General features: G+C 62.0%; 53 protein-coding genes, 1 tRNA gene and 2 pseudogenes (1 of these 56 cut by a window edge). 27 read left to right on the forward strand and 29 right to left on the reverse strand.

What is annotated here, in order from left to right; genetic code table 11:
- Positions 1–219: 219 nt before the first annotated feature.
- Both AWB74_RS15955 and bluB read right to left on the reverse strand, forming a co-directional pair.
- Positions 220–729 carry a PAS domain-containing protein gene (locus tag AWB74_RS15955; RefSeq protein WP_061147729.1) on the reverse strand — a complete coding sequence of 170 codons (510 nt, stop codon included), beginning with the start codon at positions 727–729 and terminating at the stop codon, positions 220–222.
- Between the two features lie 402 nt (positions 730–1,131).
- On the reverse strand, positions 1,132–1,812 hold the full coding sequence (gene bluB / locus AWB74_RS15960; protein ID WP_061147730.1) for a 5,6-dimethylbenzimidazole synthase: 681 nt from the start codon (positions 1,810–1,812) through the stop codon (positions 1,132–1,134).
- 675 nt (positions 1,813–2,487) lie between these two features.
- Between bluB and AWB74_RS15965 the strand changes: the two genes are divergently transcribed.
- Genes AWB74_RS15965 through arsB form a run of 4 tightly spaced genes read left to right on the forward strand, consistent with a single transcriptional unit; the run spans position 2,488 to position 4,928 of the window.
- On the forward strand, positions 2,488–2,811 hold the full coding sequence (locus AWB74_RS15965; protein ID WP_061147873.1) for an ArsR/SmtB family transcription factor: 324 nt from the start codon (positions 2,488–2,490) through the stop codon (positions 2,809–2,811).
- Between the two features lie 12 nt (positions 2,812–2,823).
- Positions 2,824–3,300, forward strand: a complete 477-nt coding sequence (locus AWB74_RS15970) for an ArsI/CadI family heavy metal resistance metalloenzyme (RefSeq protein WP_061147731.1) — start codon at positions 2,824–2,826, stop codon at positions 3,298–3,300.
- 39 nt (positions 3,301–3,339) lie between these two features.
- Positions 3,340–3,834, forward strand: a complete 495-nt coding sequence (locus tag AWB74_RS15975; RefSeq protein ID WP_061147732.1) for an arsenate reductase ArsC — start codon at positions 3,340–3,342, stop codon at positions 3,832–3,834.
- 23 nt (positions 3,835–3,857) lie between these two features.
- Positions 3,858–4,928, forward strand: coding sequence for an ACR3 family arsenite efflux transporter (gene arsB, locus AWB74_RS15980; RefSeq protein WP_061147733.1), 1,071 nt, complete (start codon positions 3,858–3,860; stop codon positions 4,926–4,928).
- Positions 4,929–5,202: 274 nt separating this feature from the next.
- Here arsB and AWB74_RS15985 read toward each other — a convergent pair whose 3' ends face one another.
- The gene (locus tag AWB74_RS15985; RefSeq protein ID WP_061147734.1) at positions 5,203–6,111 is read right to left on the reverse strand and encodes a LysR family transcriptional regulator; all 909 of its coding nucleotides are present in this window, start codon (positions 6,109–6,111) and stop codon (positions 5,203–5,205) included.
- 103 nt (positions 6,112–6,214) lie between these two features.
- Between AWB74_RS15985 and AWB74_RS15990 the strand changes: the two genes are divergently transcribed.
- From AWB74_RS15990 to AWB74_RS16005, 4 genes are all read left to right on the forward strand, one after another.
- Positions 6,215–7,021, forward strand: coding sequence for a phytanoyl-CoA dioxygenase family protein (locus tag AWB74_RS15990; RefSeq protein WP_061147735.1), 807 nt, complete (start codon positions 6,215–6,217; stop codon positions 7,019–7,021).
- Between the two features lie 889 nt (positions 7,022–7,910).
- Complete coding sequence (locus AWB74_RS15995) at positions 7,911–9,095, forward strand: RNA polymerase subunit sigma-28 (protein ID WP_061147736.1); 1,185 nt, start codon at positions 7,911–7,913, stop codon at positions 9,093–9,095.
- A 49-nt stretch (positions 9,096–9,144) separates the two neighbouring features.
- Positions 9,145–11,079 (forward strand): molecular chaperone DnaK, encoded by a 1,935-nt coding sequence (dnaK, locus tag AWB74_RS16000; protein WP_061147737.1) that lies wholly within the window; start codon positions 9,145–9,147, stop codon positions 11,077–11,079.
- A gap of 152 nt (positions 11,080–11,231) precedes the next feature.
- Entirely contained in the window at positions 11,232–11,606 is a 375-nt protein-coding gene (locus AWB74_RS16005; protein ID WP_061147738.1) for a hypothetical protein, read from the forward strand.
- A gap of 184 nt (positions 11,607–11,790) precedes the next feature.
- Here the strand turns inward: AWB74_RS16005 and AWB74_RS16010 are convergent, their stop codons facing one another.
- Positions 11,791–12,174: a hypothetical protein gene (locus tag AWB74_RS16010; RefSeq protein ID WP_061147739.1), complete on the reverse strand. Its 384-nt coding sequence runs from the start codon at positions 12,172–12,174 to the stop codon at positions 11,791–11,793.
- Positions 12,175–12,421: 247 nt separating this feature from the next.
- On the opposite strand from AWB74_RS16010, the pseudogene AWB74_RS16015 reads away from it, so the two are divergent.
- The 4 genes and pseudogenes from AWB74_RS16015 to AWB74_RS16030 all read left to right on the forward strand — a co-directional run bounded on the left by AWB74_RS16015 (position 12,422) and on the right by AWB74_RS16030 (position 14,076).
- Positions 12,422–12,865 (forward strand): annotated as a pseudogene (locus AWB74_RS16015) (Hsp20/alpha crystallin family protein).
- A gap of 25 nt (positions 12,866–12,890) precedes the next feature.
- The gene (locus tag AWB74_RS16020) at positions 12,891–13,298 is read left to right on the forward strand and encodes an Hsp20/alpha crystallin family protein (protein WP_061147740.1); all 408 of its coding nucleotides are present in this window, start codon (positions 12,891–12,893) and stop codon (positions 13,296–13,298) included.
- A 99-nt stretch (positions 13,299–13,397) separates the two neighbouring features.
- Positions 13,398–13,958: an Hsp20/alpha crystallin family protein gene (locus AWB74_RS16025; RefSeq protein ID WP_061147741.1), complete on the forward strand. Its 561-nt coding sequence runs from the start codon at positions 13,398–13,400 to the stop codon at positions 13,956–13,958.
- Positions 13,959–14,003: 45 nt separating this feature from the next.
- A tRNA-Lys gene (locus AWB74_RS16030) sits at positions 14,004–14,076 on the forward strand.
- A 99-nt stretch (positions 14,077–14,175) separates the two neighbouring features.
- Here the strand turns inward: AWB74_RS16030 and AWB74_RS16035 are convergent.
- From AWB74_RS16035 to AWB74_RS16085, 12 genes and pseudogenes are all read right to left on the reverse strand, one after another.
- Complete coding sequence (locus tag AWB74_RS16035; protein WP_061147742.1) at positions 14,176–14,517, reverse strand: hypothetical protein; 342 nt, start codon at positions 14,515–14,517, stop codon at positions 14,176–14,178.
- A 93-nt stretch (positions 14,518–14,610) separates the two neighbouring features.
- Positions 14,611–15,174, reverse strand: coding sequence for a hypothetical protein (locus tag AWB74_RS16040; RefSeq protein WP_235024593.1), 564 nt, complete (start codon positions 15,172–15,174; stop codon positions 14,611–14,613).
- Positions 15,175–15,195: 21 nt separating this feature from the next.
- Positions 15,196–15,450: a hypothetical protein gene (locus AWB74_RS16045; RefSeq protein WP_061147744.1), complete on the reverse strand. Its 255-nt coding sequence runs from the start codon at positions 15,448–15,450 to the stop codon at positions 15,196–15,198.
- A gap of 110 nt (positions 15,451–15,560) precedes the next feature.
- Entirely contained in the window at positions 15,561–17,183 is a 1,623-nt protein-coding gene (gene groL / locus AWB74_RS16050; protein ID WP_061147745.1) for a chaperonin GroEL, read from the reverse strand.
- A 106-nt stretch (positions 17,184–17,289) separates the two neighbouring features.
- Positions 17,290–17,607, reverse strand: coding sequence for a co-chaperone GroES (locus AWB74_RS16055; RefSeq protein ID WP_061147874.1), 318 nt, complete (start codon positions 17,605–17,607; stop codon positions 17,290–17,292).
- Positions 17,608–18,166: 559 nt separating this feature from the next.
- Entirely contained in the window at positions 18,167–18,472 is a 306-nt protein-coding gene (locus AWB74_RS46400; RefSeq protein WP_061147746.1) for a hypothetical protein, read from the reverse strand.
- A gap of 92 nt (positions 18,473–18,564) precedes the next feature.
- The gene (locus tag AWB74_RS48595; RefSeq protein WP_143749243.1) at positions 18,565–18,804 is read right to left on the reverse strand and encodes a DUF3331 domain-containing protein; all 240 of its coding nucleotides are present in this window, start codon (positions 18,802–18,804) and stop codon (positions 18,565–18,567) included.
- 387 nt (positions 18,805–19,191) lie between these two features.
- A pseudogene (locus tag AWB74_RS16070) lies at positions 19,192–19,874 on the reverse strand (type 1 glutamine amidotransferase domain-containing protein).
- Between the two features lie 54 nt (positions 19,875–19,928).
- A complete protein-coding gene (locus AWB74_RS46405; protein ID WP_160110262.1) occupies positions 19,929–20,084 on the reverse strand; it encodes a hypothetical protein in 156 nt (51 codons plus the stop codon).
- Positions 20,085–20,754: 670 nt separating this feature from the next.
- A complete protein-coding gene (locus AWB74_RS16075; protein WP_061127738.1) occupies positions 20,755–21,057 on the reverse strand; it encodes a putative quinol monooxygenase in 303 nt (100 codons plus the stop codon).
- Between the two features lie 278 nt (positions 21,058–21,335).
- On the reverse strand, positions 21,336–21,692 hold the full coding sequence (locus AWB74_RS16080) for a host attachment protein (RefSeq protein ID WP_061147875.1): 357 nt from the start codon (positions 21,690–21,692) through the stop codon (positions 21,336–21,338).
- 88 nt (positions 21,693–21,780) lie between these two features.
- A complete protein-coding gene (locus AWB74_RS16085) occupies positions 21,781–22,995 on the reverse strand; it encodes an alkene reductase (RefSeq protein WP_061147747.1) in 1,215 nt (404 codons plus the stop codon).
- A 343-nt stretch (positions 22,996–23,338) separates the two neighbouring features.
- Between AWB74_RS16085 and AWB74_RS16090 the strand changes: the two genes are divergently transcribed.
- Positions 23,339–24,574 (forward strand): NAD(P)/FAD-dependent oxidoreductase, encoded by a 1,236-nt coding sequence (locus tag AWB74_RS16090; RefSeq protein WP_087039053.1) that lies wholly within the window; start codon positions 23,339–23,341, stop codon positions 24,572–24,574.
- Between the two features lie 53 nt (positions 24,575–24,627).
- Positions 24,628–24,900, forward strand: a complete 273-nt coding sequence (locus AWB74_RS16095) for a UBP-type zinc finger domain-containing protein (RefSeq protein ID WP_087039039.1) — start codon at positions 24,628–24,630, stop codon at positions 24,898–24,900.
- Between the two features lie 48 nt (positions 24,901–24,948).
- Here AWB74_RS16095 and AWB74_RS16100 read toward each other — a convergent pair whose 3' ends face one another.
- From AWB74_RS16100 to AWB74_RS16135, 8 genes are all read right to left on the reverse strand, one after another.
- Positions 24,949–27,786 (reverse strand): ATP-dependent Clp protease ATP-binding subunit, encoded by a 2,838-nt coding sequence (locus AWB74_RS16100; protein ID WP_061147749.1) that lies wholly within the window; start codon positions 27,784–27,786, stop codon positions 24,949–24,951.
- 140 nt (positions 27,787–27,926) lie between these two features.
- The gene (locus tag AWB74_RS16105) at positions 27,927–28,526 is read right to left on the reverse strand and encodes an Hsp20/alpha crystallin family protein (RefSeq protein WP_061147750.1); all 600 of its coding nucleotides are present in this window, start codon (positions 28,524–28,526) and stop codon (positions 27,927–27,929) included.
- An 81-nt stretch (positions 28,527–28,607) separates the two neighbouring features.
- Positions 28,608–29,030 carry a PRC-barrel domain-containing protein gene (locus AWB74_RS16110; RefSeq protein ID WP_087039040.1) on the reverse strand — a complete coding sequence of 141 codons (423 nt, stop codon included), beginning with the start codon at positions 29,028–29,030 and terminating at the stop codon, positions 28,608–28,610.
- A gap of 52 nt (positions 29,031–29,082) precedes the next feature.
- A complete protein-coding gene (locus tag AWB74_RS16115) occupies positions 29,083–29,658 on the reverse strand; it encodes an HdeD family acid-resistance protein (protein WP_061147751.1) in 576 nt (191 codons plus the stop codon).
- Between the two features lie 181 nt (positions 29,659–29,839).
- A complete protein-coding gene (locus AWB74_RS16120) occupies positions 29,840–30,676 on the reverse strand; it encodes a helix-turn-helix transcriptional regulator (RefSeq protein WP_061147752.1) in 837 nt (278 codons plus the stop codon).
- Between the two features lie 157 nt (positions 30,677–30,833).
- A complete protein-coding gene (locus AWB74_RS16125) occupies positions 30,834–31,349 on the reverse strand; it encodes a phosphate-starvation-inducible PsiE family protein (protein WP_061147753.1) in 516 nt (171 codons plus the stop codon).
- Positions 31,350–31,692: 343 nt separating this feature from the next.
- The gene (locus tag AWB74_RS16130) at positions 31,693–33,132 is read right to left on the reverse strand and encodes an aldehyde dehydrogenase family protein (RefSeq protein ID WP_061147754.1); all 1,440 of its coding nucleotides are present in this window, start codon (positions 33,130–33,132) and stop codon (positions 31,693–31,695) included.
- Positions 33,129–34,067 carry a LysR family transcriptional regulator gene (locus AWB74_RS16135; RefSeq protein ID WP_061147755.1) on the reverse strand — a complete coding sequence of 313 codons (939 nt, stop codon included), beginning with the start codon at positions 34,065–34,067 and terminating at the stop codon, positions 33,129–33,131. The genes AWB74_RS16130 and AWB74_RS16135 overlap by 4 nt, the downstream gene beginning before the upstream one ends.
- A gap of 295 nt (positions 34,068–34,362) precedes the next feature.
- Here AWB74_RS16135 and AWB74_RS16140 point away from each other — a divergent pair, with 295 nt between their 5' ends.
- The 10 genes from AWB74_RS16140 to AWB74_RS16185 all read left to right on the forward strand — a co-directional run bounded on the left by AWB74_RS16140 (position 34,363) and on the right by AWB74_RS16185 (position 47,242).
- Positions 34,363–35,865 carry a UbiD family decarboxylase gene (locus AWB74_RS16140; protein WP_061147876.1) on the forward strand — a complete coding sequence of 501 codons (1,503 nt, stop codon included), beginning with the start codon at positions 34,363–34,365 and terminating at the stop codon, positions 35,863–35,865.
- Complete coding sequence (locus AWB74_RS16145) at positions 35,858–36,475, forward strand: UbiX family flavin prenyltransferase (protein WP_061147756.1); 618 nt, start codon at positions 35,858–35,860, stop codon at positions 36,473–36,475. The genes AWB74_RS16140 and AWB74_RS16145 overlap by 8 nt, the downstream gene beginning before the upstream one ends.
- 4 nt (positions 36,476–36,479) lie before the next feature.
- Positions 36,480–39,521, forward strand: coding sequence for a xanthine dehydrogenase family protein molybdopterin-binding subunit (locus AWB74_RS16150; RefSeq protein ID WP_061147757.1), 3,042 nt, complete (start codon positions 36,480–36,482; stop codon positions 39,519–39,521).
- Entirely contained in the window at positions 39,518–40,339 is an 822-nt protein-coding gene (locus tag AWB74_RS16155; protein WP_061147758.1) for an FAD binding domain-containing protein, read from the forward strand. Before AWB74_RS16150 ends, AWB74_RS16155 begins: the two co-directional genes overlap by 4 nt.
- The gene (locus AWB74_RS16160) at positions 40,312–40,872 is read left to right on the forward strand and encodes a (2Fe-2S)-binding protein (RefSeq protein WP_407642447.1); all 561 of its coding nucleotides are present in this window, start codon (positions 40,312–40,314) and stop codon (positions 40,870–40,872) included. The genes AWB74_RS16155 and AWB74_RS16160 overlap by 28 nt, the downstream gene beginning before the upstream one ends.
- Positions 40,865–42,436, forward strand: a complete 1,572-nt coding sequence (locus tag AWB74_RS16165; protein ID WP_061147759.1) for an AMP-binding protein — start codon at positions 40,865–40,867, stop codon at positions 42,434–42,436. The genes AWB74_RS16160 and AWB74_RS16165 overlap by 8 nt, the downstream gene beginning before the upstream one ends.
- Before the next feature lie 6 nt (positions 42,437–42,442).
- On the forward strand, positions 42,443–43,249 hold the full coding sequence (locus AWB74_RS16170) for an enoyl-CoA hydratase/isomerase family protein (protein WP_061147760.1): 807 nt from the start codon (positions 42,443–42,445) through the stop codon (positions 43,247–43,249).
- 29 nt (positions 43,250–43,278) lie between these two features.
- Complete coding sequence (locus AWB74_RS16175; protein ID WP_061147761.1) at positions 43,279–45,006, forward strand: GMC family oxidoreductase; 1,728 nt, start codon at positions 43,279–43,281, stop codon at positions 45,004–45,006.
- Between the two features lie 95 nt (positions 45,007–45,101).
- Entirely contained in the window at positions 45,102–46,478 is a 1,377-nt protein-coding gene (locus AWB74_RS16180) for an MFS transporter (protein WP_061147878.1), read from the forward strand.
- Positions 46,479–46,540: 62 nt separating this feature from the next.
- Complete coding sequence (locus AWB74_RS16185; protein ID WP_061147762.1) at positions 46,541–47,242, forward strand: sterol desaturase family protein; 702 nt, start codon at positions 46,541–46,543, stop codon at positions 47,240–47,242.
- Here the strand turns inward: AWB74_RS16185 and AWB74_RS16190 are convergent.
- The 5 genes from AWB74_RS16190 to AWB74_RS16210 form a co-directional block, all read right to left on the reverse strand.
- Complete coding sequence (locus tag AWB74_RS16190) at positions 47,239–48,159, reverse strand: LysR family transcriptional regulator (RefSeq protein WP_061147763.1); 921 nt, start codon at positions 48,157–48,159, stop codon at positions 47,239–47,241. The genes AWB74_RS16185 and AWB74_RS16190 overlap by 4 nt on opposite strands.
- A gap of 392 nt (positions 48,160–48,551) precedes the next feature.
- Positions 48,552–49,544, reverse strand: coding sequence for a D-2-hydroxyacid dehydrogenase (locus AWB74_RS16195; protein WP_061147764.1), 993 nt, complete (start codon positions 49,542–49,544; stop codon positions 48,552–48,554).
- A gap of 18 nt (positions 49,545–49,562) precedes the next feature.
- Positions 49,563–50,273 (reverse strand): GntR family transcriptional regulator, encoded by a 711-nt coding sequence (locus tag AWB74_RS16200; RefSeq protein ID WP_061147765.1) that lies wholly within the window; start codon positions 50,271–50,273, stop codon positions 49,563–49,565.
- Positions 50,274–50,306: 33 nt separating this feature from the next.
- The gene (locus AWB74_RS16205; RefSeq protein ID WP_061147766.1) at positions 50,307–52,220 is read right to left on the reverse strand and encodes a TRAP transporter large permease; all 1,914 of its coding nucleotides are present in this window, start codon (positions 52,218–52,220) and stop codon (positions 50,307–50,309) included.
- 35 nt (positions 52,221–52,255) lie between these two features.
- The gene (locus AWB74_RS16210) at positions 52,256–53,284 is read right to left on the reverse strand and encodes a TRAP transporter substrate-binding protein (RefSeq protein ID WP_061147767.1); all 1,029 of its coding nucleotides are present in this window, start codon (positions 53,282–53,284) and stop codon (positions 52,256–52,258) included.
- 244 nt (positions 53,285–53,528) lie between these two features.
- Here AWB74_RS16210 and AWB74_RS16215 point away from each other — a divergent pair, with 244 nt between their 5' ends.
- From AWB74_RS16215 to AWB74_RS16225, 3 genes are all read left to right on the forward strand, one after another.
- Positions 53,529–55,010, forward strand: coding sequence for an NAD-dependent succinate-semialdehyde dehydrogenase (locus AWB74_RS16215; RefSeq protein WP_061147768.1), 1,482 nt, complete (start codon positions 53,529–53,531; stop codon positions 55,008–55,010).
- A gap of 12 nt (positions 55,011–55,022) precedes the next feature.
- Entirely contained in the window at positions 55,023–55,847 is an 825-nt protein-coding gene (locus AWB74_RS16220; protein WP_061147879.1) for an HpcH/HpaI aldolase family protein, read from the forward strand.
- A gap of 107 nt (positions 55,848–55,954) precedes the next feature.
- Positions 55,955–56,122: the start of an acyl-CoA dehydrogenase family protein gene (locus tag AWB74_RS16225; protein ID WP_235024603.1), read on the forward strand. It continues 927 nt past the right edge of the window; only the first 168 of its 1,095 coding nucleotides appear in the window; the start codon lies at positions 55,955–55,957; the stop codon falls past the right edge of the window.

Consider the following 56,122-nt stretch of genomic DNA (forward strand, 5'->3'; position numbering starts at 1 on the left):
AGAAACTGATCCCTCATTAAACCGCTTTCTTCCTTTGCTTCTCCGACTACCTGTCAGATGCGGTCTAGGCTAATACACCTGAATCCTGTCTCGTCCTTCGAGGACTCGCCGGAGCTGAGGCCTTCCCCGGCAAATTCCATCAGGGCCAGCGGACCACAAACCGTTCAACAGGCCGGATATAAGTCTGCAGCCCGATCAGCCACGCTAAACACGCAAATATCACCTGGCAAACCGGGAGGCGTCCATATAAGACAGCATGTAAATCGCATAGTCCGAAACGCCATCAACGAGCAGCCGGAATCGTCGCTCGCTCTCGATTACCGCTTCGTGAGCTTTTCGCTTCTCGCTCTCGTCGCGTACCAGCTTTAGGTAGCCAATTGGGGCTCCGTTTGGATCTTCCAGCGCAATTGTCACCACGCTCGCCCACAGCACCGATCCGTCCTTTCGTTTGCGCCAGGCTTCTATCACGGAGCTGCCGTTTTCACGCGCGTGACGCAGTTCCACTTCGAACGCCTCGCGCTCGTGCGAATCATCCGGAAGCAAGATTGAAGCGTGCCGCCCGATGATTTCCTCAGCGGTGTAACCGTAGATGGCCGCTGCACCGCGATTCCAGGTCGAGATGAAACTATCGGGGGTCGTAGCGAATACTGCTAGTTCGGTGACAGGCGCCGCCCACTGCGTGGCCGAATGTTCAGCGGCTCGACTATCGGCGTTCTGGTTGCGCGTCATGGCCGTTCAATTTTTGTATAAGGGACGACAGGTATTCTACGGTTTGCAGGCCGCGTAAGCACAGCGGTCGATGAAGCGGGCACGGTGGCGCGGCTCACCTCAACGAGTCGTACCTGAGCTGTTCGCGTGCGCTGCCGAATAGCAGCCACGCATGAGTCGCGGGACCACCTGACGGTGAAGCGAATGGACTAGGCGCGGGGCCAACGGGACGATTTCTCGGAAAAACGTGCGCCATTGGCGGCTAGCGCCGGCAGCCAGAGGCTGAAGCACGTCGGGACTTCTCGCTGATTCGGCGCTCGAGAACCCTCTCAGTTCGCAGTGAGCGTCGCCACCGGCTGACGAGCACGACGGATACGCCGACAGCTACGGAGCTTTAGGCCTCCGCCCTGAGCCGCTCAGCCGCTATCGGGAATTCGACCCGGCCTCTTCGGCTTGATGATCTGCAGTTGGCCACCTGTTTTCGAAGACGCACTCATCGACGGATCGGCGTTTAGCCCAGCGCTCTTTTTCGAGCATCGGTGCATCGTAGAAGCCTTCGACATGCCCGAAACAAAGGATTGCAACGGGCGTCGCGCCAGTGGGCATTCCCAGCAGCGCCGCGACCTCATGCGGATCGAACAGCGAAACCCACCCCATTCCGATACCTTCAGCCCGTGCGGCCAGCCACATGTTCTGGATCGCGCATGCCACCGACGCAAGGTCCATTTCGGGAAGCGTGCGTCGCCCGAACACGTATTGTTCACGCCCCTCCATTAGCGCCATGACGAGCACTTCTGCGCACTCGCGTAGGCCCTCGACCTTGAGCTTCATGAATGACTCGCGGCGCTCGCCGAGAGCGTCCGCGGTGAGTAAGCGTTCGCGCTCGACCGAGTCGTGCAATCTGCCACGAATCCGCGGACAGGTGATACGCACGATCCTCCATGGCTGCATGAATCCGACGCTCGGCGCATGCAAGGCGGCATCGATGAGCCGGCGCATGACCTCAGGCGCTATCGCCACCCCGAGGAAATGACGCATGTCTCGGCGCTCATGGATGGCGCGGTATATCGCTTCGCGATCGGCTGGGCTGAATGCATTTTCCATTGGTATCGAGCAGTTGTGAGGGTCGACTGCCGGCGATGATACTGCGGCGGCCGCGTACGAGTCTCGGCGCGACCAGTCAAAAGCCAAAGTAGCGATACCGCAAGCCGCGCGGAGTTCGCGGTGAGGCGCGGTCCTGCTGCGATTCCCGCTACAGCTTCTGCTGCGCAGACTGCCTCCGTCGCGCCGCCGAGGCTATCGAGAAGCGTAGCAGGCGCTAATCGCTGGCCGGTTCGGTAGGGCCCCCGCCTCCATCGGACTTTCGGGCCCGGGCATGATCACCATGTCGCGCGACATGCGCCGGCGTTCAGGCTGGTTAAGCTAATAGGTCGCTTTTCTTGTTTCCACGCCTGCGATCCGGCTCGACCGTTGCGCCCCTCCCGAAGAACCCACCGCGCGCGACTGTGAAAATGGGCGTCCGTCGGATGCGCATCATCCTGGCTGCCAGTCCACTTGTCGGATAGCCCAGCCGGCACTAGATGCAACAGCGATCCGTTCAGCAGCAAACACGGGTCCGACGCATTCCAATCGAAGCGACAGCGCCGGCTCAACCTCCTACGACGGGGGCATCGCGCCCATACGGCTGCTCGGCCAGAAAGCGCCGCTTAACCGGCCTGCCACGCCTCGCCGAATCCGCTTTGCCTTGTTATGACTCTACGTTTCGACTACATTGGAAATATGGAAGAAAAAGACATTGTTCACGCCCTGGCGGCGCTTGCCCACGAACTGCGGTTGCGCGTGTTCCGTATGCTGGTTGTCGCCGGTCCGGATGGGCTGACGCCCGGCACCATCGCCACGCAGCTCGATGTGCCCAATGCGACGCTTTCCTTTCACCTGAAGGAGTTGATGCACGCAGGGCTGGTCACACAGGAGCGTGACGGGCGCAGCTTGATCTATCGGGCTGCCTACGGACAGATGAACGCGGTACTCGGCTTCCTGACCGAGAACTGCTGCCAAGGCCAGGCCTGCCTGACGCCCGGAACAGACTCATGCAAATGCTGACGGAGAACCTCCATGAAGCGGTTTCATAACCACGTCCACGTTGAAGATATCGCGACCAGTGTCGCGTTCTATACGAACCTTTTCGCCGCGGAGCCGGCGCGCGTTGAGGTTGATTACGCGAAGTGGATGCTGGACGATCCTCGCGTGAACTTCGCGATTTCGACACGTGGCACGAAGGCAGGTGTAGACCACCTGGGTTTTCAGGTGGACGATGTGGCCGAGCTGGCCGAACTCGCGCAACGCGCACACGCCGCTGACATGGCGCTGCTCGACAAGGGCGAAACGACGTGCTGCTACGCGCGCAGCGATAAGCACTGGGTCGTCGACCCGCAGGGACTCGCTTGGGAGCACTTCCATACCCTCGATCGCGCTCCTGTCTACGGCGAAAGCCGCCAGACCGTATCGTCGACCGACGCGACGGCCTGCTGCGCGCCGCGTGGCAAATCCGTGAGCATCCCGGTGAAACCGGCCGGTTCGGCCTGCTGCTGAAGACCCACGACATCGGCAAGCAATAAGGCTATCGCCTCCATGACCACAAACGTACTCATTCTCTGCACACACAATTCCGCGCGCAGCATGCTCTCTGAGGGGATGCTCAATCATTGGGCGAAGAAGCTCGGCAAGGACGTGCGCGCGTTTAGCGCCGGCAGCGCCCCGAGTGGCCGCGTCAATCCGTTTGCGCTCGAAGCGCTGACGAACGCGGGCGTCGATACTGAAGGCTATCGCAGCAAGAGCTGGGACGAATTTGCACAGGACGGCGCACCGCAGATGCGTATCGTCATCACTGTGTGCGACAGCGCGGCGGCAGAACAGTGCCCGTTCTGGCCGGGTAACCCCGTCAAGGTCCACTGGGGCTACGCCGATCCGTCGAACGCACTTGGCGGTGATGAAGGCAAGCGCCAGGCGTTCGAGCTCACGCGGCAGGCCATCGGCTATCGCATGCTGCAACTGCTGGAACTGCCCCTGGACCGTCTGAGCAATGCCGAGCTCCAGCAGGCGCTCAACAAAATTCTCGAAAGTTAAACCCTTCTCCGCCGAGCTGTCTCATGAACACCCCCAACGTCGCCGCGGCGCGCAAGAGCGCTTCGAAACCGGGCATCAGTTTCTTCGAGCGATACCTGACCGTCTGGGTCGGGTTGTGCATTGTCGCGGGCATTCTGCTCGGCCAGATGCTACCCAGCGTTTTTCAAGCGATCGGCCGCATGGAGTACGCCCAGGTCAACTTGCCGGTCGGGTTGCTGATTTGGGTGATGATCATCCCGATGCTGGTCAAGGTCGATTTCGGCTCGCTACATGAAGTGCGTCAGCACATCAAAGGCATTGGCGTCACCCTCATAGTGAACTGGCTGGTCAAGCCTTTTACGATGGCGTTTCTCGCGTGGCTCTTCATCAAGCATTTGTTCGCGCCGATCCTGCCAGCGGCACAGCTCGACAGCTATGTGGCAGGGCTGATCCTGCTTGCCGCCGCGCCCTGCACGGCAATGGTTTTCGTCTGGAGCCGCCTGACCGGCGGTGACCCGCTGTTCACGCTCTCGCAGGTCGCGCTCAACGACAGCATCATGGTGTTCGCGTTCGCGCCGCTCGTTGGCCTGCTGCTCGGCATTTCCGCCATCACGGTGCCGTGGGCGACGCTTCTGACTTCGGTCGTGCTTTACATCCTCATTCCGGTCACTCTCGCGCAGATCCTGCGCAAGATGCTTCTCGCCAGGGGCAAGGCCGCATTTGAGTCAGCATTGGCGAAGATCGGTCCCTGGTCGATCACGGCGCTGCTCGCGACGTTGGTGCTGCTGTTCGCCTTCCAGGGCGAAGCGATCCTCAAGCAACCGCTCGTCATCGTGCTGCTCGCCGTGCCGATCCTGATCCAGGTGTTCTTCAATTCGGCGCTGGCGTACTGGCTCAATCGCGCGGTCGGCGAAAAGCACAACATCGCCTGTCCGTCTGCCTTGATTGGCGCGTCGAATTTTTTTGAGCTGGCCGTCGCCACGGCAATCGGCCTTTTCGGTTTCAACTCCGGCGCGGCGCTCGCGACCGTCGTGGGCGTGCTCATCGAGGTACCGGTCATGCTGCTCGTTGTACGCATCGTGAACCGCTCGAAAAACTGGTACGAGTACGCCTGAATGTGCGCCGCGGGGTGATTCCTTCGCGGCGTTTCTAACTCGAGAAAGCGCCTAGCTATTAGCCTGGTTGCGAGTCATGTGGTCGAAAGCGGCGTCCGTCTTGCCCTAGCCTGAAGAGTTTTGAGTCGGGCATCCAGGATGCCGCGCCGATTTAGCATTTGCCAGTGTTCGCGACCATGCAGGCCGCGACACGACACCACGTCTGCGTTTCCCCGGTTTGCCGAAGGGCACTGGACCAAGCCCCCATCCTCATTGAAGCCGTACCGCATCGCGCTTACTCGTTCTTCGCTTTTCGCGGTGCGTGCGCAGCTATCTCGCGCGCTAGTTGAACAAAGGAGCCTAGCGCAGCGGGCGGGTTGGGTTCCTTCCACGCGAGGTAGAGCTCGCTCTTCGCGTGCTGTTCGCGCAGAGGACGATAGACGACGTTGTCCATGTGCGTTCGTTGAACTGACGCCGGTACGAGCGTCACACCAAACCCGGCGCTTACGAGGCCAAGGGAAGCGTAGATCTGCCCCATTTCGAAGCTCGTGGACGGAGAAAATCCGGCAAGTGCGCACAACTGGTTGATGGTGGCGTGATAGTCCGGCGCGACATCTTTCCGGTAATTGATGACGCGCAACTGCATACAGTCCTTGATGGATATCTGCCGTTTGGCTGCGAGAGGGTTGTCCTTAGCGATGGCAACGTAAAACGGCTCCTGAAGCAACAAGACGCTGTTCAGTTGGGTATCCAGCGGCAAAGACCGGACGAATGCCAGATCGACGTCCCCTCGGTTCAGGGCACTGATCTGTTCAGCAGACGAGAACCAGCGAAGTTCGACCGTCACCTCGGGGTAACGCTGCTGGAATTCGCGCAAGAGCGGTGGCAGCAGTGTGTACGCGATGTGCTCGAAGAACCCGACCGCCACCCGGCCGATTTCCCCTCTTGCTGCGCGTTGTGAATCCACGATCGCGGCGTTTGTTTCGGCCAGAATCCGTTTGGCCCGTTCTTCGAAAATCTGGCCCGCCGATGAAAGAGACACTCGCTTGCCCCGGCGCTCAAGAAGCGCGACGCCGAGTTCGTCTTCCAGTTCCCGTATCTGCCGGCTCAACGGCGGCTGCGCCATGTGCAGTTCACCCGCTGCCTTCGTGAAGTTGAGTGTGCGTGCCACCGTCAGAAAGTAGCGAAGATGACGCAGCTCCATTTGGAACCTTTTTGGTATCGATACGCAACTAATTATATCTTTTACATTGGACGAGACGGGTCTTAGGATCATGACATCTGGCCAACAAGTCAGGAGACCCCTCATGAAACTTACCGCGGCGCAGTTGGAAGCCTACGAGCGCGATGGGTTCGTTGTTCTGCCGGAGCTTTTCACGGAAGAAGAAGTCGAGCATATGAAGCGCGAGTTGCGCCGGATCCAGAAGATCGACACCGACCATCTCGTCCGTGAAAAAACGGGCGGCATCGCAAAGACGATCTACAAAGTTCACGAAAAAGAAAGTCCGACGGCATCGGCGGTCTTTCACTCCGCAGTGCGCTCCCCCAGATTGCTCGAGCCGGCACAACAACTGATCGACGATCCCGAACTCTACGTCTATCACACGAAGTGCAATCTGAAGACGGCTATCGACGGCTCCGTCTGGCAATGGCATCAGGACTTCGGCACCTGGCATATCGACGGCGTGAAAGAGCCGCAGATGACAACCGCGTTGGTCATGCTCGACGAGCCGACCGAAATGGGCGGATGTCTCTACTTCATCCCGGGAAGCCACAAGCTCGGTTCACTCGATCCGGTGTTCGATGAGGCAACCGGTTACCGCTTCTACGTTGTACCCAAGCCGACGATGCTCGATATTCTGTCCAGTCATCCCAGGGCCGTGGCTATCGTCGGCCGCCCGGGAACAGTCGTGTTTTTCGACGCCAACATCGTACATTCCTCGGGTCACAACCTGTCCGGTGACGATCGATGGCAGGCCTATGTCGTCTACAACCAGGTGAAGAACAAGCCTGAACAGGTCGAGCAGCCGCGACCGGATTATGTGCGTTCGACCAATTTTGCTCCTCTTGAGGTGGGTTCAGACGAGATTCTCGACAGAGTTCAGATCGGCTGAACTTCGGCAATGAACGCTGCTGCTTTCGATGTCTTGCTCACCGACCTGCGCCTCCCCGATATGGCGGCGTTGATTTGGCGCGGATGGTCATCGCCCGCCATCCAGCTATTCGCGTGCTCTTCGCCTCGGGCGAGATCGCTTTTGCGGACGATGCCACAGACTTCCCGTGGAAGGCTCTATGCAAACGCTACTTAGTGTTGGAACTCGAGGAAGCACTACGAGACGCCGGCCGCCCGCAATAGCGTTGGCGTCATCCAGATAACTTTCGCGAGTCGGTTTTTGGGCCGTCCGATCGCGCCAGCGCGGCATTCTGCGCCCCCGGTCCCTATCGTCGGCTCTTGAATTTTTGCAGAAGTTTTACCACGTTATTTCTAGCTCAGGCAGTGTGTCCTCCGCCCGATCGGTCGCGCGCTGCGTGTTTCGATTTGTTTGCTGGCAGCACGGCAGGCGAACTGGAGCGCGCAAGCCCGTTCTCTTCCTTGCTGCGTCGAAGGAGAAGACGATGAGCCACGTCTATCTGCGCTCGAACCGCATCGATGGCACCGAGCGTCGCTATCAAACTCCAGCGCCTTTCTCTGCATGTCGCTGCTCGCGCAGCACGGCTGGCGCTCGTCTCGGGCCTTCCCTCGCGCCGAGGATTCGCCAGCCTCCGTCTCACATCCGCCGACGATAGCGCAACGGCGATCGTCGGCGACGGAGCGAATGCCTCGTGTCCGACGCCGCAGCGCCTGGATCGGCGCGGCAGGACGACGCGGAGCAGTCGGGACGTCGCGTCTTCGCGCCGGGGGGCGGGCGACTTCGCATCGCGGTGGCGGATGAGGGAACTACTGCGGGGTACGCGTCGGGGATTTTCAATGAGCGGCGCTGCTGAACTGTAGACAGGCTTGAGATGAAAACGGTGATTCGTTACCGGAACGTTGCGAAGCTTTCACGTCCCGATCTTCATCAGATGATCGAGCGGCTCGCTGACCGGGTGCTCGGTCCGCATTTGTCTCACTTCCCGGCCGAGCGGCTCCGTTTGCACGCGACCCTGGACAGGAGCCGCCACCATGGTCTCTATCGCGTCCGTTTGCAGATGACGCTGTCGGGGGCGACGCTGGCGTGCGCAGAGGAGTCGTCGCGATTGGAAAAGGCAATCGAACACGCTCTCACGGAGCTGGATCGGCAGGTCGAACGCCACGTTGCACATCTGCGTCACGAGGACGCATGGCGTCGCAAGGAGCGGCGCCTCGGCTTGCGGCAACTCAAGTCCGCACTGACTGAAGAAAGCGACGCAGAAGCGTCGTCCTTCAGCAGCCTCGTTCGCCTGCTGCTCGCATCGCTGCAGCGCTTTGTGCAACGGGAGCTTTCGGACCTGCAGGCGCGAGGCGAACTCGACCCGGGTGAGCCGTCCGTCGACGAGATCGTCGAGGAGGCGTTGGCCCGTGCGTGTGAGCAGTCGGCAACCCGCCCACGTAAGCTCAACCCGCTGCAGTGGTTGTACCAAATAACGCTGAGCGTTCTCGCCGACGAAGTGACCCGCCGCCAGGACGAGGCAGGTCGCTGCATCTCGCTCGAGGGCAGACTGCCGATCGCGCTACGTGAGCCGCGAGAAGACGAGGACATTCTGTTTGCCTACTGGCAGCCCGACGAGGTCCTGCGTCTCGAGGACGTAGTACCAGCGGCGGACGTGACGCCCGAGGAGGCCGTGAGCGAGCGAGAGCTCCGCGCGCTGCTCGCGACGCTCCTTTCGGAACTGCCGGCGCCCTGGCGCCGCGCAGTTGTACTTTGCCGGCTCGAGGGGCTTGCAGTAGGCGATGCCGCCCAGGTAGCCGGTGTGACGGCGCAGGAACTTGAGCAGGGGCTGGCGCATGCCGACGCGTTCCTTCGGGCGAGACTTGGAGCGCTACGGCTGATCCCGCAGGCGTCGGACGAGCCCGCTGGCTACGTGATGCCAGGTGTGCTGCCGCCAGCGTCGGGCCTTTCTCAAAATTCGAGCAGGCAACGCGGCGCGACATTCGAGAGCCAGAGAAGCAACGACGATGAAAGTTCGCGCGATTGCGAGGGCGTAAGAAGTGCCGTAGAGACCGGCTGACCTGCGGCGACAAGCGACCAGCAATTGAAGTGATACCGGTGAAGACATCATGAGCAAGATCATTGGCATCGATCTCGGCACGACGAACTCCTGTGTGGCGTTAATGGAAGGCAAGCGGGTTAAGGTAATTGAGAACGCAGAAGGCGCCCGCACGACGCCATCAGTTGTCGCGTATCTCGACGGTAATGAGCTGCTGGTGGGCGCGTCTGCGAAGCGGCAGTCGGTCGCCAACCCGAAAAACACGTTGTTTGCGGTCAAGCGCCTCATCGGCCGCCGGTTCGAGGAAAAGGAGGTGCAGAAGGATATCGGGCTCATGCCCTACAAAATTGTCAAGGCGGAGAACGGCGACGCGTGGGTCGAAGCACGCGACAGCAAGCTCGCGCCGTCACAGGTCTCGGCCGAAGTCCTGCGCAAGATGAAGCAGACCGCTGAAGACTACCTCGGCGAGTCGGTCACGGAAGCTGTCATCACGGTGCCCGCCTACTTCAACGATAGCCAGCGCCAGGCGACAAAGGACGCCGGGCGCATTGCTGGTCTCGAGGTCAAGCGGATCATCAACGAGCCCACAGCCGCTGCGCTCGCCTTCGGGCTCGACAAACGCGAAAGCCGTGACCGCAAAATCGCTGTCTTCGATCTTGGCGGGGGGACCTTTGACATTTCGCTGATTGAGATCGCCGATGTTCACGGAGAAAAGCAGTTCGAAGTGCTATCGACCAACGGCGATACCTTTCTGGGTGGCGAAGACTTTGACCAACGCATCATCGACTATCTCGTTGGCGAGTTCAAAAAGGAGCAGGGCGTTGACCTCTCGAAGGACGTGCTCGCATTGCAGCGCCTGAAGGAAGCCGCCGAGAAGGCCAAGATCGAACTGTCGTCGAGCCAGCAGACTGAGATCAACCTGCCGTACATCACGGCGAACGCATCGGGTCCCAAACATCTGAGCGTGAAACTCACGCGCGCGACACTCGAATCGCTGGTGGAGGACCTGATTGAGCGGACGATGGAGCCTTGCCGCGTTGCGCTCAAAGATGCGCGTCTGACGGCAGAACAGGTCGATGACGTCATTCTTGTCGGGGGCATGACGCGTATGCCCAAGGTGCAGGAGACGGTCAGAGCGCTTTTTGGGCGCGAACCGCGAAAGGACGTCAACCCCGATGAGGCGGTGGCCGTCGGGGCGGCGATTCAGGCGGCGGTGCTGTCCGGGGAGCGCAAGGACGTCTTGCTGCTCGACGTGACGCCGCTCTCGCTTGGCATCGAAACGCTCGGTGGCGTCATGACAAAGATGATCGAAAAAAACACCACCATTCCGACTAGGTTCTCGGAAGTCTTCTCGACCGCCGACGACAATCAGGCGGCGGTCACCATCAAGGTGTATCAGGGCGAACGCGAGATGGCGAGCGGCAACAAGCTGCTGGGCGACTTCACGTTGGAGGGTATCCCGCCAGCCCCCCGTGGCGTGCCGCAGATCGAAGTGACTTTTGATATCGACGCGAACGGCATCCTGCACGTTTCGGCCAAAGACAAGGCGAGCGGCAAGGAAAACCGGATCACCATCAAGGCCAATTCAGGGTTGTCCGAAGCTGAAATTGAAAAGATGGTCCGGGAGGCGCAGGCGCACGCCGCAGAGGATCACCGGCTGCGCGAGCTGGTCGATGCGCGTAATCAAGGCGATGCGTTGGTCCACACTACGCGCAAGGCATTGACTGAATATGGTGAGAAGCTTGACGCCACTGAGAAGCGCGAGATTGAGGCTGCGACCAGGGAACTTGAAGATGCATTGAAACGGTCCGACAGGGAAGAAATACAAGCCCGGATCGGCGCGCTGGCGACGGCGTCGCAAAAGCTCGGGGAGCGGATATATGCGGGCAATCCATCGCAACGAGACGGTCCGAACGAAACCGCCGGGCAACACGAATCCCAGCGAGCGAGCCGGGATGACGATGTGATTGACGCAGACTTCGAGGAGGTGAATCGGAAGCGGTGACGGAAGTGGTGACGCTGGGACGCTCACTCGGCCGTCAAGGATCGGCGCAGGCGTGACCCCTGAGAGAGCGCTCGTATCGATCGGACCGGTTGCGCGCCACGTGCAGCGCTGCGGCGTTCGTCAGCCGGCGCGCATGGGTAAGAGGTTTGGCTATGAACATGCAACATATACGGGTCGTGACTGCGGTGGCGTTGGCTATGTGCTGGTCCGGCGACGCAATGCCGACGAGTGCGCCGGTGCGCACCTTGCCGCTGCAAGACGATATCTGGATTACCGGTACCATCCAGCGTGGCAGCGATCAATACGCTCCTGGCGACTATACGACGATTTTGCTGGATCGACCGGCGGCCTCGCCCTGTAGCGACAAGGTCGTCACCGATATGCTTCTCGGTATCGGTCGCACCCCGGGTCCCACACTGCTGCTTCCTTATCTCGACCAGCGGGTCGCCGTCAAGGGGCGCGTGAACTGTCCTCGCTCGGGCATACAGATCTCACCGCAGCCGGACGTGGTGTTTCCGGTCTGGTAGAGGTCGACCGGTGCAAGGCGGTGCATCGAGTACCGAGACGTGGGGGTTCGACTCGCTGGGCGTTGTGGTGCGGGGCGGCGGCTTGATCAAGATCCAGCGTGCGCGCGCTAAAGCTAAGTCCGCCAACATCAAGCGCGCTGTCGCGCCCCGGGACCCTTGCGCCCCGAACTGGCTGAGCGATGCGCTATTGAAGTGGTGGCACCACGCCTAACTTTTCGGCGAGCATCCTCTCGTAGACACCGAAATGCAGATCGACCTCTTCCTGCGTCACCACTGTTACGAGGATATTGACCTGCGCGGGTTGCAAGCCCAAGACCGTCGCGATCGCTGCTTCGAGTTGCGGCGCGCATAAGCGGTCTTCGGCGAACGTGCTGCCAACCGCGATCTCGTAAGTGGCTTCCTTTTGCGCCACGACTTCGACCATGCGCGCACGCGCGCTCATGTTGTTGTCGATCGCAAGCCGAATGACCTGGACCGCCATACGCATCGTCTCAGTCGGGAAGCCCTTCGTCGAGCGCAGCCGGATACGGTGCCGGCCAAGGGTCAGCCAATCGTATTCGAATTCCATAATGTCCTCGCAAGGGCCGTCAGGAACGTTCAGAAAATATAGGATGCGCCCGCCCGATTTCAAGAGCAGAAAACTCGCAACATCCCCTTGAAATTTCGGCGCGAGATCCCATCTTGAATTTCGCTCAGGCAGTCGCGCAAGCAGTTCGGCGCGCTGCGTGTTTCGATTTGTTTGTCCGCAGCACGGCAGACGGACTGGAGCGCGTAGGCCGGTTCGTCTTCCTGCTGGTTCCAAGGAGGAAATGATCATGAGCGATCTCTATTCCGGGATGGACCTTTTCAGCGAGCTCGATCGCCTGCAACGGCAGATGGCGAGCACGTTCAGCGGTTTCCCTTCCAGCATCCGTTCCGGGCGCTTCGGCGCTTTCCCGCAAATCAACATCGGCTCGACCGACGACTCTATCGAGGTCGTTGCGTTTGCGCCCGGGGTTGATCCGAAGAGCTTTGACGTGTCAATTGACAAGGGCCTATTAAGCGTCAGCGGAGAGCGTGTGGCGGCGCAACCCGCGACCGCCGGTGATGAAATGCGCACCTATGCGCAGTAGCGATTCGTAGGTTCTTTTCGGCGCGTCATTGAGCTGCCGGAGCATGCGGACCCTGACAAGGTCACCGCGCAATACACCAATGGCTGCCTGACGGTGAGCATTGGCAAGCGGGAGGCATCCAAGGCACGAGCTATTACCGTTCAATGAAACGTCACAGTCGAAGGAGAACATCATGAACGCGACAACAGAGCTTGCGAGGGAAGGCCAAAACGCGGTCGCCGGCAGGGAGGGGGAGTCGTCCGAGCGGCGAATCACCTTAACACCGCCGGTCGACATCTTTGAGAATAGCCAAGGCATTATCTTGTGGGCGGATTTGCCTGGTGTAACGAAGGACCGGCTCGACGTGAAGGTCCACGACGGCAATCTGTTCATCGAGGCGGAGGCGGTGGTACCGACCCCGGCAGGGTTGCGGCTGCAGCACGCCGAGATCCGCCAGCCTCACTTTGCGCGAGCGTTCTCTCTCGGTTCCGACCTGGATGCATCGAAGATTGATGCCAATCTGAAGGACGGCGTGCTGCGGCTGACGATCCCACGACGGGACGAGGCCCGCCCCCGTCGGATCGAAGTGCGTACGGGCTGAGCCGGCAAAGCGGGAGCAGCAGGAGACCTCGGGGTGGCGGTCGTAAACCGCCACCCACAAATTCAAGTCGTCTTGCTAACGAATCGGCAGGAGCAAACCATGAATACCGATCCAAAAAAATGGAACCCCTTCAAGTTCCTGCGCGGGGCGACGCGCAAGGCTGATGCGGACGCGGAGCACTCGCCGGGCGGTGAACAGTCGCGGTCGGCGTGGCCTGACATGCCTCGATTCTTCTCGCGTGATCCGTGGCGCGCCGTCGAAGAATTTTTTCAAGACCCCTTTGCCGGACGCGGGGCGCTGGAAAGATGGTTTGGCGACTTCAGCTCATCTCGCTTCCAGCCGCGTATTGACGTCGTCGACGAAGGAAAGGTGCTGCGCGTGACCGCTGAGTTGCCCGGGATGGGGCGTGAGGATGTGAGCGTAAGCGTCGAGGATGGCGCGCTCGTCTTGCGTGGCGAGAAGAAACAGGACGTTCGCAGCGAAGAGGACGGCTGCTACCGACTGGAGCGAGCCTATGGGCGCTTTACGCGGACAATCCCCATGCCGGAAAATGCCGAGCCGGATCGCGCCCTGGCCAAATTCGACCACGGCATACTCACGTTGACCGTGCCGAAGTCGGAGTCGGCGCGTTCCGCGAGCCGCACGATCGATATTGGCTAGGATGACCGCGTAGTGCGATGCCCGTAGCATGTTGATCGGCAAGTGGGGCCGTTAGCTCAGCGGGTAGAGCAGCGGACTTTTAATCCGTTGGTCACTGGTTCGAACCCAGTACGGCCCATGAGATATCCCGACGTCAATGTTGCCGCCGCAGGTGTCGCACTATCGGATTTCTTGGTAGTCAGCGTGACGACCAATTGGCTGAGTCGAGGGGAGGCGATCAGCTCGCGCAAACGGGCGCGTTATGACGCGTACGGCTGGCGCTCGCAATCCTCGACGCATACTGCACAGCATCGTTGCGCGTGCCGGATTGGATGTCACACCAGAATTCCTGATGGCAGGCGCCGAGAACGCGGGCGGCGTGATAGCGGTGGGCGTGACTCGCCAGCCAGAACCGGCAACCATCGAAGAATACCTTCATGGCGGGCCGTGCGGCGCGCATCGTACCTAAGCGAATGGAAGCCAGCGCGTCTTCCACGGCTGGGCTGCCAATCGCTTCTCGCATGAGGAATTCGTCGCTCACCGACAATTGCGAAAACTTGAGGTAGTCCAGGCCGAGCACGCCGGATGGGAGCTTCGGCGACGGCGCGCCTGGCGCTCGAGAATCTCTGGGCATATCACTCAGATCCTCCAGGGGCTCCTCGCATATTCACGGTTATCGCGCAGCGTTGGCCCCGTCGTCCGTTGGGTGAATCGATCCCGCTTGCCGCGTCTTCATGGGTCCCGTGACCGCGGAAAAGCCGAGCCGGCGCAGGGCGGTGTTCGCTTGTGCCATGAAGGCCTCGGGCCAAGTGCTGCAGAGAAACTCAAAGGCGGGTCGGGCCTCTTTTAGCAGCGAGGAGAGCGCAACATTGCAGGCAGCTCCCGATGGCATGGAATTCATCGAGTCGCCGAAGAGGACTTGCTGCACAAGGGCGACGCCGCCGCGCTCTGCCACGAAAGAAATCACGGGATAAAAGCGCGGATCTTCGACGATGGCTTGGCCGTACGTCTCAGCCAAGGCGATTAAAGTCGCCATGTCCATGCGCGACGGCGCCACAGGAACATGGATGTGACTTGACGCATAAACGCGCTGCATCGAGGTTTGACGCATAAGCGTCACGACTTTTTCAAGTTCCGACACGATGCGCGCGACCGCGCCATCGGCCATAGCCTCGTGAGCGCGAGCGCTTGAGCTCGCGAGGTTCGTCGAGTCGTTCGGTTTGTAGGTCCTGTTCATGATTTCACGCTCCATCGCAAATCATTGACCAGTCATGAGATGTCGAATGATCAAGGCAGGGTCGGCGATGTCGAGGATCAGGCGACGGAAAATTCGCCGACGCATATGCTCCTCGTCAAGTACCCACGGCGCACCTTTTTCGCTCAGATAGCGAGCCAGGGCGTCTTCGAGATTCGCGTCGTCGGGTAAGTCGAGCCGAAGCGCCAGGAGCGCCGCAATAACATCGTCGAGCTCGACTTCGAGCGGCTTGGAATCAATGCGAAGTTCGAGTTTCATGTCAGCTTGCTAAAAAACAGCGCCGCACGACGGAGTAGAATGCGGCGCCGATAATGAACCAATTGCACCTGCCATCAATACAATAGGCACTTCGAGCAACCCGCTACAGGTTAATACTCCAACTTCCGTGCGGGCGTCTGCGTCGCCTTATCGTCTTTTGGCGCTTCGGCGACGGTGGCATCGGTTGTGAGAATCAGCCCCGCAATCGATGCGGCGTTCTGCAGCGCAGTGCGCGTGACCTTGGTCGGATCGACGACGCCCGATTCGACGAGATCGCCGTATTCGCCGATGGCTGCGTTGTAGCCAAAGTTGCCGTGTCCTTCGACCACTTTGGCGATCACGACCGAAGGCTCGTCGCCCGCATTCGCGGCGATGATGCGCAGCGGCGACTCGAGCGCGCGCAGTACGATCTGGATGCCCGCGTCCTGATCGCTGTTGGCGCCTTTGAGTCCCGTCACCGCTTCACGAGCGCGCAGCAGCGCTACCCCGCCGCCGGGCACGATGCCTTCCTCGACTGCCGTGCGGGTGGCGTGCAGCGCGTCGTCCAGCCGGTCTTTCTTCTCCTTCATTTCGACCTCGGTGGCCGCGCCGACCTTGATGACGGCCACGCCACCAGCGAGCTTCGCCACCCGCTCCTGCAGCTTCTCACGATCGTAGTCGCTTGTCGTTTCCTCGATCTGCGCACGGATGGACTTCACGCGTGCCGCGATGCGCTCTTCGTCGCCCGCGCCATCGATGATGATCGTGTCGTCCTTGCGGACTTCCACGCGCTTTGCTTGCCCAAGATCTTCAAGCGTTGCCTTCTGCAACTGCTTGCCGGTTTCTTCCGAGATGACCTTCGCGCCCGTCAGGACGGCGATGTCCTCGAGCATGGCCTTGCGCCGGTCGCCAAAGCCCGGGGCTTTGACGGCAGCCACCTTGAGGATGCCACGCATGGCATTGACGACCAATGTCGCCAGTGCTTCGCCATCGATGTCCTCTGCGACAATCAGCAGCGGCTTCCCAGCTTTTGAGGTCGCCTCAAGTACCGGCAACAGATCCCGGATGTTCGAGATCTTCTTGTCGTTCAGCAAAATCAGCGCGTCGGCGAGATAGCCGGCCTGCTTATCGGGATCATTGATGAAGTAGGGACTGATGTAGCCGCGGTCGAACTGCATGCCCTCGACCACATCCAGCTCGTTCTCGAGCGACTTGCCGTCTTCGACGGTGATCACGCCTTCGTTGCCCACTTTTTCCATCGCCTGCGCGATGATCGCCCCGATCGCCTCGTCGGCGTTCTCGGAGATCGAGCCGACCTGGGCAATCTCACGGTTTGTCGAAATCGGCTTCGACAGCGTGCGCAGCTCGTCGAGTAAGGCCGCGACGGCCTTGTCGATGCCGCGCTTGAGATCCATCGGATTCATACCCGCGGCGACATGCTTCATGCCTTCCTGAACGATCGCTTGTGCGAGAACGGTAGCGGTTGTGGTGCCATCGCCGGCCACGTCCGCCGTCTTCGAAGCGACTTGTTTAACGATCTGCGCGTCCATGTTCTCGAACCGGTCCTTAAGCTCGATCTCCTTGGCGACTGACACCCCATCCTTCGTAATGACCGGCGCGCCGAAGCTGCGGTCGATCAGTACATTTCGCCCTTTGGACCCAAGGGTAACCTTCACGGCATCGGCCAGCACATTGACGCCCTTGACGATGCGGGCACGGGCGGTGTCGTGGAATTCGAGCTCTTTTGCGCTCATGTTATTGCTCCGGAGTTTGTCGTGACCAGCGGGTCGCGATCTACCGATGCATCTACTGGTCGCGCTACCGGCGTCACCAGTCGAGTGTCGGGGACCCGATTTAAGTTCAGGCAGCCTTGCGCGCTGAACCGGCGTCGGTCTCGAGAACGCCCATGACGTCATCCTCGCGCATGACGAGCAAGTCCTCGCCATCGACCTTGACGGTCTGGCCCGCGTATTTGCCGAATAGAACCTGGTCACCGACCTGTAGCTGGAGCGGGCGCAGCGCGCCGTCCTGCAGCAGCCGGCCGCTGCCGACTGCGACGACTTCGCCTTGTTCTGGTTTTTCTGCCGCTGAATCGGGAATTACGATGCCCGAAGCTGTCGTCCGTTGCGTTTCGATTCGCTTGACGATAACCCGGTCGTAGAGGGGACGAATATGCATTTCCATCTCCTGAGCGATTAAAGGATCACCAATAAGGGAATCCGGCTGCACGACTGCGACACGGTAAGTGCCACCGTGCAGCCGAGCCAAGCCTGGCGAAAAGCGAAATAAGGGTGGGCGTTTTTCGATTCAAGGGGTGGCGAAAGCTCGATTTGCAACTGTTTGTATCAGAGCGGCAGCAGAATACGATGCACTCGGCCGATCCGATAAACCGTGCGCCCCCGGTGGTCTCGCCGACGAGAATATAGGCGCTGCAGGACACGGGGGCCGGCGTCCGCCATCAGCCCCCAACGTGTTGTCCGCTTCGTTGAGCCCGCGCCACAAGCCAGACTGCACAGGTCGAAAAAGCCAGCGGAGATAGCCTCGGCGCGCGTCGAGTTGCATTAAGCTTTCGCGCCCGCTCTCGTCATAGTCTCGCGGTGCCCTGTTGCTCGCGTCTGCCTCGTAGAAACCGAACGCCTGCCGGCAGGCGAGCGCCTCTGCCGCGCTTGCGCTCATGACATTGCAACAGCGCTGCTCGACACGCTCCACGTCCCACGCGCCGAGTTGCCAGGCTGCGTCAAGCACCAGCAAATCCACCGTCTCGAAGCTGCGCCATTGAAGAGAACGTGGAATCGAAGCAGAGCGCTGCTGATGAAAAACCTCTGCGCAGCAGGGTGAGTATGGCCGGTACTGGGGTCGCCGCAACGAGGGCCACCACTTCGTTCAGTCTCTCACTGCGGAACAGTTCGACCGCGAGTTCGAATAGCGAAAAAGCGATAGTGAGCACGAGTGTCATATCGAACAGGGTCGCATAATCGGGCACCTCGTCGACGGCAGACTGAAGGGGCACGCTCTGCCATTTGTCGGGGAGATTCCTGTCCATCAAAATCTCCTGGTGCTTGACCCGTGACCGATCGGAGCAGAACTGTCAGATCCTTCCTTCCACAGAGACCGTTTCCAGCACTGCGGCCAGAATCATTGCTTCGACGTTTGGTGTATAGGTTGAACGCGTCTGGGTCGATATACGGCGTCGCCTCTTGCAATGGTCTGGCCGCTCATGGAGCAGACCCCTACTTTCTTCGCGATGCAGCGCCGCCATAGTTGTGCGCCGGAGAAGCAGGAGGTCGAGTCGCTCCACGCAACAGTTGCCGAGGTCGGACTATCACGTTCGAGGAGCCGGATGACACATTTCCCAAAGTAGCTATCACCGCGCATCGGGCGGACACGGCTGGTCACAAGGGCACATGCATTTCGGCTTCGCCCGATAGGAGGGCCATTGTTGATTGCGTCGTTCTGTGCTCTCTAAACGGAGCTTGCATGATGCGGTTCCTCGATACTCATTCGACAGACAGGGAGATCAGCCAGCTGACACGGACAGCAACAGAAAGCCCCATGACGTGATCAAACGAGCGCCGTTCGCGTTCCCGTCAGGCAGCGACGTTGGTTCGTGAAAAGATTCCCGGCGTGATCGAAGGGAAGTGCGGGGTGCGCGCTGCTGCAAGTTCGGGCACATGTATCACGTCGCTCGATTGGTTTCGGGGTTCGGTTCTGCCGGCCCCGGTCGCCTTTGCCATGACTCATTCCTTCAACTCGAGCGTCGTATCAGGCCATGCTCAGCCTCGAGAGCAGCGCTTTTGCCGCTGCTTCCGACGAGGCGGGATTCTGGCCAGTAATCAGGCTTTCCGCGACGACCACGTATGATTGCCAATCCGGCCCCTTCGAATACTTTCCTCCATTCTTCTTCAAGATGTCCTCGACGAGGAAAGGCACCACTTCCGTAAGTCCGACCGCCGCTTCTTCTGAATTGGCAAAGCCGGTTACGGGTTTATCTCGCACGATCGGAGAGCCATCGGGCGCCTTTGCATGACGGAGCACACCGGGAGCATGGCAAACCGCGGCGACCGGCTTTCCCGCTGCATACATGGTTTCGATCAATGTGATCGACTGCGGATCTTCTGCCAGATCCCATAGCGGTCCGTGTCCGCCCGGATAGAACAAGGTGTCATAGTCCGCGGCGGAGACAGTCGAGAGCTTCGCTGTGTTTGCCAGTGCCGCTTGCACTTCGTCATCCTTCTTGAAGCGCCGGGTCGCTTCGGTTTGCGAATCCGGATCGTCGCTCTTGGGGTCGAGAGGCGGCTGCCCGCCGTTTGGCGAAGCGAGTGTCATCTCGACGCCTGCGTCCTTGAACGCGTAATAAGGCGCAGCAAACTCCTCGAGCCAGAATCCGTTTTCCGGCCCGTATCGCCGAGCTGGTCGTGTGAAGTGAGTATCACCAGGATTTTCATGACAACCTCGCGAGTCCATTAATTCACGTTGCAACGAGCCGAAGAGCGGTGTCATCAACATAAGTCGCTCTGGCCGTATAGGCGCCCATCAAGAGCGCCGAGGGTGCCTCCGGTCTGGTGCTGTGTCCCTTCCCGCCCCTCGGCCACGATGTCCGGATCCCACTTCAGTTCGTACTCTACATCTTGTTTAATGTCGTCGTCGGTTCTCATCGCTGTTGCTCGTCGGTTGTGAATGGACTAACGCACGCGCAGGCTACGCCCTGCACCGCACGCATTCGTCCGCGGTAGGGCCACGGTAGGGCCACGGTAGGGCGCGCGCGGCAGATTTTCTTCCCTGCACCTGTTCGGTTTTTGCGCAATGCTGCTGTACGTTCACATCGGAAGCCGCGCAGCGGGAGCGCAGAGATCCGACAAATCTTTGCAAGAATGAAGAAGTGAAACCGGCAAGAGCCTACTCTTGATGTCATCGTCATCGCGTCAACGGCCCCGTCAACATCCGAAGGTACGCGCCGGGCGGGATATGCACGGTTGGCTGGCACGTCGAATCGACACCCCGACAATTATGCGAACCATACGGTGTGGACGTCGATCACACCGACGCGCAGTTCGACATTGGAGAGTGCTCACGCTTAAACTTCCGAAGACTAATATGACCGCACCTGAAGGCCGGAGAATCGAAATTCAGTCGTTGCGCGAACCGAGCGTCGGCCGACCGCGCTGTAGCGGACGCTTCCTCACTGGATGCGCTCCCCGGCGCAACAAGGTCGTTGAGAACACATGTGCATGCGGGACAAGCGGCGGGCAAGGTCTATTTCGGCTCGTGAGCTGCGGAGGAAGAGCAACGGACTCCTAATCCATTGTCACCGGTTCGAGTTCGTGGCTACGACGGCAGCTTCGCCGCGAGTACATCGATGTTCATAATTTCTGGCGAGTTAGCAAAAAGATCCGGGGCCCGCGCCATCAGCGCTTCGGCTACTTTGCCCGACAGGTGCGCCTGGCGTCCGGCGTCGTCGGGGAACGCGTCGAAGATGCCGTACACCGATGGCGCGATTTTCAGCCCGAACCACGCGATCGTCGCGGGCTCCTGCTCCACGAGCGGCAATCCGCCCATCAGGAAGCTTTCGACTTCCTGCTCCTTGCCCGGCTTCGCTTCAAGCCGGACGAACAGCGCTGTCTTGACCATGTCTGCCTCTGTGTTGATGCCGCTTACGGGTATCGACGGAAACTCCCTTTAGATCTCTTCACGCATGCGTGGCGCACGCCCTAGCCAGCTTACTCTTTTGAGCGCAAGAAGTTCCGCTAGAGTCTCCTTCGGTCGACTGCGCCAATCCGAAGAAAGTCGCGCCCGCTGCTCAGTGTTCGCGGCTACATGTTCGGTTGACTACTGCGTTTCGTCGGCCCGACCTGTCAAGGCGCGGCGGTTGACACAGCGGATGTGGCCCACGACCGGGCAGGTCGCCTTCAATGCCTTCTCAGGTGTGCTTGAATTTCGCGCGTGTCGAAGGCCGAGAGATCCTCGTTGATCTCCTCGAAAATCATCTGACGTGTCTGCTCGCTCAGACGCTCGCGAAGGAGGCCGAGAAATTTCGGCTCCACGGCAAATCGCAATCGCTGATACTGGTGATGAAGCCGTCCCTGTTCGACGCGGTCGGCGACGGTCTTCGCGAATTTTTCGCGTTCCTTCTCGCTCAGCGCCGTCCCACCAGGGGCGACATTGACGAGGTCCTCGATTTCCCGCAAGTCTAGTTTAAGTCCCGAGGTCTCGAAGATTCGAGCACGGCTGCCGTCGGCGACGACAACCCAGGTAGTGTCAGCCATGGTGCGCCTCTCAGCGTGATCGGTCGCCGGCCCGGCGGCCATCGCAAGTCGTCGCATGACGACGGCGGGCTTGCCGGTCAGCGACAGTCTATCTCCAGCGCCCATCGGTGACGGGCCGTGGGGCTTCCCCGCGCTCCTGCGCGAGCGACGGATAGTCGGTATATCCGCGTTCGCCGCCCCCGTAGAACGTCGACGGATCCGGCGAATTGAGCGGAGCGTGCGACCGCAAGCGCTCCGGCAGGTCGGGATTTGCGATGAACAAACGTCCGAACGCGATCAGGTCCGCGTTGCCGTCCTCGAGCCATCTTTCCGCGCTGCCTCCGTCGAACCCGCCGGCGACCATCAGCACACCACGATAAGTACGACGTATCATCTGGCTCATGCGTTTCGCGCGCTCGATGAAAGCCACATCCTCACCGGTCGCCGCCAGCATGGGATTGACGATGTGCAAATAAGCCAGCCCGTATCGATTGAGCTTTTCGATGACGTAAGAATAGGTCGCTTCGGGGTCGTCGTCATGCATGTCGTTGAAGATGCCAAGAGGAGAGAGCCGCACGCCGACCTTTTCCGGCCCCCACACTTCGCAAACCGTCTCGACCACCTCGAATAGCAGCTTGGCCCGACGCTCCCTCGATCCGCCGTATTCGTCCGTGCGGCGGTTCGTGCCGGACAAAAGGAACTGGTCGAGGAGATATCCGTTGGCGCTATGTACTTCGACGCCGTCCATACCGGCAGCCTTTGCGTTGCGCGCGCCCCTGAAGTATTGGCGCACGAGATACGGCATCTCTTCGACCTGTAGCGCGCGAGGCTTGACGCATGGCGCGACGACACCTTCGCCCCGCTCGTTCTCAATGAATGCCTCTGCTTTCGGCTGAACAGCAGAGGGCGCAACTGGCAGCATTTCATCGGGCTGCAACGAGGGGTGTGATATGCGTCCTACGTGCCACAACTGCATGAACATCAACCCGCCCGCCTCGTGCACGGCGTCCGCCACGAGCCGCCAGCCTTCGACCTGCTCGCGACTATGGATGCCAGGTGTCCATGCATAGCCCTGTCCTTGCATGGACACCTGCGTCGCCTCGCTGATGATGAGCGCGGCCGCAGCGCGTTGCGTGTAATAGCAGGCGTTGAGCTGCGACGGTATGTTGCCTGGTCGGTTCGCGCGCGAACGAGTCAGCGGCGCCATTACGACACGATGACGAAGGTTGTACGGCCCCACCTTTACGGGTTCGAATAGCTTGTGTGGGAAAATTTGCTCGTCGTGCTGCCGGGCTTCTCCGGGTGCGATTTCCGTATCAGGCATATTTGCTCCTTGTGTTTTTGACTCGGCCCGAAAACTGCTGCCAAAGACGCATCGAAGCGTCGGCGTCAAATCACATCGACAGGATCGCCGCTCTACCGGCAGTCTAGCCATGACCTTGGACGCCCTTCTTTCCGGTTTCTGCTCAGATGTGTCACGATCCTGCGGTCATGGATGCGCCGGCAGAAAGCCAACAAAAACCGGCAGAATCGCGAAAGACACCCCCCTGCGATGTCTCTAAAGTGTTCGGGATATGGTCTATCGCTGTTATCGAGCGCGTGCTGCTAGCTCGTGAAGGGCATGAAACGAACAAAACTCCTGGATGGCCTCAAAGGCGGACAAGTTCATGGTCAGGATCTATGGACGCATGCGCAGCGCTAACGGCTACGCGATACGCGACTTCCTGCATCGCTGCGACATACCATTCGAATGGATCGAACTGGGCAGCGATAAGGAAGCGGAGGATCTCGCGCACGTGCAGCATCTTTCCGACTCCCGCTTGCCGGTCTGCGTCTTCCACGACGGAACCCGGCTCGAATGTCCCACCGTCCGGCAAATCACCGAGAAGCTCGGCTGGTTTGCCAGTCCATCCAGGGAGGCCTACGATCTTGCGATTTACGGCGCGGGACCGGCGGGGCTGAGCGCGGCCGTATACGGAGCGTCGGAAGGACTGCATACCGTACTGGTGGAACGTTGGGCACTGGGCGGTCAGGCAGGCAGCAGTTCGAAAATCGAGAACTATCTGGGTTTCCCGCACGGCGTGTCCGGCGCCGAGCTGGCAGAACGGGCGCGCGACCAGGCCGTCAAGTTCGGCGCGGAAATCTTGATCGCGCGCGCCGGCGTGCGCGCGGAGTTTCCGCCCGGCCAGGGCATCGTGTACCTGGAGGACGGCACACGCATTACGGCGCGCACGTCGATTTGCGCGACCGGTGTGGCGTATCGCACGCTCGGCCTGGAAGGTGAGGCGCGCTTTCTCGGCGCTGGCCTTTACTACGGCGCCGGCACGAGCGAAGCAGCGCTGATCCATGGCGAAGACGTCTATGTGGTGGGCGGCGGCAATTCGGCGGGACAAGCCGCTATGCACTTTTCGCAATCCGCCAATCGCGTCTATATGCTCGTGCGTGACACCTCGCTCAAGAACACGTTGTCCCACTACTTGGTGGATCGCATCACGGCGGCGCCGAACATTGAAGTTCGGACCAGCACCGAAGTTACCGCGCTCGCAGGCAGTGACACGTTGCAAGAAATTACGCTGACCGATGTGCGCACGGGACGGCAAATCCCGGTAAAGACGAATTGGCTATTCGTCTGCATTGGCGGCGTGCCCCAGACCGAATGGGCGCAGGAGGTTGGCGTTGTCCGAGATGAAGCCGGTTATCTAGTGACTGGTCCCGACTTGCAGGAATATCGGTCGAGTCTGACATGGCCGCTCGAGCGCGCGCCGCTACATTTGGAGACCTGTGTGCCTGGCGTATTCGCCGCGGGCGACGTACGTCACGGGTCGATCAAGCGTGTCGCGTCGGCAGTCGGCGAAGGGGCGATGGCTGTCGCGCTGGTGCATCGCTATTTGAATAGCGCGTGAGCGTCAGCGCAACCTTGATTCGCACGCCGCGCGCCTGTCCGAGGAGTACGATCATGACCCCGGGTTGCACGCACCTAGGCGAGGCCCGCATCCTCCACACGCCCATTAATTACTGCGAGGACTGCATCAAGCTTCGCCAGCCGTGGGTACATTTGCGGCTCTGTCTTTCGTGCGGACACGTCGGCTGTTGCGATTCGTCGCCCAACCGGCACGCAAGCAAGCATTTTCACGCGACCGGCCATTCGCTGGTGCGCTCAATCGAACCTGGCGAAACTTGGATCTGGTGCTATCGCGACGAGATTGTCGTAGGTGAAGTTGAATCGTGAACGAGACGCCGCCCTTGCGGGCGGCGTCTCGTTCACGCAATGCCGGACTCACGTATGCGCTGGTTCTTGCTTCGCCCTTTCGATCGTCGCCGCTTCTGCGGGTGCTGAGCCCTTCTGCACGAGCACAGAGTGCGAACCCGAGTCGTAGGTCATTGTGACCTTGTCGCCGTCGCGAACATCCCCCCGCAGCAACGCATCCGCGAGTTGCGATTCCACTTCCGCCCGGATCTTGCGCTTGAGCATGCGTGCGCCAAACTCGGGGTCATAGCCGATCTCCGCGAGATGATTACGCAGCGAATTGTCGAATGTCAACTCAATGTTCTGTCCGGCCGCAGTGCGTTGCACGCGTGCGAGTTGCAGGTCCACGATGCTACGGATCTGCTCCTTGCCGAGCGCATGGAACACGACGACCTCGTCGACCCGGTTCAGGAACTCGGGCCTGAAGTGATGCCGCAGTACTTCCATCAAACGGTCGCGCAGCGCGGGGTAGTCGAGCTGCTTCTTGTCGGAGCGCACGTTGTCCTGGATCATCTGCGAACCAATATTGCTCGTCGCGATAATGATCGTGTTCGTGAAATCGACGAGACGGCCTTTGCCGTCGGTGAGGCGGCCTTCGTCGAAGAGTTGCAATAGGATGTTGTGCACCTCCGAATGCGCCTTTTCGATCTCGTCGAGCAGCACGACGCTATAGGGGCGGCGTCGCACGCGCTCGGTCAACTGCCCGCCTTCCTCATAGCCGACATAGCCCGGAGGCGCGCCCACTAGCCGGGCTACGGTATGTCGCTCGGAGTACTCGCTCATGTCGATGCGCACGAGCGCGTTCTCGTCGCCGAACACCGTTGCGGCGAGCGCTTTGGCGAGCTCGGTCTTGCCCACGCCAGTCGGTCCGAGGAAAAGGAAGCTCGCGGTCGGTTTGCCGCCTTCGGTAAGACCGGCGCGCGAGAGTCGGACCGCCTTCGCGACGGCGCTGACGGCCTCGTCCTGACCGATCACGCGTTCCTTCAGGCGATCTTCGAGACGCAGGAGCTTCTCGCGGTCCTCGGCGGTGAGTTCAGACACCGGCACGCCGGTGAGCGACGCCACGATCTGCGCGATGTCCTCCGCCGTGACCTCTTGCGAACTGGTGCCGCGTTCCTTCTTCCACGCTTCGGTCGCATCGTTGAGCCGCTTCTGTTCGGAGACGAGCTTGTCTTCGAGTTCCTTTGCCTTGTCGAACTGCTTGGCGGCGCTTGCCGCGTCCTGTTCCTGACGTGTGCGGCGGATGGTCGCCTCGATGTCATGCAGCTGCCCCGGCCGGGAATTCGACGAAATGCGCACGCGCGCGGCCGCCTGGTCGAGCAGGTCGATGGCCTTGTCCGGCAGGAAGCGCGCTGCGATATACCGGTCCGACAGTTTCGCAGCGGCAGCGATCGCCTCCTCGGTGATCTTCACCTTGTGATGCGCTTCAAGGCGATCTCGCAGTCCGCGCAGGATTTCGATCGTCTCCGCGACGCTTGGCTCGGGCACGTTCACCGGCTGGAAGCGCCGTTCGAGCGCCGAGTCTTTCTCGATGTACTTCTGGTATTCGTTGAGCGTCGTCGCACCCACGAGATGCAATTCGCCGCGCGCGAGCGCCGGCTTGAAGATGTTGCCGATATCGAGTCCGCCTTCGCCGCCGCCCTGGCCAGCACCGACGATCGTATGCAATTCATCGATGAAGATGATCAGCCGGTCCTGGTTCTCGACGATCTCGTCGAGAACCTGCTTCACGCGCTCTTCGAACTCGCCGCGATACTTTGCCCCCGCCACCACGCTGTTGATATTCAACTCGACGACGCGCTTGCCACGCAGTACCTCTGGCACCTGGTCCTGGGCGATGCGCTGCGCGAGTCCTTCGACGATCGCCGTCTTGCCGACGCCCGGTTCGCCGATCAGCACCGGGTTGTTCTTGCGCCGACGCGCAAGGACTTCGATAGTCGTTTCGATTTCCTTGTCGCGGCCGATCACCGGATCGAGCTTGCCGCGCCGGGCGAGATCGCTGAGATCGCGCGCGTACTTGTCGAGCGTCGGCGTGGTGGAGCGGCCCTCGACGGTGCCTTCCTCGGCGCCCTTGCCGACGACCTTGACCGTCCTCTGCCTGAGCGCATGCGACGATAGCCCGTACTTGCGCAGCAGCTCACCCGCGAAGCCGTCTTCCTCTTCCACGAGCCCGATCAGGATATGCTCCGGTCCGACGTAGCTGTGACCCAGTTCTCGTGACGCGGTCAGCGCGTTTTCAAGCGCACTCTTCGCGCGCGGTGATACGCCGATGCGTTCTTCGTCGGTCTTCTGCGCGCGCTTGCCGCGTGGTGCGTTCTGATCGATGTTCTTCTTGATCTCCTCGGGATCGAGCTTGAATTCGCGCAGAATCTCCTGCACCACGTTGTTGTCGGCGAGAGCGAGCAGCAGGTGCTCGGTATCGACTTCGGACTTGCCGAACTCGACCGCCATTTGCGCGGCCGCCTGCAGGCGGTCCAGGCCGCTTTCGCTCAAGAACGTCTGCAGGTCGACGGCTTCGCGCGCACGGCGATGCCGGCGCGGCCGTCCGCCTGCGTGTCCGCCCGCTGACTCACCCATTTGCCCGGTATCGGCGTCTGCACCTTGATCGGCGCCGCCGGATTGTGCGGGCGAGCCTCCGATGCGTGACCGGCTACCGCGGCCGCTTTCCATCTGCGGCCACATATCGTCAAACAAACTGTCGAACAGTCCGCCGTGAAAGAGGGACTCGAGCGGCGACAGACGGCGCTGATTGCGCGCCATGAACTCCATGTAATGCTCATCGCACAGCATCAGCTGACGACGCTGACCGTTTTCCGTGATCGTGATCTGCGAAGTTGCCGGTTTGCCGCAGACGCTGCAAGTAGGCATGATGTTCTCCGTAGGGTAGGCAGGGGATGGTCCTTCTAGTTTCGCGCGCACAGCGCCCCATCTTTGACGGCTTCGGGCGGCGTATCGCCGAACGCCATGGAAGCTGCCGAGCTGTCCGATGCAGCCGTGTGCGCACCGCGCTATTTGATCTCGAGGCGCCGCTTCGCCGCGGGTTCATTTGCCGCTTTGGGCAACCGCACGGTGAGGACGCCATTCTCGAAGTTCGCCTCGGCGCGTTCGAGATCGACGCCGGAGGGCAGCGGTATGGCGCGCTGAAACTGTCCGAACGCCCGGTCCACCCGGTAGCAGCCTTTCTCGTCGCTCTTCGATTCGATGCGCTTCTCGCCGGTCAGCACCAGCATGTCCTCAATGACTTCCAGCTCCACGTCCTCGCGCGATAGTCCTGGCAATTCGGCCACGATGCGAAGCGCGTCGCCGTCGTCGATAACGTCGAGGCGCGGCTGAAAGCGGCTGGGACTGAAGTCGCCGAACCAGTTGCCAAGCGGTCCCATCCCGCCGAACGGATCGCGTATGAGGTCGGTAAGAAGATGCAGCGGATCGGGCAGCGGCCAACGCGCCGCATCGATCGATACTGGCCATGCGGACGCGGCCGCATCCGAGGTCGACGGCGCGGCGGTTTGCTGTGAGGGCGGGGCGTTCAGCTTCGCGCCCGCGCCCTTATCCTCGGGGCTCTTGCGCAGGAAGCGAAAGGGGTTCCACTTATCGAGGTCCAATAGCATCGCTATGCTCCTTGTTCCGATGAGCCGTCGGAGAGCGGCCCGAATCTTCAATGACTGCCGCCTTGGCGCTCGCGGCCAATGTCAACTCTTGGCATATTCGAACTCCGGCAGTTTCTTGAGCGCATCCTTGTTGGCGCCAACCAGTATTGCCTTCGGCGCGATCTGCTTGAACTGCTGAATGGGAATGGCGACACGGTGCGCCGCGACCCCGAGAAAGCCGCCGACGTCGATAATTGCGGCCGAAAGCGAGCCATCGGGCGCGACAATCAGGTCGTCGACGCGGCCGATCTTTTCGTTCTTGTCGTTGTAGACATCGGTGTGAATCATCTTGGATGCGCGCCAGCCTCTTGCGACTACTTGCTCTTCGGTGACGGTCACCCCGAGCGTCGCCTTGCCGGCGATGGGCGCATCCTGCGCGGTCGCGCCGCTGGCGGCAAAGCCACATGCGGACAGCGCGAGGATGAATGACGACAGCCTTGCGGCCGATGCGAGGTTAGTCTTCATGGCGTTCTCCAAATGCGCAACGGACTACGTGGACGCCGGGCGCGGGATGCGCTCATGAGTGCAGCGGCGTGTTTTGCTGTTCGCGAAGGACGGCGCTGCGCCAATTCCGTGCGCCGAGGCCAAGGACGAACAGAAGCGCACCGGTGATGATCGCGTAGGTGCCGATCATCCAGACGAGGGCAAGCGCTCCAGCACCCGGGAAGGCCAGCACGAAGACGCCAAACAGAACCGACAGGCTACCGATGAACAACAGCAGCCACTGCGTGCGGCCGCGCCTTCTCAGCCGAACCCAGGCGACGAGGTCGAGCGCTCCGGTGACGATGGCGTTCGCGCCCATCACGGTGATCAGCACGAGCGCCGTGACGCCGGGCGCCGCGACGGCGATCAGGCCCGAAACGATCATGCATAGCCCAAGCAGCAAGGGGAGCCACCAGTCGGTGCGGATCGAATGATGTCGTATCGCTGCGCTGACCGCAGCGACGCCTCCGATGAGTGCATACGCCGCGAACATCGCGACCAAAAGCAGCAGCGTGAGGCCAGGCCAGCAGAGCGCGAGGACGCCGAAGAGGATTCCCGCGGCGCCACGCAGCGCGAGCATCCACCATGCCCGACCGAGCAGTTCGTCCATCGTTTGGGCTCCTCAGGCGGATCGCCGATATCCGGTTGACACGGCAGCGCGTGCAATTTCTATTTGATCAAGCCTACGTCCGCGCGGCGCGCGCTTCTTTCGAGTTCCTGCCCAAAGGTGTCGGATTTCTGCGTTCGTTGGTTGCATCACCGATTCAGTCGAAAAGGCCTCACGCCGGTTCCTAGGGCCGGTAATGCGCGATGCGGAAAGCGCGGGGCGTACACCCCACATATCGATGAAATACTGCGGTGAAATGCTGCTGCGTTTGGAAGCCGACGCATGCTGCGATATTGATCAGCGGGAGGCTCCCTTCCGAAAGCATCGACTGCGCTAATCTCAACCTTTCGGTTGTCAGGTAGAAGTGCGGCGGATGCCCTGTCGCGTTCTTAAAAGCCCGCGCGAAATGCGACGGGCTCATGTGCAGGAGCGCGGCGAGGTCATCGATCTGGATATTGTCCGCGATGTGCTCGTGTATGAAATGTTCCACGACGCTTAGCTTTGACTGTGTGAGGCTCGTACTCGCGTCGCGCGTATCAGCCGTGAGTCCATACCGGTGCATGAGATGAAGTGCAAATACGTCGGCGAACGCGGCGAGGCATCTAATGTCCGGACTACTGCTGGCATGCAACGCGATAAGCGTGTCGCCCGCTTCGCGCAGGAAAGGATCCCACGCCTTGAACCAGCAAGGGATCTCGCAAGCCGTGGTGCCGAGCGCGTTTCGAGCGGTTTCTCTCAGCCTGGCCCAATGGAGCGCGACGACGAGGCCGCACGGATCGTCGTCATTGACGAGCTTGACACGAGCCCAGGCCGGCACGATCGCAATAAACGGCGCGCTGACGCTTAGATGCTGATAGGGGCGCGCGCTGCTGCGAACAGTGTTCGCGTGCGCGGTGGTCCGTTCCGCCGGGATGATACACAGGATCCACTGCGCCGAATTCGGGGCGCAGTCCGCGCGCGACGCACCGATCCCGTGGCAGCTAAGGCGGTGCAACTGCGGGGAGCGCTGTAGTTGCTCCATTGCGCGCGTCCTCTGGCGGGAGGCCTCGAAGTGCCAAAGGTTGAATAGTAGTCCAGTTTACGTCGATGCCAGCTTGTTTTGGTATATACATGCCTTCCGTACGCCGGCAGGCAAAACTTGCTGGTACTCGATGATCCCGGAGAGAGAAATAGGTAAATCAATCGCGCGTTTCGCGATCCCACACGGCGCGCTCTGCTATCGCCGCATCGACGGGATCGTCGCGTTGCCGCATTAGCCAGTAGACGCTGCCAAGCGCGATCAGCGCGGCCGCGAGTGCGGCAATGCGAGCCGGGTCCGTGGCTGGATCAAGGATGATGAACTTGCGTGCTATCGCGAGCATCGCCACGAGGATCACTGTCTTGACCTGCACGATGTGATCGCGTCTTAACATGACGCGGGTGATCGAATGCTTGAATTCCATCGCGATCAACAGCGTCATCACCATCCCGAAGACCGCTTGAAAGATCGCATGATCCAGCGGATTGAGCGCCCCCGACAGCGATAGCGCCACGACCGCCCGAATCAACTGCCACAGCGATACGACGATGATCACCGAGATCACGACGCTCAGGATATGGGCGATGATCTGCTCGAAGCGCTCGTAGAAGGTCAGCACGCGCCATTGCAGCCGAAATTCGTTGAGCTTCACGCGAAATTGCGTTGGTTTGCTCATGGATCGGTTCGCAGGAAGACTCGGGCAGGGGGGCACGCCGATCATGGCGGGATGCGCGGTGACGGCGGCAACGAAAGCCGTAGCCGGCTCCGTGATGTTGAGCCATGCGTGCGGACTTTTCTTTCGTCTTCGTGCTGATTCTTTTCTCTAATCTGCTTGCTGAGCACAGACTCGACGCCGTCTCCAGCGCCGCGCGCCGCATGAGCCCCATTTTCGCCAGCGGCACCCGACTCGCAGGCCCCGCGCAAGATGAAACCCTTGCTCGGCGAAAAAAGGTCGCATCGATATCCGCGCGAACAGGACTTCGAGATCCACGCTGTCCATTGACTCGCCGCCCTGCCATTCACCGCAACGGCGCGATACCTTCCGCAACGCCGGCCGGCATGCAGATGTGCTTGATTTCCGTGAAGTCGGCGAGGGCATCGTAGCCGTGCAGGCGGCCGAGACCGCTTTGCCGGTAGCCACCGGTTTCCGCTTCGGCAAACAGCTTGTTGTGATCGTTGATCCACACCGTGCCATTGCGCAGCGCGCGCGCGATGCGAAACGCGCGGGCGCCGTCGTTGGTCCACACGCTCGCGGAGAGGCCAAATACGGTGTCGTTGGCTCTGTCGATTGCCTGCGCTTCAGTGTCAAACGTCTCCAGCGTGACGAACGGTCCGAAGATTTCCTCCTGGCAGAAGAATGCTTTCGAGTCGCTGTGTTCGATGAGCGTTGGCGAGAGGAACGCGTGGCCTGAGCGCGTGCCGCGCAGCAGTACGCGATCCGCTTCGTCGCAGGCGCGGGCAATGGTCTGATGGACCGCGTCGCGCGTGGCCGCGTCGATTAGCGGACCGATGTCCGTTGCCTCGTTGATGCCTTCGCCCACTTTCAGCGCTTCGAGCGCACGCGTCAGATGCTCACGCATCTCCGCCGCTCGCCGGGTATGCACGAGCACCCGGCGCGCAGCAGTGCATTGCTGACCTGAGATGATCGTCGCCGCGCGCGCGATACGCGGCGCGATCGCGGCGACGTCCGCATCCTCGAAGACGACACAGCACGACTTGCCGCCGAGTTCCAGCGAGAGCTTCTTCATGCTTTGGGCGGCGGCGGCCATGATCTTCTTGCCCGTCGCGGTTGATCCGGTGAAACTCACCACATCGACGTCATGCGACTCGACCAGCCGTTCGCCCGCCGCATAGCCGATTTCGTTGACGAGGTTCACTGCGCCCGTCGGCAGCGCGGTCTGCTCGAAGCAGCGCAGCATGGCCGCGATCACTAGCGGGGTCTGTGCGGCGGATTTGACGATTGCCGTGCAGCCAGCGGCGAGGGCGGGCGCGAGCGAGCGCACGAGCAACACCGCGGGCGCATTCCAGGGCACAAAGATGGCCGCGACGCCAGCGGCCTCACGCAGCATTGTCGAGATCGTTCCCGGCTCTGGTTCCAACACGTGCCCCGCGATGTGCCGAGCGAGTCCCGCGTAATATCGGACTTCGGAAATCGCGGCTGCGATCTCGCCGCGCGATTGCGCGATTGCCTTGCCGTTTTCGCGCGTAAGCAGGGTCGAAAGCGGCTCGCGTTGCGCATCGAGTGCGCCGGCCCATGCGAGCAGCACGTCCTGACGCAGGCGCGCGTCCTGTGCCCACGTCGTGCGGTCGAACACGTTCCGTGCCGCGGCGATGGCCGCATCGGCTTCCGCCGCCCCGCCGTCGGCGAACTGGCCGATGCTTTCGCCGGTAGCCGGATCGATGCTGTCGACCGAAGGCATGCCGACCCATGCGCCGGCTATCCAGTGTGGTGCTTTCATGCAGTTTCCTTGGAGAGAAGAGGGGCGTTTGTGCCGGATGCGTTCGACACGCGATGCAGTTCGTCGGCGATGATCTCGATCAGCGCCTCGGCCGCAGCGGACAGCGGCCTGCGCGGATGGCTCACGCGCACGATATGCCGCACGATGCGCGGCGCGAGAATCGGATAGGCCCGCAGTGTCCCACGCTGCACGGCCCGCCCAACGGCGATGCGCGGCAGGATCGTCGCAAAGCGGGTGCTCTCGACGAGCTTCACGATCGTGCTGAGCACGTCGATTTCGAAACGCGGCGCAAGCAGCACGTCTTCGTGCTGTGCGGCGGTATCGAGCACGCCGCGCAGGCCGTGGCGCTTGGTCGGCAACACGAGTTCGAGTTCCGGCAACTGCGCAAGCTCGATCGTGTGCGGTAGGTCAGGGCCGTGCTCGACGCTCGTCGCCAGCACCATTTCTTCATCGAGCAGCGTCTGCGAATCGAGCGATAGGCGCGCGCGGGGCTTGTTGATGAGGGCCGCATCGAGTTGGCCACCCGCGACCCAGTCAATGAAGGTCGCGCTGAAGCCGTCCGCCACCGTCACTTCGACATGCGGATAACGCGCATGAAAGCGCGAGAGCGAATCGGCAAGCACGCTCTCCGTCACCGATGCGATGAGTCCAATGCTCACATGCCCCGTCACCACTTCGTCGCGCTGCTGAAGCTGCTGCCGCGCGTGCGCAAGGTCGCGCATGATCGGCAGAAAGAGACGATACATCAGGCGTCCAGCGGCGGTTGGGGCCATGCCGTGAGCGCCGCGCTCGAACAATTGCTGATGTAACTCTTGCTCCAGCTTCGCGATCTGCATGCTGAGTGCGGGTTGCACGATGTTGAGCCGGTGGGCCGCGCGCGTGACCGATCCGTCCTCGAAGAGCGCGATGAAGTACTGGATTTGCTTGAGGTCCATTTCTCGTTCAGGTCTGTATCAATAAGACTTATGATGTTCGACAACGTTATCAGTCGGTGGCTGCGGCCTGGCTTACTGGCGGGTCCTGCAATGCCCTGCTGTGCGTCGAGGTGCCACCGGTGTATTGAATCGATCTCGAAGACCGGTGTCATTGGGGCTAACGCTGATATCAAAATTAATGATTAAAAATATCAAAAAACAGTATTAGAACTTATATCGCGATCTCGTTACGCTTCATTTCAATCCTTGCTGCGGCGTCCGGCCGCAAAGACGCAGGGAACCGATGGAGACGCAGATGAATATTCGCGATGCCGCGACGCACGGCACTTCTTCCACCTTTGCTCTCCCGTGGGCTTCGAATCGTTCAGAGACGTCAGCGCTCACGCTGCGCGACTGGCTCGCGCACCTCGCGAAGACCGGCCGCCTGGCGACCATCGAACGGCCGGTTGCGCTCGAACACGAACTCGCCGCGATCGCCAAACGGCTCGACGGCACGCAGGCCGCTTTCTTCACGCAGCCCGGCGGCAAGGGCGTGCCCGTCGTCTCCGGCTTCATGTCGAAGCGCGGCTGGATCGCGGAGGCGCTTGGCGTCGAGGAAGCGGGCCTGCTCGCGCGCTTTTCCGCGGCGGTCGCGCAGCCGATCGCATCGAGAGTGGTCGATCGAGCGGACGCGCCCTGTCAGGAGATCGTTCATACGAACGGCATCGACCTGCACGCATTGCTGCCGATTCCAACCCACAGCGAACACGACAACGGCCCGTACATCACCGCCGGTCTCGTGATCGCGCGCAATCCGCGCACCGGCGTGCAGAACGTCTCGATCAACCGCATTCAGGTGCACGGCCCCGATCGCATGGCGATCCTGCTGCTGCCGCGTCATCTCTACGCATTCCAGCGCGACGCGGAAGCCGAGGGCGATGCGCTCGACGTTGCCGTCGTGATTGGCGTCGATCCCCTGACGATGCTCGCGTCGCAAGCCATCACGCCGATCGATCACGACGAACTCGAAATCGCGGGCGCGCTGCACGGTGCGCCGCTGCCTGTCGCGCGATGCGTGACGAACGGCGTGCACGTGCCGGCGTTTGCGGAGATCGTCATCGAAGGGCGCATTCTGCCGAACGTGCGCGAGCCGGAAGGTCCGTTCGGCGAATTTCCGAAGTACTACAGCGCGAAGGAAGCACGCGAAGTCATCGAAGTGACGGCCCTCACGCATCGGCGCGATCCGATCTTTCATACGATCGTGCCCGCCGAAATGGAGCATCTGCTGCTCGGCGCGATTCCGCGCGAAGCCACGTTGCTCGCGCACCTTCAGCGCAGCCATCCCGCCGTGAAGGACGTGCATCTGTCTGTGGGCGGCGTGTGCCGCTATCACCTGTGGGTGCAATTCGACAAGAAGCGCGAAGGCGAAGCGAAGAACGTCATCCTGTGCGCGTTCGGCGCGCATTACGACATCAAGCAGGTCGTCGTCGTCGATACCGATGTGGACCTGCACGATCCCGCCGAGATCGAATGGGCGATCGCCACGCGCTTTCAGGCTGATCGCGATCTCGTCGTGATCGAGGGGGCACAGGGTTCGCCGCTCGATCCCTCGACGACGGTGGGCCAACCGGCGGACGCGCCGCCGCATCTGCAAGGTGTGAGCGCGAAGATGGGTCTCGACGCGACGCGACCCGTGGTCTATCCGGAACATGTGTTCACGCGCGTTCGCATTCCCGGGCAGGAGACGGTCGACCTCGACGCGCTTGTCGCCGGCGACAACGCCGCTTTCGAAGCCTACCTGGGCGGCGACCATGACTGAGCGAAACAAGTCGCGCATCGTCGTCGGCATTTCGGGCGCGAGCGGCGCGGTGATCGGCGTGCGCCTGCTCGCCGCGCTGCGTCGGCTCGGCACGCACGAGACGCATCTCATCGTGTCGGCGTCGGGCGGGGTGACGGCAGCACAGGAACTCGGCCTCGCGCGTGGTGATCTCGAAGCCGTTGCCGATGTCGTGCACAACGTGCGCGATATCGGCGCGGCCGTGGCGAGCGGATCTTTCTTGACCGAAGGCATGGTGATCGCGCCATGTTCGATGAAAACGCTTGCGGGCGTCGCGAACGGCTTCGCGGACAACCTGCTTACGCGTGCCGCCGATGTGATGCTCAAGGAGCGCCGCCGCCTCGTGCTGGTCGCGCGCGAAACGCCGCTCAATCTCGCGCATCTGCGCAACATGACACTCGCCACCGAGATGGGGGCGATCGTCATGCCGCCGGTGCCCGCGTTCTACGCGCATCCGAAGACGATCGAAGACGTGGTCGATCACACGGTCGGCCGCATTCTCGATTTGTTCGGCATCGAGCACGGCGAGATCGCGCGCCGCTGGAGCGGTCTTGCCGATGAATTCGGCGGCCGCGCCGCAGGTGAGGAGTAACGTCATGAATCAGCGCGAAACCGCATTTGCCCACATGGACGCGCGCGTCGCCGACAACCAGGCGCGCGAAGCGACCGCGCCGCAGCGTCACATCGGACGCCCGATGCAGCGCCTCGAAGACCCCGCGATCCTTACGGGCCGTGGCCGCTATGGCGACGACATCGCTGTAAAGCCAGGCACGCTGCACGCCGCGATTCTGCGTTCGCCGCACGCGCACGCGGACATCCTGTCGATCGATACGGAGGCCGCATCGAAACTCGCGGGCGTGCGCGCCGTGCTCACGCGCGACGATTTGCGTCCGTGGTCGCGACCGTTCGTCGTCGGCGTGAAATCGCCGATGGAACAGTGGGCGCTCGCGATGGACCGCGTGCGCTACGTCGGCGAGCCGGTCGCGGTCGTGATGGCCGAATCGCGTGCGCTCGCGGAAGACGCGCTCGATCTGATCAAGGTCGACTACGGCATGCTCGATCCCGTGACGTCGATTGAACAAGCCGCGAAGGACGACGCCCCGGTGCTGCACGAACGCGTCGGCAGCAACGTCATCAGCGACCGGCATTTCCGCTACGGCGAGCCGGAAGCGGCCTTCGAGCGCGCGCCGCATCGCGTGAAGCTGGTCGCGCATTATCCGCGCAACACCTGCGCGCCGATCGAGTGCGGCGTGGTCGTCGCCGAGTATCTTTCGGGCGATGAAGGCTACGATGTCACGTCGAATTTCATGGGGCCGTTCTCGCTGCACGCCGTCATGGCGATGGCGTTGAACGTGACTGCCAATCGGCTGCGTCATAAGGCCCCGCGCGACTCCGGCGGCAGCTTCGGCGTGAAGCAGGCCGTGTTTCCGTATGTCGTGCTGATGTGCCTCGCGTCGCGCAAGGCGGGCGCGCCGGTGAAGTGGGTCGAGGATCGGCTCGAACACTTGAGCGCGGCGACATCGGCGACGGCGCGTGTTTCAACGATCGAAGCGGCCGTCGAAGCGGATGGCCGCATCGTCGCGCTGTCCTACGATCAGTTGGAAGACGTCGGCGGCTACGTGCGCGCGCCCGAGCCCGCGACGTTCTACCGGATGCACGGCTGCCTGACGGGCGCGTACGCGATTCCGAATCTGCTCGTGCGCAACCGGGTCGTGCTGACGAACAAGACGCCGACGGGGCTCGTGCGCGGCTTCGGCGGACCGCAGGTGTACTTCGCGCTTGAGCGGCTGATCCAGCGCATCGCGATCGAACTGAAGCTCGATGTGCTCGACGTGTATCGCCGCAACTTCGTTCCCGCCGATGCGTTCCCGTATCGCGCGGCGGCGGGCGCGCTGCTCGATTCAGGCAATTATCAGGAAGCGCTGCGCCGTTCACTCGACGAAGGCGGATACCGGGAACTCGTCGCGCGCCGCGACGCCGCGCGCAACGAAGGGCGGCTGTATGGCATCGGCTTCGCGGCGATCGTCGAGCCGTCGGTATCGAACATGGGCTACATCACGACCGTGATGCCCGCCGACGCACGGAGGAAAGCCGGGCCGAAGAACGGCGCGATCGCGAGCGCGACCGTCAGCGTCGATCTGCTTGGCGGCGTGGTCGTCACGATCGCATCGACACCCGCAGGCCAGGGCCACATGACAGTGTGCGCGCAAGTCGTCGCCGACGTGCTCGGGCTCGATCCGAAGGACATCGTCGTGAACGTCGAATTCGATACGCACAAGGACGCGTGGTCCGTCGCGGCGGGCAATTATTCGAGCCGCTTCGCGGGCGCGGTGGCGGGCACGGTGCATCTCGCCGCGACGCGCGTGCGCGACAAACTCGCGCGCGTGCTCGCGAAGCAGTTCAATTGCGCGCCCGGCGACGTGCGCTTTGAAGGCGCGCGCGTCTTTCCGCACGACGCCGAAGACCGCGCGCTGCCGTTCGCGCGCGCCGCGAGCAATGCGCCGCACTGGGCGCCCGCGCTGTTGCCGGAGGGCGAAGAGCCGGGCCTGCGCGAAACCGTGTTCTGGTCGCCGCCGCACATGGATGCGCCTGATGAACAGGACCGCGTCAATACATCGGCGGCGTATGGCTTCGCGTTCGACATGTGCGGCGTCGAAGTGGATCGCGCGACGGGACGCGTGCGCATCGACCGGTATGTGACCGTGCACGACGCCGGCACCATCCTCAATCCCGCACTCGCCGATGGCCAGATTCGCGGCGCGTTCGCGCAAGGCGTCGGCGCGGCGCTGATGGAAGAGTTCCGCTACGGCTCGGACGGCAGCTTCCAGTCCGGCACGCTCGCCGACTATCTGATGCCGACGACCTGCGAAGTGCCCGATCCGCTGATCGTGCATCTGGAGACGCCTTCGCCTTTCACGCCGCTTGGCGCGAAAGGTCTCGGCGAAGGCAACAACATGAGCACACCGCCATGCATCGCGAATGCGGTGGCGGATGCGCTCGGCGTCGAAGACATTCGCTTGCCGCTCACGCCGCCAAAAGTGATGGCGATGGTCGGCATTGACGATCCCGAACCGTCGCGGCCGGAATATCGCGAAGCGCCCGCCACGAAGCCCGTGACGCCGGGCGGCGGACGCGCGCTGACGGCGCAAGGAACGGTGGATCTGCCCGCGACGCCCGAAGCTGTGTTCGCCGTGCTGCTCGATCCGAAGACGCTCGCGAACGTCATTCCCGGCTGTCACGCGCTTGAAGAAACCGCGCCGAACCAGTATCGCGCGGACGTGACCGTCGGCGTCGGCATGATCAAGGCGCGATTCGAGGCGCGTATCGGCTTGTCGGAGATCGATGCGCCGCTCCGCCTGCGACTCGCTGGCGCGGGGATCTCGCCGCTCGGCAGCGCGCGCGGCAGCGGTCTCGTCGAACTGACGCCGCAAGGCAGCGGCACGCGGCTCACGTACGACTACGAAGCGCAGGTGTCAGGCAAGGTCGCGGCGGTCGGCGGCCGCATGCTCGAAGGCGCGGCGAAGGTCGTGCTGAAGCAGTTGTTCGAATCGCTCGGACGGCAGGCGGCGGGCAAGCCGGTGCAAGCGCACGGATCGTGGATCGCAAGACTCCTCGCACGTTTCAGGAGACACGCATGAAGCCTGCACCGTTCGATTACCTGCGCGCGATGGCCGCGCAAGACGCGCTCGACGCGCTCGCGCAATACGGCGAAGACGCCCGCGTGCTGGCGGGCGGCCAGTCGCTGATGGCCGTGCTCAATATGCGGCTCGCGCAGCCGAAGGTGCTCGTCGATATCTCGCGCACCGCCGAACTCGATGCCGTGCGCGTGGACAAGGAGGCGGGTCATCTCGTCGTCAACGCCGCGGCGACGCAAGGCAGCGTCGAATGGCGCAGCACGCTCACCGACGAAGCGCCGCTGCTCGCGATGGCCTTCCCGCATATCTCGCACTTTCAGATTCGCAATCGCGGAACCGTGTGCGGATCGATCGCGCATGCGGACCCGAGCGCCGAGTTGCCGCTCGTGCTTTCGGCGCTCGGCGGCGACGTGATGCTGCGCTCGCGAAAGAGGCGTCGCACGCTCGCCGCGCAGGACTTCTTTCAGGGAATGCTGATGACCGCGCGCGAGCCCGACGAACTCGTCGAAGCGGTGCGCTTCCCGCTGCGCAAGGCAGGCGAGCGCTACGCGTTCGCGGAATTTTCGGCGCGACACGGTGATTTCGCGATCGTCGCGTGCGCGGCCGTGGTCACCGACGATTCGATCCGTATTGCAGTGGGCGGCGTCGCGGACCGGCCGGTGACCGAGCAATGGCCGCGTCTCTCGGGCGACGACTTGCGCGGCGCACTGAACGATTTGAGTTGGAAACTGAACGCGCAGGACGACGCGCACATCAGCGCGAAATATCGCCGGAATTTGGTCCGGCAACTCGGATGGCGCGTGATCAAGGAGGCGAAGTGAGCAAGACATCGACGAACATTCTGCGGCAAGGCGAAGCGCGGCGCATCACGCTGACGCTTAACGGCCGCGAACGAAGCGGCTATTGCGAGCCGCGAGAACTGCTGTCGGACTTCATCCGGCACGAGCTCGGCGCGACCGGCACGCACGTCGGCTGCGAACATGGCGTGTGCGGCGCGTGCACGGTGCACGTCGACGGCGTTGCGGCGCGTTCGTGCCTGATGCTCGCGGTGCAAGTGCAGGGAAGGAGTGTCGATACGGTCGAGGGTCTTGCGCCCGATCAGACGCTTGGCGACTTGCAGCAGGCGTTCCAGCGGCATCACGCGCTGCAATGCGGCTTCTGCACCGCGGGCATTCTGATGTCGTGTGCCGACTACCTGCAACGCGTGCCCGACCCGAGTGAAGAGCAAGTGCGCGAGATGCTCTCGGGTCATATCTGCCGCTGTACGGGCTACACGCCCATCGTGGCCGCGGTGCTCGACGTGGCGGCGCGCCGCCGGGCCGAGGCAAGCACGAAGGAGGTCGAACATGCTTGATCTCGGACGCACGTTCCTGCAAAGCGTCGAGCGCAGTCCGGACGCGCTCGCGCTCGTCGATGGCGATACGCAATTCACCTACGCGCAGTGGCACCGCGTCATCCTCAATGTCGCCGATGGCTTGCGCAAACTCGGTCTCGCACGTGGCGACCGGCTGCTCGTCGTGCTGCAAAACCGCTGGGAAATGGCGACGCTGCATTGGGCCTGCCAGTTCGCGGGCATCGTCATCGTGCCGCTCAACTGGCGCGCGAAACCCGACGAACTCGACTACTGTGTGACTGACGCGGGCGTGAAGGCGATCGTCTACGAACCGGTGTGCGCGGATGCCGTCTTGCAAAGCAGCGCGGCGCAGAACGTGCCGCGCATCGGACTTGATGGTGCCCAAGGCCGCACGATCTCCTACGACGCGCTGCTCGTCGAACGCGCGCATGCAGGCGAAACCACCGACGCGAATGCAGACGATCTCTCGCTGATTCTCTACACATCGGGCACGACCGGCAAGGCGAAGGGTGTGCCGCGCCGTCACCGGCATGAACGCGCGGGCGCGCTAGCGCACGTCGCGCAGAACCTGTACCGGCGCGGCGAACGCACACTCGGCGTGATGCCGCTCTATCACACGATGGGCGTGCGCTCGCTGCTCTCGATGGCGCTCGTCGATGGTCTCTTCGTCTGTGTGCGGCGCTGGAACGCGCGGCTCGCGCTCGAGTCCATCGCGAAGCACGGCCTCACGTGCCTGTATCTCGTGCCGACGCTCTATCACGACCTGCTCGCCGACAGCGCATTCGCGAGCACGGACACGTCGTCGGTCAGAAAGCTCGGCTTCGCGGGCGCACCGATGAACGACGGCCTGCTCAAGCGCCTCTCGGCCGCGTTCGAGCCAGAACTGTTCGTCAATCACTACGGCTCATCCGAGGTCTACACGTTCAGCATCGATCAGGACGCGACGAAGAAACCCGGCAGCGCGGGCCGCGCGGGCATCAATACGCGGTTGCGCGTCGTGAAGCTCGATGCGCTCTCGCCCGATCAGAGGGCCGAAGTCGGCGAGGAAGGCCAGATCATCGTGCACCTGCTCGGCGACGAAGCTTTCGAAGGCTATTGGAATCGCCCCGATGCCAACGCGAAGTCGCTCCGCGAAGGGTGGTACTTCACCGGCGACACCGGCTACTTCGACGAAGACGGCGACCTTTACGTTTCCGGACGAGTCGACGACATGATCATCAGCGGCGGCGAGAACATCTCGCCGGTCGACATCGAATCGGTACTTTCGCTGCATCCGTCGGTCGATGAAGTGGCCGTCGCGGGCGTGAAGGACGAGCGCTGGGGCCAGCGCGTGGTCGCGTTCATCAAGCGCCGCGCCTACGTCGATTCAGCCGCGCTCGACACATGGTGCCGCGAGTCGGACCTGGTCAACTTCAAGCGTCCGCGCGACTACGTGTTCGTTGACGACATCCCGAAATCGCCGGTCGGCAAGATCCTGCGCCGCAAGCTTTCCGCAGGCGAATATCAATGCGATGGCGGTCTGTCCGCATCCGCTGCACACCACACCGAAATCACCAAGGAGTAGACCACCATGACCGATTTGATCCATCACGGCCAAGCACTGCTAAAGGACCTCGACGGCTTCTCGATCGAGATAGACGCCGGGCGCGAGCGCGCCGACATCATCCTGCATCGCCCGCCGTTCAACGTGATCTCGATGCACGCGCGCGACCAGTTGCGCGCCGCGTTCGAGGCGCTCGACGAAGACGATCGGGTGCGCGTAATCGTCGTGCGCGCGAAGGGCGAGCACTTTTCGAGCGGCGGCGACATCAAGGGCTTTCTCGAAGCTTCGCCCGAGCATGTCTCGAAGCTCGCCTGGAATATCGCGGCGCCCGCGCGCTGCTCGAAGCCGGTGATCGCGGCCAATCGCGGTTTCTGCTTCGGCGTGGGCTTCGAGCTGTCACTTGCGTGCGACTTCCGCATAGCGACCGAGACCACGTTCTATGCACTGCCCGAACAGAAGCTCGGGCAGATTCCGGGCTCGGGCGGATCGGCGCGGTTGCAGCAGATGGTCGGCGTCGGCAGGACCAAGGACATCGTGATGCGCTCGCGCCGCATACCGGGCAAGCAGGCGTACGAGTGGGGCATCGTGGTCGAGTGCGTGCCGGATGCGGAACTGGAAACCGCCACCGACGCACTCGTCAACGAGTTGCGCTCGTTCTCGCCGCTCGCGCAACGCACGGCGAAGAAGCTGCTCAACGATTCCGAAGATGCGCCGCTCTCGATCGCGATCGAACTCGAAGGGCATTGCTATAGCCGTCTGCGAACCTCGGACGATTTCCGTGAAGGCGTCGAAGCGTTCCATGGCAAGCGCAATCCGGTGTTCCGCGGTTCCTGAGAAGCCAGCAAGAGAGGAGGAGACAGGCAATGGAACGTTTCGACTACGTGATCATCGGTGGCGGATCGGCGGGATGCGTACTCGCGCATCGACTGTCGGGGGTGCCGTCGCTGCGCGTCGCGTTGGTCGAGGCGGGCGCGGATACGGCACCGGGCGCGGTGCCCGCGCATATCCTCGACAGCTATCCAATGCCCGTCTTTTGCGGCGATACCTACATTTGGCCGGATCTGAAAGCGAGGGCGACAAAGACATCGGCGCCGCGCGTGTATGAGCAGGGCCGTGTGATGGGCGGCGGGTCGAGTATCAACGTGCAGTCGGCGAATCGCGGCCTGCCGCGTGACTACGACGAGTGGGCCGCGAACGGCGCGCCGGGCTGGGCATGGGACGACGTGCTGCCATATTTTCGCAAGCTCGAGCGTGATGTGAATTTCCCCTCTGGGGAGTTGCATGGCAGCGATGGTCCAGTGCCGATCCGCCGCATCATGCCGGAAGACTGGCCCCCATTCTGTCACGCGTTCGCCGATGGTCTGCGCGCGAACGGCTTCGCCACCTTGCAGGACCAAAATGCGGAGTTCGGCGATGGCTTGTTTCCAGGGGCGTTCTCCAACATCGACGACAAGCGCGTGTCTACCGCTGTCGCGTACCTCGACGAAGCGACGCGTAGGCGGCCCAATCTCACTGTGTATCCGAACCTGCGTGTCGAGCGAATCGTGATGGAAGGGACCGCCGCTCAGGGCGTGGTCGCGGTGGCGTCCAACGGCGAGCGGGTGCATCTGGACGCCGATGAGGTCGTGGTCTGTGCGGGCGCGCTCCAGTCGCCCGCGTTGCTGATGCGCGCTGGCATCGGCTCAAAGCATGAGCTCCGCGAGCTCGGCATTGGATGCCTCGTCGACCTGCCCGGCGTCGGGCGCAATCTGCAGGATCATCCGTCGCTCACCTTCTGCCATTTTCTCGAACCGCGCTTTCGTATGCCGCTTTCCCGGCGTCGCGCAAGCATGACAGCGGCTCGTTTCACGTCGGGCGTTGATGGCGGCGAATCGTCGGATATGTATTTGTCGAGCGCGACGCGTGCCGCATGGCATTCGCTCGGCAACCGGCTTGGTCTCTTCTTTCTCTGGTGCAACCGGCCGTATTCGCGCGGCCGCGTGCAACTCGTTTCATCCGATGCAGCGGTCGCACCGCGTGTCGAACTCAATTTGCTCGACGATCAACGCGACCTCGACCGGCTTGCGGTTGGCGTACGGATGCTCGCGAAGATCGTCGCGGCATCGGGCCTCGGACACGATCAGCGCGATTTCTTTCCCGCGGCTTTTTCGCCGCGCGTGAAGGCGTTAAGCCGTGTTGGCGAGGGCAACGCGCTGCTGACTTCGATGCTCGGCACGCTGCTCGATACGCCCGCGCCGATCCGCCGTCTGCTGATAGAACGCTTTTTCACGCGCGGGCTCAGGATCTCCGAGCTACTCGCCGATGAACGCGCGCTCGCGGATTTCATCCGCGCGAACGTCTTCGGCGTATGGCATGCGAGCGGAACGTGCCGCATGGGCGACGCGCACGAGCGAAGCGCCGTGACCGACACCGAGGGCCGAGTGCACGGAACGCGAGGCCTGCGAGTCGTTGATGCATCGCTGATGCCGCGGTTGCCTTCGGCGAATACCAATATTCCGACCATCATGATTGCCGAGAAGATCGCCGACGCAATGGTCACGAGACGCGCAGGCAGCGCATTGACAACGACGCCGCTCGCCGCCGCGCGCTGACAAGTTTCTTTAACGGCAATAAGAGCACGCCACAACAACGTGCCTTCAACACGGGATCGATCGAGAGATGGCCCGGTGAATTCAAGGAGATGGAAATGTCCGTAGCAGCGCAAAATGGCGCCGCCGCACCCGCTGTCGATCAGCGACAGGTGATGGGGGCAGTGGTAGCTTCATGTCTCGGCTGGGCACTGGATCTGTTCGATCTGTTCGTGCTGTTGTATGTCGCGCCAGTGGTGGGGCGTCTTTTCTTCCCCTCCGAGCACGCGATGCTTTCTCTCGCCGCCGTCTATGCATCGTTCGCCGTGACACTGCTGATGCGCCCGCTCGGCTCCGCGCTCTTCGGTTCTTACGCCGATCGCCGTGGCCGTAAAGGCGCGATGATCATGGCGGTGGTCGGTGTCGGCCTGTCGACGGCCGCGTTCGGCCTGCTGCCGACCGTCGCTCAAGTCGGCCTGCTCGCGCCGATTCTCTTCCTCTTGCTGCGCCTCATCCAGGGCGTGTTTGTCGGCGGCGTGGTTGCTTCCACGCACACCATCGGAACGGAATCCGTCGCGCCGAAGTATCGCGGCGCGGTGTCGGGACTGATCGGGGGCGGCGGGGCGGGGCTCGGCGCGCTGCTCGCGTCAGTAACGTTCCTCGCGATGTCGGCGCTTTTCCCCGGCGATGCATTTGACGTATGGGGCTGGCGCTGCATGTTCTTCACCGGAATCATCAGCTCGGTGCTTGGTCTCTTCGTGTTCAACAGCCTCGAAGAGTCGCCGCTGTGGAAGAAGCTCGCCGCCGAAAAGGCTGCGAAGGCCGCCGCGCAGGTCAAGAGCGCGCCCGTCGAAGTCGTGCGCTCGCCGCTAAAGACGCTGTTCTCGCGCGACTATCGCAAGATCCTTTTCGTCAACCTGCTCCTGACGATCGGAGGCGGCAGCGGCTACTACCTGACATCGGGCTACCTGCCGACGTTCCTGAAGGTAGTTAGCCACGCCCCCAACGGTGCGGCCGCGGCGATCCTGATGGTCTGCAGCATCGCGGTTGTGATCGCATCGATCGCGGCAGGGCACCTCAGTACGTTCATCGGCCGCAAGAGTGCGTTTGTGTGGATCGGGCTGATCCGGCTCGTCGCGTTGCCCGCGCTCTTTTTGCTGCTGCCTACCGCAGACAGCATCATGATGGTCGGCGTCTATGCAGTCCTTCTCAGCGCGCTCGGCAGCGCCGGCTATGCGCCGATCCTGATCTTCCTGAACGAACGCTTCCCGACCTCGATCCGCGCGACCGGCACGGGCCTGTCCTGGAATATCGGCTTCGCGATCGGCGGAGTGATGCCGACGGCCGTGTCGCTGGTGGCGAAGGACGCGAGCCAGTTGCCGATGACGCTAGCCATCTTCGTCGGCGCGATCAGCGTGATTTTCCTCGTGGGCGCATTCGTCGTGCCCGAGACGCTCGGCAAGCTCGAAGCCGGTTCCGCGCGCAGTCAATCCTGAGTCATTGGGCATAACGGCGGACGCCAATGGGCGCACGCCTTTCACAACAGCCGGAGACATCGATGAAATATGAAGAAGACGTTCGTGCGCGTTCCTACAAGTTCCGTGACGAGTATGTCAATGCCACGCCATGGTGGTATCGCGGCGAAATGCACCTCGGTTTCACATTGCTTTTCACTGGCGGCGTGATCGTGTATTGCCTGATGCAGCTTCATGCGCCAACGCTCGCCGAATGGCTGGCGGTCATTCCGCTCTTTCTGTTCGGCAACTGGGCGGAATGGGCGGCGCACCGCTACGTGCTGCATCGTCCGACGAAGTATTTCAGCATGATCTACAAGCGCCATTGCGCGGTCCATCACCGGTTCTTCACGCATGTGACGCTTGAATACAAGGGCCACCGTCACTGGCGCGCGCTGCTGTTTCCGCCTTTCGCGCCGGTTGCGTTCGTGCTGGCGGCCGTGCCGTTCGCGCTCCTGATTGGGTTCGTATTCTCCCGCAACGCAGGCTACATCGCGCTCTTCACGATGGCGGCGTATTTTCTGATGTACGAGGGCCTGCATACGCTCTCACACTTCACCGACAGCCCGTTCCTCGACCGAGTTCCGCTCGTCAACACGGTGCGGCGCCTGCACGCCACACACCACGATCCCGAAGTGATGGCGACACAGAACTTCAACCTCACCTTCCCGATCTGCGACACGCTCTTTGGCACGCGCAGCGACGTTCCGAGTAGTGCGCGCGAACCGTTGGAACGCGGCCGCTAAGCCCCTTGTTTCCCCAAAACACCCGTCGTCACGCGCTTTATCTCGTCAGTGATAATCGTGATGAGCGCCTGCGCCGCGGGTCCGATCGGCCGCTTCGGATGCGTGACCTGGATTATGTGCCGCACGATCGGCGGAGATGTGATCGTGTGAGCGCGCAGCGCGCCTTCATCCACCTTGCGCTGCACGACCACGCGTGGCAGGATCGTCGCGATGTCTCCCTGCTCGACGAACTGCACAATCGAGCTGAGCAGATCGACCTCGAACTTCGGCTTGATGACGATATCCGCGGCCATTAGCGCGGCGTCGAGCGCTCCGCGCAGGCCGTTGCGCCGCGTTGGCAGTACGAGTTCTACCCCGGAGGTATTCGCGAGATCGATCTCCTGCGGCAACTCGACGCCATGTACGGCACTCGTCACGAGCACCATTTCCTCGACCAGCAACGGCTCGACATCAAGCGCGAGGCGACCGCGCGGCTTGTTGATGATCGCGGCATCGAGCCGGCCTGCCTCGACTGCATCGATGAGCTGTGCGCTGAAGCCGTCGGCCACCGATACCTCGACTTGCGGAAAGAGCGCGTCAAACCTCGCGAGCGACTCCGGCAAGACGCTTTCTGCTTCCGACGCCACCATTCCGAGCAAAACGCGACCTGTGACGATCACGTCGCGCCGGCTCAACTGCTCGCGCGCATGCTCAATGTCGCGCATGATCGGCGTGTACAGGCGATACATAAGGCGCGCCGCATCGGTCGGCGCCATGCCGTGCGGGCCGCGTTCGAAAAGCGTCTGTCGCAGTTCGGCTTCGAGCTTCGAGATCTGCATGCTGAGAGCGGGCTGCACGATATTGAGCCGCTTGGCCGCGCGCGTGACCGAGCCATCCTCGAAGAGCGCGATGAAATACTGGATTTGCTTGAGGTCCATGAGGCCCGATCGAGGTGGCAAAGCCGGAGACTACGAGTGTAGCCACAAGTCGCAGCGTGCGTGGGTTCAAAATCGGCGGCGGCTGGCGCGCCGATCCGCCTGTCGAGCCGAGGCCGCGCTGAGCGGCGCTTGATTGTGAGGTCACGCAGATGGCAACGCTAACGACCCGGTCGGCGCGCGGATTTCCCCCGCGACGCCGTCACAGAAACCGCGCGGATTCTTTGGCTTATGCGCGGTATTCAGGCGATTCTGCGGCTGTTTCTGATTCTGTCGATTACGATGTACCTGGCCGGAGGCGCGGTCAATGCAAGCACGCGAACGCGTTCATCGATGAGCGAATCGTTTTATTTCTGTGCGGTGACTGCTCATCGCCGGCTCTCTGCCGCGGCTACTTACTGCGATGCTGCTCTCAGTGAGCCTGAAAGGGCACGCAACACTGCCTCGTCAAGTTTGGCTCTCAGCGCCGCGTAATGCTGTTCGATGCCTTGCGTGAGCTGTGTAACTAGCCGCTGCATCGCCACCTGAGTCCGCCATGCGACATGGGGAGTCACGATCAGATCGGTGCGCGCGCTGGTCAACAGCGGATGATCGGCCGCCGGCGGTTCCTGCTCGAGGACGTCGAGCGCGGCATTCGCTATCAGCTTGCGGTCGAGCGCCTCCATCAGCGCCCGCTCGTCGACGATACCGCCGCGTGCGGCGTTCACGAGTGACGCGCTGCGCTTCATTCGGTCAAATTCGGCGAGACCGAACAGATGCCGCGTTTCATCGGTAAGCGGGCAATGCAGGCTGATCACATCCGCTTCGCGCAGCACCTCGTCGAACGCAGCGTAGCCCTCGCGCACCACCGTGGCGTGCCTGCGCTCGGCGAAGATCACACGCATGCCGAACGGGCGGGCCAATTCGGCGAGTCGCTTTCCACCGTGACCGGCGCCGACGATGCCGAGCGTCGATCCGTGCAGATCCTTGATCGGATGCAGTTCAGCGTAGAAAGTGGGTGACCCGCTCCAGCCCCCATCATAGACGTCGCGCCAGTAAGGAACCAGGTTTCGGCGCAGCGCGAGCATCAGTGCGAACGCGTGCTCCGGCACGGAGATCGTCGAATATCCCGGACACGCGACCACTTCGATGCCTCGTTGGCGGCATGTTTCCATATCCAGATGATTGACGCCCGCGGCCGGCACGCCGATCAGTTCCAGTTGCGGCAACTGCGCGAGCACGTCGCCCGTCAGCGGCACCTTGTTGGTCACGACGATCTGCGCGTCACGGCAGCGCTCCACCACCTGTCCCGGCGTCGTGGACGGATATTCGACCCACCGATGCGCAAAGGGAAGATCGGGTAGATCAGTGGACAGCGTCGCGCGGTCCAGAAACACGATGGTTTTCAAAAAGCTACTCCAAGTTCATTAACGTTCGGACGGGCTGGTGGACACGGTGTCGAGCATGCGTTTCTTTCCGGTCTGCACGTGATTCTCGAAAGCCTGTGCAGCCGCATCGGCCTGACCCGCACGCAGCGCTTCGAAGAGTTCGCGGTGTTCCTTCGAGGAACGCTGCATTTGCGCGAACGAATACACGCCCTTGTAAATGTAAAGTGTCAGTTCGTCTTCGACAGCCTGGTTGATCGTGATCAGCCGCGGATTCTTGGTCGCGGCCATCAATTGACGATGAAACTCGGTGTTCAGGGTTTGATACAGATGGCTGCTGCGCTCAGCAACGGCGGAATTCATCTGGTCAATGAGAAGGCTCAGCAGATGCTCCTCGTCGGTGGTCAGACGGAGCGCGGCGAGACGTCCCGCCGTGCGCGCGAGCCCTGCTCGAATCTCATAGAGATCCATGGCTTCTTCGAGCGATAGCCGCCGAACTTCGGCGCCCCGATTGGGGACGATTCGAACGAGTCCCGCCTGCTCGAGCGAGCGCAGGGCCTCGCGCGCCGAATTGCGGCCGACGCCGATCTGGTTTGCGAGTGCTTGCTCATTCACACGTTCACCGGGGCGCAAGTCCCCCCGCTGAATCATGCCGCGCACCTGTTCGCGAATGTCGTCGAGCTTCGACGCGATCACCTCAGGCGCGCGCGCGTTCACCTTGCCGTTCGCTTCATTGTTAAACGCGTTTTTCATGTCCGTTGCCCTTTCTGTGCCATTCAAAACCTTTTATTTTGCTTGCAGAAAACCTGTCGATACCCACGGTACCAGCACTATCACGACGAGGGCCATCGCCAAAGCCCCCAGATAGGGCCAAACGCGGCGCATTGCGGTTGACGGATCGACCTTGCTGACCGCGCACGCCGCGTAGAAGCCGAGGCCAAGCGGTGGCGCGAACAGGCCCAGTCCCATGGCGAATACCACGACCATTGCATAGTGCACGTCGGAGATACCCATCGCACGCGCGATCGGAAACAGGAGCGGTCCGAACAGTACGATCGCAGGAATGCCTTCCAGAAAGCTGCCGAGTATCACGAACGTAATGGCGGAGATCGCCAGGAAGCCGAGCGAGCCCCCGGGCGCTGCCATCATAAGGGACGCGAGTTGCGCGGAGAATCCTGACTGCGTGAGGGCCCATCCCATCGCCGTTGCGCAACCGATGATAATCAGGATCGCGCCGGACAGCGAGGCCGACTCCACCAGAATAGGATAGAGCCGGCTCCAGTCGAAGCGGCGGTACAGTAACAAGCCCGCCGCGCAGGTGTAAGCGACACCGATCGTCGCCACTTCCGTCGCGGTCGCGATCCCTTCGACCACCGCGGCCCGGATCACGAAGGGCAGCGCGAGCGCAGGTAGCGAGACCAGAAATGCGCGGCCGATCTCGCCCCGGGAGGCCCGTTGCACGCCTCGCAGGATTTCACCGCGGCTTTTGAACCAGACGACCGCCGCCAGCGCTACCGCGCCGACCACGGCCGGCATGAAGCCACCTGTGAACAGGGCCGCAATCGAAACGCCGGTGACCGAACCAATGGTGATCAGCACCAGACTGGGCGGAATGGTTTCCGACATGGCCGCCGAGGAACTGAGCATGGCGACGAGGTCGCCTTCATTCGCGCCGCGCTTTTTCATTTCCGGGAACAGGCCCGGCGCAAGCGCGGCCATATCCGCCACCTTCGAACCGGAGATGCCGGACACCAGGTACATGGCGCCGATCAGCACGTAGGCGAGGCCGCCGCGCTTATGCCCGATCAGCGAGGCGAGGAAGCGGATCATCGCTGCGGCGAGACCCATCGCTTCCATCAGCGCACCGAGCAGGATGAAGAGCGGGACGGCGAGCAGGATCAGGCTGGACATCCCCTGATTCATGGTGCTCACGACAATCGACAACGGCGCGCCGGTGACGGTTGCGAGATAAGCAAACGTGCACACGCCAAAGGCAACCATGATGGGCACGCCGAGACAGATGATCGTAATCACGCCGACGGCGAAGAAAAGAATCAGGCTGACTGCCGTCAGTGGCGCGAGTGCTTGCCGTGCAACGTAGAGCGCAATCGCGACCCCGCCCACCAGTGCGACCGCCTTCACGCAATCGCGCAGCGACGCGCGTTCCAGCAACCGGGTAATGGCGAGCACGAGCATCAGCCCGGCCGCCACGGGAATCGCGGCCGCGGAAACGGTGTTCGGCAGCTCCAGCGCCGGCGTACTGATGATCCACTCGTCCATCGCCCACTCGGTCGCCGGCCGTACCAGCAGCAGTACGAACGTCATCACGATGATATTTCCAAGTGTTTCCGCAAACGCGCGGCTTTGCGGCGACATTCTGGCGACGAACATCGTCAGGCGCATATGTTCGCCGCGCCGCAACGCCACCACCGCGCCGAGCATCGACAGCCAGATGAACAGGATCGACGCGAGTTCGTCACCCCAGATCAACGGATCCCGCAGCACGTAGCGGCAGGTAACGTTAGTGAGCAACAGCACGACCTCGGCCACCAGCAGCAACGCGGCGGGCACTTCGGTGATCCACTTGATGGCCGTTTCCAGTGCGTTGCCGACGCGCACGACCTTCGATGTCGCATGTCGGTCTTTCGGCGCGCCGATGTCGTGGGCGAACACCTGCTCGGGATGAACTCGGGAAGTCATGACTTGCTCTCCGGAAACTCTTCGATGGTCCGCGTTCATGCGAACTTCTGCGTGTACTTTTCGAGCAACGCCCAGGCTTCATCGCCGTATTTCTTGCGCCACTGATCGTAAAAGCCGGCTTTTTGGAGCGAGGCGCGGAACGGCTGGATATCGGGCTTGTTGAACGCCATTCCGTGCGATTGCAACTTGTCGATCAACGATGTGCTCAGTGCGGCGACGTCCGCGCGTTCAGCCACTGCGGCCGCATTCAGGTGTTTCGCCACAATGGCCTGCAAGTCCGGCGGCAGCTTGTCCCAGGACCGGGCGTTGGCGAGAAACCAGAAGCCGTCCCAGATATGGCCGGTCAACGAGCAGAACTTCTGGACTTCATAGAAGCGTCCGGTTTCGATCAGCGCGAGGGGGTTTTCTTCTGCATCAACGACCTTGGTTTGCAGCGCCGAATATGCCTCGCTGAAGTTGATGCTGGTGGGCGAGGCATCGAGCGCCTTGAACATCGAGGTCCAAAGAGGGCTGACCGGCACGCGGATCTTCAGACCTTTAAGGTCGGCCGGGCTCTGCACTGGCTTGACCGAGCTCGTGAGATGCCGAAAGCCGTTGTCCCACGGTTTTTCCATCGCGACGAGCCCGACTTTCGAGATCGCCTTGCGGATGTGGCTCCCGAGCTCGCCGTCCATTGCTGCCCATACCTGGTTGTAATCCTTGAACGCGAAGCCGATGCCGTTGATCGCCGAGACCGGCGCGAGCGTCGACAGCACCACGCCACCTTGGGTAAGGAAGTCGATGGCGCCCGATCGAACCTGCGACAGCATGTCGGTATCCGTGCCCATCTGACCGTTCGGGAAAATCTGCAACTCGACCCGGCCGCCGGTTTCCTTCTTGATGGCGTCCGCGGCTTCTTTCGCGCGAACGTTGAGCGGATGGGACAGCGCGAGGTTGTTCGCGTACTTCAGCTTGAACTGCGCTGTCTCTGCCCGGGCGAGCGACGGCAAGGCGCCGGTTCCCGCCGCCGCCACCGTGGCGGCTCCGAGCGTTTGAAGAAAGGTACGACGGGAATACGAACTCATTTTCGTCTCGCTCCATGGAAAGGAAATTCTGGATGACCCGTTCGGCGGCGCCTGCGGCGCTCTTCTTGTGGCCATCGGCTACTGAAAGTGCATGCGACAAATCAGCTTTCGCTGACACAAACTATAAAAGTGTTGACACTTTGATGTCAAGGTGTTGATATAAATAAAAGAGTGCATGCAAGAGACCTCCCGGGAATGCACCTACAAACCGGGAACATCCGCGATACCCGTCAGGAGGAAGCAAATGGAACTAGAGGCGCATTACCGCGAGCACGGCTTGCTGCTCGGAGGCCGATGGCAAGCCGCGAGGGCTGACGACGGCCAGCTTTCGATCAATCCGGCGACGGAACAGCGGCTGGGCTATATGCCGCTGGCGACGCAGGCGCAGGTCACCGAGGCCGTCGACGCCGCGACCGAGGCCTCGGCCGCAATGCGCAAGCTCACGCCATGGGAGCGCTCAGCGCTGCTGCGCCGGGCGGCGACGCTCATCCGCGAACGCGCGCCGCAGCTCGCGCGAATCGTGGCGCTGGAAACAGGCAAGCCGATCGCACAGGCCGGTGGGGAAGCCCACGCGTCCGCTGAGTCGATCGACTGGTTCGCCGATGAAGCGCGCCGTGTGTTCGGCATCTCTTATGAAAGTCGCGTCAAGGGTGGACGGTATCTGGTGCATTACGAGCCGCTCGGGGTGGTCGCCGCCTTCACGCCCTGGAATTTCCCGCTGCTGCTGCTGGCCCGCAAGATGGGCCCGGCGCTGGCCGCCGGCAACGCGATCGTCATCAGGCCGTCAAACGAAGCGGCCGGCGCGACGATGGCGCTGGTGCGCTGTTTTGTCGATGCCGGTTTCCCCGAGGGCGCAGTCAATCTTGTGATCGGCAAAGCCGACACCATTACGCCGACGATCATGGCCGACCCGCGCGTGGCAAAAATCAGCTTCACCGGCTCGGTGCCTATCGGCCGTCAGATCGTCGAAATGTCCGCGCAGACCCTCAAGAAGGTCACGATGGAACTCGGCGGCCATGCGCCCGTCATCGTGCATCGCGACGCCGACATCGGCGCTTTTGCGCACCTCGCGTCGCTGGGCAAGTTCCGCAATGCCGGCCAGGTTTGCGCGTCGCCGACACGTTTCTACATTCATGAATCAATCTTCGACAAGACCGTGAAGGCGCTGGTCGAGCGCTCCAGAGCGCTTCGGGTCGGCGATCCGTTGCAGCAGAACACCGATCTGGGTCCGCTGACCACGTCGAAGCGCCGCGACGCGATCGAACGTCTTGTCGACGAAGCCGTGAGTGAAGGCGCCAGCGTGCTATGCGGTGGCCGGCGCCCCGCGGAATTCGGTCGCGGCTGGTTCTACGAGCCGACACTCGTCGCCAATCCCGCTTCGCACATCGGCCTGATGAACGACGAACCGTTCGGCCCCGTCGGGACGCTCACCCCGTTCACGACGATGGACGAAGTCATCACCGAGGCGAACCGGCTGCCGTTCGCGCTCGCGGCGTATGTCTTCACGCGCTCGATGCGCAACACGCTGGAAACCACGGAGCGTCTGCAGGCCGGCGTGGTCGGCGTGAATACGTTCGTGGCGTCGACGGCGGAGACGCCATTCGGCGGCAGCAAGGACAGTGGGTTCGGACGCGAAGGCGGACCGAACGCGATCCGCGACTACATGGACACCAAATTCATCAACCTGGAACTGGCGAACGACGAGCCGCTCGACGCCACCGCCTGAATGGGATCGATCATGCGAAGCATCAAGAATCACGCGAAAGCGCAACTCGCCGCGGGTGAACTGGCCCTCGGCATGGGGCTGCGCCAGGCCCGCACCGTCGACATCGCGCAGATCGCGCAGACGGCGGGTTTCGACTGGCTGTTCATCGATATGGAACACAATTCGATGGACATCGACACGGCCGCGCAGATTTGCGCCGCCGCTCTGGTGGGCGGTGTGACGCCGATCATCCGCGTGCCGGGACACGAGCCGTTCCACGCCACTCGACTGCTCGATACCGGCGCGATGGGCATCGTGGTGCCACACGTGAGTACGCCCGAACAGGCCGCGCGAATCGCGGACATGTGCCGCTTCCCGCCTGCCGGCGGACGGTCGATCCCCGGCATGTTGCCGCAGGTCGGCTTTCAGGCTCTTCCGATCGCCGATGTGGTTCGCGCGATCAACGAAGAGGTGCTGGTCGTGGCGATGATCGAAACCCGCGAAGGGCTCGAAAACGCCGACGCGATCGCCGCCGTGCCGGGCATTGACGTGCTGCTCGTCGGCGCGACCGATCTTGCGGCGGATCTCGGTATCACCGGACAACTGGGCCATGTGCGTGTGGCGGCTGCCATCGACGCCGTGTGCGCCGCATGTCACCGGCACGGCAAGGTGCCGGGCGTGGGCGGCGTGTACGACGAGGCACTGATGACCGCTTACGTGCAAAAAGGCGCGCGTTTCATTCTCAGCGGCTCGGATCTTGCGTTCCTGATGACGGGGGCGAAGTCGCGTTCGCAGATGTTGCGTGCCATCCCGCTCGGCCAGGCCGAACAAGACATGGCTCAACGCAAGGCGTCCTGATCGGACAAGGAGGAAACACAGTGAATCCCGAATACGCAAGCAATCTGGTCAACCGGCGCGACCTGAAACCCTATTTGAATGCCGATCAATTCGAATTTCGAGATTCGGTGAATCGCGCGCTGACGCGCCATGCATCGCCGGAATACGTTCGCCAGTGCGACGAACAAAAGCGCTTCCCGCAGGAACTCGTGAAGGTGGCCGCCGAACAGGGCTGGTTCGGCATCACGCTGCCCGAAGCGTACGGCGGCGTCGGTGGCTATCTCGACATGGCCGCT

Source organism: Caballeronia arvi (assembly GCF_001544695.2).
Lineage (GTDB): Bacteria > Pseudomonadota > Gammaproteobacteria > Burkholderiales > Burkholderiaceae > Caballeronia > Caballeronia arvi.

What these genes read in the sequence shown, in the direction of transcription:
- AWB74_RS15955 (WP_061147729.1), bottom strand. Translation starts at nt 729, where the DNA reads ATGACGCGCAACCAGAACGCCGATAGTCGAGCCGCTGAACATTCGGCC.
- bluB (WP_061147730.1), bottom strand. Translation starts at nt 1,812, where the DNA reads ATGGAAAATGCATTCAGCCCAGCCGATCGCGAAGCGATATACCGCGCC.
- AWB74_RS15965 (WP_061147873.1), top strand. Translation starts at nt 2,488, where the DNA reads ATGGAAGAAAAAGACATTGTTCACGCCCTGGCGGCGCTTGCCCACGAA.
- AWB74_RS15970 (WP_061147731.1), top strand. Translation starts at nt 2,824, where the DNA reads ATGAAGCGGTTTCATAACCACGTCCACGTTGAAGATATCGCGACCAGT.
- AWB74_RS15975 (WP_061147732.1), top strand. Translation starts at nt 3,340, where the DNA reads ATGACCACAAACGTACTCATTCTCTGCACACACAATTCCGCGCGCAGC.
- arsB (WP_061147733.1), top strand. Translation starts at nt 3,858, where the DNA reads ATGAACACCCCCAACGTCGCCGCGGCGCGCAAGAGCGCTTCGAAACCG.
- AWB74_RS15985 (WP_061147734.1), bottom strand. Translation starts at nt 6,111, where the DNA reads ATGGAGCTGCGTCATCTTCGCTACTTTCTGACGGTGGCACGCACACTC.
- AWB74_RS15990 (WP_061147735.1), top strand. Translation starts at nt 6,215, where the DNA reads ATGAAACTTACCGCGGCGCAGTTGGAAGCCTACGAGCGCGATGGGTTC.
- AWB74_RS15995 (WP_061147736.1), top strand. Translation starts at nt 7,911, where the DNA reads ATGAAAACGGTGATTCGTTACCGGAACGTTGCGAAGCTTTCACGTCCC.
- dnaK (WP_061147737.1), top strand. Translation starts at nt 9,145, where the DNA reads ATGAGCAAGATCATTGGCATCGATCTCGGCACGACGAACTCCTGTGTG.
- AWB74_RS16005 (WP_061147738.1), top strand. Translation starts at nt 11,232, where the DNA reads ATGAACATGCAACATATACGGGTCGTGACTGCGGTGGCGTTGGCTATG.
- AWB74_RS16010 (WP_061147739.1), bottom strand. Translation starts at nt 12,174, where the DNA reads ATGGAATTCGAATACGATTGGCTGACCCTTGGCCGGCACCGTATCCGG.
- AWB74_RS16020 (WP_061147740.1), top strand. Translation starts at nt 12,891, where the DNA reads ATGAACGCGACAACAGAGCTTGCGAGGGAAGGCCAAAACGCGGTCGCC.
- AWB74_RS16025 (WP_061147741.1), top strand. Translation starts at nt 13,398, where the DNA reads ATGAATACCGATCCAAAAAAATGGAACCCCTTCAAGTTCCTGCGCGGG.
- AWB74_RS16040 (WP_235024593.1), bottom strand. Translation starts at nt 15,174, where the DNA reads ATGAACAGGACCTACAAACCGAACGACTCGACGAACCTCGCGAGCTCA.
- AWB74_RS16045 (WP_061147744.1), bottom strand. Translation starts at nt 15,450, where the DNA reads ATGAAACTCGAACTTCGCATTGATTCCAAGCCGCTCGAAGTCGAGCTC.
- groL (WP_061147745.1), bottom strand. Translation starts at nt 17,183, where the DNA reads ATGAGCGCAAAAGAGCTCGAATTCCACGACACCGCCCGTGCCCGCATC.
- AWB74_RS16055 (WP_061147874.1), bottom strand. Translation starts at nt 17,607, where the DNA reads ATGCATATTCGTCCCCTCTACGACCGGGTTATCGTCAAGCGAATCGAA.
- AWB74_RS46400 (WP_061147746.1), bottom strand. Translation starts at nt 18,472, where the DNA reads ATGGACAGGAATCTCCCCGACAAATGGCAGAGCGTGCCCCTTCAGTCT.
- AWB74_RS48595 (WP_143749243.1), bottom strand. Translation starts at nt 18,804, where the DNA reads ATGCGCGGTGATAGCTACTTTGGGAAATGTGTCATCCGGCTCCTCGAA.
- AWB74_RS46405 (WP_160110262.1), bottom strand. Translation starts at nt 20,084, where the DNA reads ATGAGAACCGACGACGACATTAAACAAGATGTAGAGTACGAACTGAAG.
- AWB74_RS16075 (WP_061127738.1), bottom strand. Translation starts at nt 21,057, where the DNA reads ATGGTCAAGACAGCGCTGTTCGTCCGGCTTGAAGCGAAGCCGGGCAAG.
- AWB74_RS16080 (WP_061147875.1), bottom strand. Translation starts at nt 21,692, where the DNA reads ATGGCTGACACTACCTGGGTTGTCGTCGCCGACGGCAGCCGTGCTCGA.
- AWB74_RS16085 (WP_061147747.1), bottom strand. Translation starts at nt 22,995, where the DNA reads ATGCCTGATACGGAAATCGCACCCGGAGAAGCCCGGCAGCACGACGAG.
- AWB74_RS16090 (WP_087039053.1), top strand. Translation starts at nt 23,339, where the DNA reads ATGGTCAGGATCTATGGACGCATGCGCAGCGCTAACGGCTACGCGATA.
- AWB74_RS16095 (WP_087039039.1), top strand. Translation starts at nt 24,628, where the DNA reads ATGACCCCGGGTTGCACGCACCTAGGCGAGGCCCGCATCCTCCACACG.
- AWB74_RS16100 (WP_061147749.1), bottom strand. Translation starts at nt 27,786, where the DNA reads ATGCCTACTTGCAGCGTCTGCGGCAAACCGGCAACTTCGCAGATCACG.
- AWB74_RS16105 (WP_061147750.1), bottom strand. Translation starts at nt 28,526, where the DNA reads ATGCTATTGGACCTCGATAAGTGGAACCCCTTTCGCTTCCTGCGCAAG.
- AWB74_RS16110 (WP_087039040.1), bottom strand. Translation starts at nt 29,030, where the DNA reads ATGAAGACTAACCTCGCATCGGCCGCAAGGCTGTCGTCATTCATCCTC.
- AWB74_RS16115 (WP_061147751.1), bottom strand. Translation starts at nt 29,658, where the DNA reads ATGGACGAACTGCTCGGTCGGGCATGGTGGATGCTCGCGCTGCGTGGC.
- AWB74_RS16120 (WP_061147752.1), bottom strand. Translation starts at nt 30,676, where the DNA reads ATGGAGCAACTACAGCGCTCCCCGCAGTTGCACCGCCTTAGCTGCCAC.
- AWB74_RS16125 (WP_061147753.1), bottom strand. Translation starts at nt 31,349, where the DNA reads ATGAGCAAACCAACGCAATTTCGCGTGAAGCTCAACGAATTTCGGCTG.
- AWB74_RS16130 (WP_061147754.1), bottom strand. Translation starts at nt 33,132, where the DNA reads ATGAAAGCACCACACTGGATAGCCGGCGCATGGGTCGGCATGCCTTCG.
- AWB74_RS16135 (WP_061147755.1), bottom strand. Translation starts at nt 34,067, where the DNA reads ATGGACCTCAAGCAAATCCAGTACTTCATCGCGCTCTTCGAGGACGGA.
- AWB74_RS16140 (WP_061147876.1), top strand. Translation starts at nt 34,363, where the DNA reads ATGAATATTCGCGATGCCGCGACGCACGGCACTTCTTCCACCTTTGCT.
- AWB74_RS16145 (WP_061147756.1), top strand. Translation starts at nt 35,858, where the DNA reads ATGACTGAGCGAAACAAGTCGCGCATCGTCGTCGGCATTTCGGGCGCG.
- AWB74_RS16150 (WP_061147757.1), top strand. Translation starts at nt 36,480, where the DNA reads ATGAATCAGCGCGAAACCGCATTTGCCCACATGGACGCGCGCGTCGCC.
- AWB74_RS16155 (WP_061147758.1), top strand. Translation starts at nt 39,518, where the DNA reads ATGAAGCCTGCACCGTTCGATTACCTGCGCGCGATGGCCGCGCAAGAC.
- AWB74_RS16160 (WP_407642447.1), top strand. Translation starts at nt 40,312, where the DNA reads ATGGCGCGTGATCAAGGAGGCGAAGTGAGCAAGACATCGACGAACATT.
- AWB74_RS16165 (WP_061147759.1), top strand. Translation starts at nt 40,865, where the DNA reads ATGCTTGATCTCGGACGCACGTTCCTGCAAAGCGTCGAGCGCAGTCCG.
- AWB74_RS16170 (WP_061147760.1), top strand. Translation starts at nt 42,443, where the DNA reads ATGACCGATTTGATCCATCACGGCCAAGCACTGCTAAAGGACCTCGAC.
- AWB74_RS16175 (WP_061147761.1), top strand. Translation starts at nt 43,279, where the DNA reads ATGGAACGTTTCGACTACGTGATCATCGGTGGCGGATCGGCGGGATGC.
- AWB74_RS16180 (WP_061147878.1), top strand. Translation starts at nt 45,102, where the DNA reads ATGTCCGTAGCAGCGCAAAATGGCGCCGCCGCACCCGCTGTCGATCAG.
- AWB74_RS16185 (WP_061147762.1), top strand. Translation starts at nt 46,541, where the DNA reads ATGAAATATGAAGAAGACGTTCGTGCGCGTTCCTACAAGTTCCGTGAC.
- AWB74_RS16190 (WP_061147763.1), bottom strand. Translation starts at nt 48,159, where the DNA reads ATGGACCTCAAGCAAATCCAGTATTTCATCGCGCTCTTCGAGGATGGC.
- AWB74_RS16200 (WP_061147765.1), bottom strand. Translation starts at nt 50,273, where the DNA reads ATGAAAAACGCGTTTAACAATGAAGCGAACGGCAAGGTGAACGCGCGC.
- AWB74_RS16205 (WP_061147766.1), bottom strand. Translation starts at nt 52,220, where the DNA reads ATGACTTCCCGAGTTCATCCCGAGCAGGTGTTCGCCCACGACATCGGC.
- AWB74_RS16210 (WP_061147767.1), bottom strand. Translation starts at nt 53,284, where the DNA reads ATGAGTTCGTATTCCCGTCGTACCTTTCTTCAAACGCTCGGAGCCGCC.
- AWB74_RS16215 (WP_061147768.1), top strand. Translation starts at nt 53,529, where the DNA reads ATGGAACTAGAGGCGCATTACCGCGAGCACGGCTTGCTGCTCGGAGGC.
- AWB74_RS16220 (WP_061147879.1), top strand. Translation starts at nt 55,023, where the DNA reads ATGCGAAGCATCAAGAATCACGCGAAAGCGCAACTCGCCGCGGGTGAA.